General features: G+C 44.8%; 66 protein-coding genes, 4 tRNA genes, 3 rRNA genes and 4 pseudogenes (2 of these 77 cut by a window edge). 16 read left to right on the top strand and 61 right to left on the bottom strand.

Annotated elements, in window-relative coordinates:
- The 31 genes from MHB78_RS04375 to MHB78_RS04225 form a co-directional block, all read right to left on the bottom strand.
- A protein-coding gene (locus MHB78_RS04375) for a major tail protein (RefSeq protein WP_340033616.1) crosses the window boundary here: on the bottom strand, positions 1–249 show its beginning. 384 nt of this gene lie to the left of the window's left edge; the window shows 249 of its 633 coding nt (coding positions 1–249); it begins with the start codon at positions 247–249; its stop codon lies off the left edge, out of view.
- Positions 246–629 (bottom strand): hypothetical protein, encoded by a 384-nt coding sequence (locus MHB78_RS04370; protein WP_340033089.1) that lies wholly within the window; start codon positions 627–629, stop codon positions 246–248. The genes MHB78_RS04375 and MHB78_RS04370 overlap by 4 nt, the downstream gene beginning before the upstream one ends.
- On the bottom strand, positions 626–1,039 hold the full coding sequence (locus MHB78_RS04365) for an HK97-gp10 family putative phage morphogenesis protein (protein ID WP_052948491.1): 414 nt from the start codon (positions 1,037–1,039) through the stop codon (positions 626–628). Before MHB78_RS04365 ends, MHB78_RS04370 begins: the two co-directional genes overlap by 4 nt.
- The gene (locus MHB78_RS04360) at positions 1,017–1,373 is read right to left on the bottom strand and encodes a phage head closure protein (RefSeq protein ID WP_340034063.1); all 357 of its coding nucleotides are present in this window, start codon (positions 1,371–1,373) and stop codon (positions 1,017–1,019) included. Before MHB78_RS04360 ends, MHB78_RS04365 begins: the two co-directional genes overlap by 23 nt.
- Positions 1,336–1,626 (bottom strand): head-tail connector protein, encoded by a 291-nt coding sequence (locus MHB78_RS04355; RefSeq protein ID WP_335496492.1) that lies wholly within the window; start codon positions 1,624–1,626, stop codon positions 1,336–1,338. Before MHB78_RS04355 ends, MHB78_RS04360 begins: the two co-directional genes overlap by 38 nt.
- Entirely contained in the window at positions 1,604–2,908 is a 1,305-nt protein-coding gene (locus tag MHB78_RS04350) for a phage major capsid protein (protein ID WP_326290282.1), read from the bottom strand. The genes MHB78_RS04355 and MHB78_RS04350 overlap by 23 nt, the downstream gene beginning before the upstream one ends.
- Positions 2,905–3,495, bottom strand: a complete 591-nt coding sequence (locus tag MHB78_RS04345) for an HK97 family phage prohead protease (RefSeq protein ID WP_046129163.1) — start codon at positions 3,493–3,495, stop codon at positions 2,905–2,907. The genes MHB78_RS04350 and MHB78_RS04345 overlap by 4 nt, the downstream gene beginning before the upstream one ends.
- Positions 3,488–4,666 (bottom strand): phage portal protein, encoded by a 1,179-nt coding sequence (locus MHB78_RS04340; protein WP_046129162.1) that lies wholly within the window; start codon positions 4,664–4,666, stop codon positions 3,488–3,490. Before MHB78_RS04340 ends, MHB78_RS04345 begins: the two co-directional genes overlap by 8 nt.
- A gap of 12 nt (positions 4,667–4,678) precedes the next feature.
- Positions 4,679–6,433 (bottom strand): terminase TerL endonuclease subunit, encoded by a 1,755-nt coding sequence (locus tag MHB78_RS04335; protein ID WP_099047075.1) that lies wholly within the window; start codon positions 6,431–6,433, stop codon positions 4,679–4,681.
- Complete coding sequence (locus MHB78_RS04330) at positions 6,430–6,834, bottom strand: P27 family phage terminase small subunit (RefSeq protein WP_340034061.1); 405 nt, start codon at positions 6,832–6,834, stop codon at positions 6,430–6,432. The genes MHB78_RS04335 and MHB78_RS04330 overlap by 4 nt, the downstream gene beginning before the upstream one ends.
- Positions 6,835–6,911: 77 nt before the next feature.
- Positions 6,912–7,283, bottom strand: a complete 372-nt coding sequence (locus MHB78_RS04325; protein ID WP_175075424.1) for an HNH endonuclease signature motif containing protein — start codon at positions 7,281–7,283, stop codon at positions 6,912–6,914.
- A complete protein-coding gene (locus MHB78_RS04320) occupies positions 7,280–7,486 on the bottom strand; it encodes a hypothetical protein (RefSeq protein WP_340033610.1) in 207 nt (68 codons plus the stop codon). Before MHB78_RS04320 ends, MHB78_RS04325 begins: the two co-directional genes overlap by 4 nt.
- Positions 7,483–8,187, bottom strand: coding sequence for a hypothetical protein (locus tag MHB78_RS04315; protein ID WP_340033609.1), 705 nt, complete (start codon positions 8,185–8,187; stop codon positions 7,483–7,485). The genes MHB78_RS04320 and MHB78_RS04315 overlap by 4 nt, the downstream gene beginning before the upstream one ends.
- Positions 8,175–8,420, bottom strand: a complete 246-nt coding sequence (locus tag MHB78_RS04310; RefSeq protein WP_120155430.1) for a hypothetical protein — start codon at positions 8,418–8,420, stop codon at positions 8,175–8,177. The genes MHB78_RS04315 and MHB78_RS04310 overlap by 13 nt, the downstream gene beginning before the upstream one ends.
- A gap of 2 nt (positions 8,421–8,422) precedes the next feature.
- The gene (locus MHB78_RS04305; protein ID WP_340033606.1) at positions 8,423–8,662 is read right to left on the bottom strand and encodes a hypothetical protein; all 240 of its coding nucleotides are present in this window, start codon (positions 8,660–8,662) and stop codon (positions 8,423–8,425) included.
- A gap of 218 nt (positions 8,663–8,880) precedes the next feature.
- Positions 8,881–9,105, bottom strand: a complete 225-nt coding sequence (locus MHB78_RS04300; protein ID WP_340033605.1) for a CotD family spore coat protein — start codon at positions 9,103–9,105, stop codon at positions 8,881–8,883.
- Between the two features lie 406 nt (positions 9,106–9,511).
- Positions 9,512–9,703: a hypothetical protein gene (locus tag MHB78_RS04295; RefSeq protein WP_340033548.1), complete on the bottom strand. Its 192-nt coding sequence runs from the start codon at positions 9,701–9,703 to the stop codon at positions 9,512–9,514.
- A gap of 234 nt (positions 9,704–9,937) precedes the next feature.
- On the bottom strand, positions 9,938–10,480 hold the full coding sequence (locus MHB78_RS04290) for a site-specific integrase (RefSeq protein WP_046129154.1): 543 nt from the start codon (positions 10,478–10,480) through the stop codon (positions 9,938–9,940).
- Positions 10,480–10,920 carry an ArpU family phage packaging/lysis transcriptional regulator gene (locus MHB78_RS04285; RefSeq protein ID WP_046129153.1) on the bottom strand — a complete coding sequence of 147 codons (441 nt, stop codon included), beginning with the start codon at positions 10,918–10,920 and terminating at the stop codon, positions 10,480–10,482. Before MHB78_RS04285 ends, MHB78_RS04290 begins: the two co-directional genes overlap by 1 nt.
- A 15-nt stretch (positions 10,921–10,935) precedes the next feature.
- On the bottom strand, positions 10,936–11,064 hold the full coding sequence (locus MHB78_RS04280) for a hypothetical protein (RefSeq protein WP_099047076.1): 129 nt from the start codon (positions 11,062–11,064) through the stop codon (positions 10,936–10,938).
- A 114-nt stretch (positions 11,065–11,178) separates the two neighbouring features.
- The gene (locus tag MHB78_RS04275) at positions 11,179–11,313 is read right to left on the bottom strand and encodes a hypothetical protein (protein ID WP_269081994.1); all 135 of its coding nucleotides are present in this window, start codon (positions 11,311–11,313) and stop codon (positions 11,179–11,181) included.
- Positions 11,314–11,346: 33 nt separating this feature from the next.
- Positions 11,347–12,156, bottom strand: coding sequence for a DNA adenine methylase (locus MHB78_RS04270; protein ID WP_046129152.1), 810 nt, complete (start codon positions 12,154–12,156; stop codon positions 11,347–11,349).
- Between the two features lie 73 nt (positions 12,157–12,229).
- Positions 12,230–12,481, bottom strand: coding sequence for a hypothetical protein (locus MHB78_RS04265; RefSeq protein ID WP_046129151.1), 252 nt, complete (start codon positions 12,479–12,481; stop codon positions 12,230–12,232).
- Complete coding sequence (locus MHB78_RS04260; protein ID WP_046129150.1) at positions 12,478–12,711, bottom strand: hypothetical protein; 234 nt, start codon at positions 12,709–12,711, stop codon at positions 12,478–12,480. Before MHB78_RS04260 ends, MHB78_RS04265 begins: the two co-directional genes overlap by 4 nt.
- Positions 12,712–12,745: 34 nt before the next feature.
- Positions 12,746–12,952: an XtrA/YqaO family protein gene (locus MHB78_RS04255; RefSeq protein WP_046129149.1), complete on the bottom strand. Its 207-nt coding sequence runs from the start codon at positions 12,950–12,952 to the stop codon at positions 12,746–12,748.
- A gap of 72 nt (positions 12,953–13,024) precedes the next feature.
- Positions 13,025–13,174 carry a BH0509 family protein gene (locus MHB78_RS04250; protein ID WP_128748284.1) on the bottom strand — a complete coding sequence of 50 codons (150 nt, stop codon included), beginning with the start codon at positions 13,172–13,174 and terminating at the stop codon, positions 13,025–13,027.
- Positions 13,175–13,278: 104 nt separating this feature from the next.
- Positions 13,279–13,827, bottom strand: a complete 549-nt coding sequence (locus MHB78_RS04245) for a hypothetical protein (RefSeq protein ID WP_340033603.1) — start codon at positions 13,825–13,827, stop codon at positions 13,279–13,281.
- A gap of 151 nt (positions 13,828–13,978) precedes the next feature.
- Entirely contained in the window at positions 13,979–14,137 is a 159-nt protein-coding gene (locus tag MHB78_RS04240; protein ID WP_340033601.1) for a hypothetical protein, read from the bottom strand.
- A 13-nt stretch (positions 14,138–14,150) separates the two neighbouring features.
- Positions 14,151–14,984: an ATP-binding protein gene (locus MHB78_RS04235; protein ID WP_340034060.1), complete on the bottom strand. Its 834-nt coding sequence runs from the start codon at positions 14,982–14,984 to the stop codon at positions 14,151–14,153.
- Positions 14,968–15,837, bottom strand: coding sequence for a phage replisome organizer N-terminal domain-containing protein (locus MHB78_RS04230; RefSeq protein ID WP_340033599.1), 870 nt, complete (start codon positions 15,835–15,837; stop codon positions 14,968–14,970). The genes MHB78_RS04235 and MHB78_RS04230 overlap by 17 nt, the downstream gene beginning before the upstream one ends.
- The gene (locus tag MHB78_RS04225) at positions 15,830–16,048 is read right to left on the bottom strand and encodes a hypothetical protein (protein ID WP_340033597.1); all 219 of its coding nucleotides are present in this window, start codon (positions 16,046–16,048) and stop codon (positions 15,830–15,832) included. Before MHB78_RS04225 ends, MHB78_RS04230 begins: the two co-directional genes overlap by 8 nt.
- Positions 16,049–16,099: 51 nt before the next feature.
- Between MHB78_RS04225 and MHB78_RS04220 the strand changes: the two genes are divergently transcribed.
- Positions 16,100–16,498 carry a hypothetical protein gene (locus MHB78_RS04220; protein ID WP_340033595.1) on the top strand — a complete coding sequence of 133 codons (399 nt, stop codon included), beginning with the start codon at positions 16,100–16,102 and terminating at the stop codon, positions 16,496–16,498.
- Here the strand turns inward: MHB78_RS04220 and MHB78_RS04215 are convergent.
- The 3 genes from MHB78_RS04215 to MHB78_RS04205 form a co-directional block, all read right to left on the bottom strand.
- The gene (locus MHB78_RS04215) at positions 16,485–16,760 is read right to left on the bottom strand and encodes a hypothetical protein (RefSeq protein ID WP_340033594.1); all 276 of its coding nucleotides are present in this window, start codon (positions 16,758–16,760) and stop codon (positions 16,485–16,487) included. The two genes, MHB78_RS04220 and MHB78_RS04215, sit on opposite strands and share 14 nt — an antisense overlap.
- A gap of 1 nt (position 16,761) precedes the next feature.
- Positions 16,762–17,007, bottom strand: a complete 246-nt coding sequence (locus MHB78_RS04210; RefSeq protein WP_340033592.1) for a hypothetical protein — start codon at positions 17,005–17,007, stop codon at positions 16,762–16,764.
- Between the two features lie 70 nt (positions 17,008–17,077).
- Positions 17,078–17,782, bottom strand: a complete 705-nt coding sequence (locus tag MHB78_RS04205; protein WP_340033590.1) for a Rha family transcriptional regulator — start codon at positions 17,780–17,782, stop codon at positions 17,078–17,080.
- Positions 17,783–17,852: 70 nt separating this feature from the next.
- On the opposite strand from MHB78_RS04205, the gene MHB78_RS04200 reads away from it, so the two are divergent.
- The gene (locus MHB78_RS04200; protein ID WP_145644230.1) at positions 17,853–18,095 is read left to right on the top strand and encodes a hypothetical protein; all 243 of its coding nucleotides are present in this window, start codon (positions 17,853–17,855) and stop codon (positions 18,093–18,095) included.
- On the opposite strand, the gene MHB78_RS04195 is transcribed toward MHB78_RS04200, so the two are convergent.
- From MHB78_RS04195 to MHB78_RS04185, 3 genes are read right to left on the bottom strand one after another with little or no spacing between them, the layout of a single operon-like run.
- A complete protein-coding gene (locus MHB78_RS04195; protein ID WP_017475023.1) occupies positions 18,072–18,281 on the bottom strand; it encodes a hypothetical protein in 210 nt (69 codons plus the stop codon). The two genes, MHB78_RS04200 and MHB78_RS04195, sit on opposite strands and share 24 nt — an antisense overlap.
- A gap of 22 nt (positions 18,282–18,303) precedes the next feature.
- Positions 18,304–18,495: a helix-turn-helix domain-containing protein gene (locus tag MHB78_RS04190; protein ID WP_340033586.1), complete on the bottom strand. Its 192-nt coding sequence runs from the start codon at positions 18,493–18,495 to the stop codon at positions 18,304–18,306.
- A gap of 33 nt (positions 18,496–18,528) precedes the next feature.
- The gene (locus tag MHB78_RS04185; RefSeq protein WP_340033584.1) at positions 18,529–18,777 is read right to left on the bottom strand and encodes a helix-turn-helix transcriptional regulator; all 249 of its coding nucleotides are present in this window, start codon (positions 18,775–18,777) and stop codon (positions 18,529–18,531) included.
- A 163-nt stretch (positions 18,778–18,940) separates the two neighbouring features.
- On the opposite strand from MHB78_RS04185, the gene MHB78_RS04180 reads away from it, so the two are divergent.
- Complete coding sequence (locus MHB78_RS04180; protein ID WP_043054092.1) at positions 18,941–19,573, top strand: XRE family transcriptional regulator; 633 nt, start codon at positions 18,941–18,943, stop codon at positions 19,571–19,573.
- Between the two features lie 13 nt (positions 19,574–19,586).
- Positions 19,587–20,804 (top strand): site-specific integrase, encoded by a 1,218-nt coding sequence (locus MHB78_RS04175; RefSeq protein ID WP_340033582.1) that lies wholly within the window; start codon positions 19,587–19,589, stop codon positions 20,802–20,804.
- Between the two features lie 81 nt (positions 20,805–20,885).
- Here MHB78_RS04175 and groL read toward each other — a convergent pair whose 3' ends face one another.
- Positions 20,886–22,517 (bottom strand): chaperonin GroEL, encoded by a 1,632-nt coding sequence (gene groL / locus MHB78_RS04170; RefSeq protein ID WP_046132025.1) that lies wholly within the window; start codon positions 22,515–22,517, stop codon positions 20,886–20,888.
- Positions 22,518–22,562: 45 nt separating this feature from the next.
- On the bottom strand, positions 22,563–22,847 hold the full coding sequence (gene groES / locus MHB78_RS04165; protein WP_003179248.1) for a co-chaperone GroES: 285 nt from the start codon (positions 22,845–22,847) through the stop codon (positions 22,563–22,565).
- A 224-nt stretch (positions 22,848–23,071) separates the two neighbouring features.
- Between groES and MHB78_RS04160 the strand changes: the two genes are divergently transcribed.
- Together MHB78_RS04160 and MHB78_RS04155 are read left to right on the top strand one after the other, a co-directional pair.
- The gene (locus MHB78_RS04160; protein ID WP_046132026.1) at positions 23,072–23,806 is read left to right on the top strand and encodes a CPBP family intramembrane glutamic endopeptidase; all 735 of its coding nucleotides are present in this window, start codon (positions 23,072–23,074) and stop codon (positions 23,804–23,806) included.
- Positions 23,806–23,985, top strand: coding sequence for a YdiK family protein (locus MHB78_RS04155; protein WP_046132142.1), 180 nt, complete (start codon positions 23,806–23,808; stop codon positions 23,983–23,985). Before MHB78_RS04160 ends, MHB78_RS04155 begins: the two co-directional genes overlap by 1 nt.
- 36 nt (positions 23,986–24,021) lie before the next feature.
- Here the strand turns inward: MHB78_RS04155 and tatC are convergent, their stop codons facing one another.
- Genes tatC through moaC form a run of 4 tightly spaced genes read right to left on the bottom strand, consistent with a single transcriptional unit; the run spans position 24,022 to position 26,147 of the window.
- Complete coding sequence (gene tatC / locus MHB78_RS04150) at positions 24,022–24,786, bottom strand: twin-arginine translocase subunit TatC (protein ID WP_099047017.1); 765 nt, start codon at positions 24,784–24,786, stop codon at positions 24,022–24,024.
- A 6-nt stretch (positions 24,787–24,792) separates the two neighbouring features.
- The gene (locus MHB78_RS04145; RefSeq protein ID WP_046132027.1) at positions 24,793–24,969 is read right to left on the bottom strand and encodes a twin-arginine translocase TatA/TatE family subunit; all 177 of its coding nucleotides are present in this window, start codon (positions 24,967–24,969) and stop codon (positions 24,793–24,795) included.
- Between the two features lie 21 nt (positions 24,970–24,990).
- The gene (locus tag MHB78_RS04140; protein WP_046132028.1) at positions 24,991–25,638 is read right to left on the bottom strand and encodes a redox-sensing transcriptional repressor Rex; all 648 of its coding nucleotides are present in this window, start codon (positions 25,636–25,638) and stop codon (positions 24,991–24,993) included.
- Complete coding sequence (gene moaC / locus MHB78_RS04135) at positions 25,635–26,147, bottom strand: cyclic pyranopterin monophosphate synthase MoaC (RefSeq protein WP_046132144.1); 513 nt, start codon at positions 26,145–26,147, stop codon at positions 25,635–25,637. Before moaC ends, MHB78_RS04140 begins: the two co-directional genes overlap by 4 nt.
- A gap of 152 nt (positions 26,148–26,299) precedes the next feature.
- On the opposite strand from moaC, the gene MHB78_RS04130 reads away from it, so the two are divergent.
- On the top strand, positions 26,300–28,228 hold the full coding sequence (locus MHB78_RS04130) for an ABC-F family ATP-binding cassette domain-containing protein (protein WP_046132029.1): 1,929 nt from the start codon (positions 26,300–26,302) through the stop codon (positions 28,226–28,228).
- Between the two features lie 234 nt (positions 28,229–28,462).
- Here MHB78_RS04130 and tsaD read toward each other — a convergent pair whose 3' ends face one another.
- The 14 genes from tsaD to MHB78_RS04060 all read right to left on the bottom strand — a co-directional run bounded on the left by tsaD (position 28,463) and on the right by MHB78_RS04060 (position 41,128).
- Entirely contained in the window at positions 28,463–29,488 is a 1,026-nt protein-coding gene (gene tsaD / locus MHB78_RS04125) for a tRNA (adenosine(37)-N6)-threonylcarbamoyltransferase complex transferase subunit TsaD (RefSeq protein ID WP_046132030.1), read from the bottom strand.
- Positions 29,478–29,936 carry a ribosomal protein S18-alanine N-acetyltransferase gene (gene rimI / locus MHB78_RS04120; protein ID WP_046132145.1) on the bottom strand — a complete coding sequence of 153 codons (459 nt, stop codon included), beginning with the start codon at positions 29,934–29,936 and terminating at the stop codon, positions 29,478–29,480. Before rimI ends, tsaD begins: the two co-directional genes overlap by 11 nt.
- Positions 29,937–29,947: 11 nt before the next feature.
- Positions 29,948–30,640 carry a tRNA (adenosine(37)-N6)-threonylcarbamoyltransferase complex dimerization subunit type 1 TsaB gene (gene tsaB / locus MHB78_RS04115; protein ID WP_046132031.1) on the bottom strand — a complete coding sequence of 231 codons (693 nt, stop codon included), beginning with the start codon at positions 30,638–30,640 and terminating at the stop codon, positions 29,948–29,950.
- The gene (tsaE, locus tag MHB78_RS04110; protein WP_046132032.1) at positions 30,621–31,097 is read right to left on the bottom strand and encodes a tRNA (adenosine(37)-N6)-threonylcarbamoyltransferase complex ATPase subunit type 1 TsaE; all 477 of its coding nucleotides are present in this window, start codon (positions 31,095–31,097) and stop codon (positions 30,621–30,623) included. The genes tsaB and tsaE overlap by 20 nt, the downstream gene beginning before the upstream one ends.
- A gap of 7 nt (positions 31,098–31,104) precedes the next feature.
- Positions 31,105–32,088: a thiamine-phosphate kinase gene (gene thiL / locus MHB78_RS04105; RefSeq protein ID WP_046132033.1), complete on the bottom strand. Its 984-nt coding sequence runs from the start codon at positions 32,086–32,088 to the stop codon at positions 31,105–31,107.
- A 151-nt stretch (positions 32,089–32,239) separates the two neighbouring features.
- A tRNA-Asp gene (locus tag MHB78_RS04100) sits at positions 32,240–32,316 on the bottom strand.
- A 64-nt stretch (positions 32,317–32,380) separates the two neighbouring features.
- A tRNA-Met gene (locus tag MHB78_RS04095) sits at positions 32,381–32,457 on the bottom strand.
- A 24-nt stretch (positions 32,458–32,481) separates the two neighbouring features.
- Positions 32,482–32,597 (bottom strand): 5S ribosomal RNA (gene rrf / locus MHB78_RS04090).
- 52 nt (positions 32,598–32,649) lie between these two features.
- Positions 32,650–35,581, bottom strand: a 23S ribosomal RNA gene (locus MHB78_RS04085).
- Between the two features lie 227 nt (positions 35,582–35,808).
- Positions 35,809–37,358, bottom strand: a 16S ribosomal RNA gene (locus tag MHB78_RS04080).
- The 16S, 23S and 5S rRNA genes sit together here with 4 tRNA genes alongside, the layout of an rRNA operon.
- Positions 37,359–37,514: 156 nt before the next feature.
- Positions 37,515–37,588 (bottom strand) — tRNA-Gly (locus tag MHB78_RS04075).
- Between the two features lie 14 nt (positions 37,589–37,602).
- Positions 37,603–37,679, bottom strand: a tRNA-Arg gene (locus MHB78_RS04070).
- Between the two features lie 467 nt (positions 37,680–38,146).
- Entirely contained in the window at positions 38,147–39,562 is a 1,416-nt protein-coding gene (locus tag MHB78_RS04065) for a sugar porter family MFS transporter (RefSeq protein WP_046131664.1), read from the bottom strand.
- Between the two features lie 144 nt (positions 39,563–39,706).
- Positions 39,707–41,128, bottom strand: a complete 1,422-nt coding sequence (locus MHB78_RS04060) for a sugar porter family MFS transporter (RefSeq protein WP_046131665.1) — start codon at positions 41,126–41,128, stop codon at positions 39,707–39,709.
- Between the two features lie 607 nt (positions 41,129–41,735).
- On the opposite strand from MHB78_RS04060, the pseudogene MHB78_RS04055 reads away from it, so the two are divergent.
- From MHB78_RS04055 to citM, 5 genes and pseudogenes are all read left to right on the top strand, one after another.
- Positions 41,736–43,344 (top strand): annotated as a pseudogene (locus MHB78_RS04055) (sensor histidine kinase).
- Positions 43,337–44,017: a response regulator gene (locus MHB78_RS04050; protein WP_046131667.1), complete on the top strand. Its 681-nt coding sequence runs from the start codon at positions 43,337–43,339 to the stop codon at positions 44,015–44,017. The pseudogene MHB78_RS04055 and the gene MHB78_RS04050 overlap by 8 nt, the downstream one beginning before the upstream one ends.
- 2 nt (positions 44,018–44,019) lie before the next feature.
- Positions 44,020–44,979, top strand: a complete 960-nt coding sequence (locus tag MHB78_RS04045; RefSeq protein ID WP_046131668.1) for a tripartite tricarboxylate transporter substrate binding protein — start codon at positions 44,020–44,022, stop codon at positions 44,977–44,979.
- A gap of 130 nt (positions 44,980–45,109) precedes the next feature.
- A complete protein-coding gene (locus MHB78_RS04040) occupies positions 45,110–46,462 on the top strand; it encodes an IS1182 family transposase (RefSeq protein WP_046131917.1) in 1,353 nt (450 codons plus the stop codon).
- A 290-nt stretch (positions 46,463–46,752) separates the two neighbouring features.
- A complete protein-coding gene (gene citM, locus MHB78_RS04035) occupies positions 46,753–48,051 on the top strand; it encodes a citrate transporter CitM (RefSeq protein ID WP_046132328.1) in 1,299 nt (432 codons plus the stop codon).
- Between the two features lie 168 nt (positions 48,052–48,219).
- On the opposite strand, the pseudogene MHB78_RS04030 reads toward citM, so the two are convergent.
- Together MHB78_RS04030 and MHB78_RS04025 are read right to left on the bottom strand one after the other, a co-directional pair.
- A pseudogene (locus MHB78_RS04030) lies at positions 48,220–48,414 on the bottom strand (sortase); the annotation flags it as partial.
- Positions 48,415–48,459: 45 nt separating this feature from the next.
- Positions 48,460–50,285: pseudogene (locus MHB78_RS04025) on the bottom strand (SpaA isopeptide-forming pilin-related protein); the annotation flags it as partial.
- On the opposite strand from MHB78_RS04025, the pseudogene MHB78_RS04020 reads away from it, so the two are divergent.
- Together MHB78_RS04020 and MHB78_RS04015 are read left to right on the top strand one after the other, a co-directional pair.
- Positions 50,282–50,701 (top strand): annotated as a pseudogene (locus tag MHB78_RS04020) (ATP-binding protein); the annotation flags it as partial. The pseudogenes MHB78_RS04025 and MHB78_RS04020 sit on opposite strands and share 4 nt — an antisense overlap.
- 156 nt (positions 50,702–50,857) lie before the next feature.
- Positions 50,858–52,030 carry an iron-containing alcohol dehydrogenase gene (locus MHB78_RS04015; protein ID WP_046132327.1) on the top strand — a complete coding sequence of 391 codons (1,173 nt, stop codon included), beginning with the start codon at positions 50,858–50,860 and terminating at the stop codon, positions 52,028–52,030.
- A 16-nt stretch (positions 52,031–52,046) separates the two neighbouring features.
- Here the strand turns inward: MHB78_RS04015 and MHB78_RS04010 are convergent, their stop codons facing one another.
- Positions 52,047–53,267, bottom strand: a complete 1,221-nt coding sequence (locus MHB78_RS04010; RefSeq protein WP_046132326.1) for a Bcr/CflA family efflux MFS transporter — start codon at positions 53,265–53,267, stop codon at positions 52,047–52,049.
- A gap of 477 nt (positions 53,268–53,744) precedes the next feature.
- On the opposite strand from MHB78_RS04010, the gene MHB78_RS04005 reads away from it, so the two are divergent.
- Positions 53,745–54,101, top strand: a complete 357-nt coding sequence (locus tag MHB78_RS04005) for a DUF4064 domain-containing protein (protein WP_224990866.1) — start codon at positions 53,745–53,747, stop codon at positions 54,099–54,101.
- A 30-nt stretch (positions 54,102–54,131) separates the two neighbouring features.
- Here MHB78_RS04005 and MHB78_RS04000 read toward each other — a convergent pair whose 3' ends face one another.
- Positions 54,132–54,350 carry a transcriptional regulator gene (locus tag MHB78_RS04000; protein ID WP_073411943.1) on the bottom strand — a complete coding sequence of 73 codons (219 nt, stop codon included), beginning with the start codon at positions 54,348–54,350 and terminating at the stop codon, positions 54,132–54,134.
- Positions 54,351–54,576: 226 nt separating this feature from the next.
- Here MHB78_RS04000 and MHB78_RS03995 point away from each other — a divergent pair, with 226 nt between their 5' ends.
- Positions 54,577–54,983 carry the 5' portion of a hypothetical protein gene (locus MHB78_RS03995; RefSeq protein WP_046129176.1) on the top strand. The gene runs 163 nt beyond the window's last position, so the window shows 407 of its 570 coding nt (coding positions 1–407); it begins with the start codon at positions 54,577–54,579; its stop codon lies beyond the right edge, outside the window.

Genomic DNA, 54,983 nt, shown 5'->3' with positions numbered 1-54,983 from the left:
TGTAATGTCCGCAAGAACGGCCTGAGGGATTTCAGAAGTCCCTATTTTCACTTTTGTTTCTCCGATATTGGAATTGACGATAATCGGCCCGTTATCGGCATATAGTGTACTCATTTCATTAGTTGTATCAACGTTTGCTGAAATAGCTGGCGCGAAATGCTGCACAGGTCCATATTGAATATTTCCTTTTTCGTCTTTGATGAGCTTGGCATATACTAAATTTTCAAGACCTACAATAACACTGCTCATTGATCTTCCTCCTTTAATTTCACAATTGTTCGATATAAAAAAGCTCTTCTAAAAGCAGAACGATCATCTTCATCAAAGGAAGAAACAGTGATACGTCTACAATTGAGAGCTTTCATTTTTTTATCCACCGCGGTTTGTAAAGGCCCTATGTTGTCGTCAGCCTTCACCCATAGGTTGATCTGTATATCAATTTCCGCTGATACGGCTTTATTGTCCTCATAGTCCTTATCAACGTTATCCATCTCCAGAACTAAAATGTGAGGATATTCACGAGATTCCTCTAAAGGGAAGTTTCCGGCATATATCCGGCCGTCAGTCATCTGAAATACGTCAGGATCATCTAAAAGGGCTTTTACGATGTACGGTTCATAATTAATCATGACCTTGCCCCTTTCCGCATTTCATTCATGACAGCCTGGTTGATTGCCACGCGTTTAAGCCGATAAGCCCGAACAGCAAACGGGTTGCCTCGTACGAACCGGCCGTTTTTTGCAACATAGCCGTTATGAACAAACTTCGCCCGCCAAGCCGTTTCCTTTCCGGGGCCAATATCAAAGCTGACTGCGTTTGGAATCGGTCTGTCTTTCTTCGGTGTCTGCCGTACTTTAATATCATCTTTGATGTGTTTGTGATCAATTTCTGATACAGGAACCTCCGCCCTCATGCCGTCTCTTAAAACGTTCCCGCCGGCTCGCAATGCTCTGACTTGACGTTTTTCAACATCTTGCCCAAACCTTTCAAGACGGCGAAGAGCATCGTCAAAGCCATCAACTTGAACTGCTATTCTCATGATCCCACCCCACACATTGCAATGTCATAAGCTCCTGATTTTGCAAATCGGGAATGACCTCTTCGATCTTAAAGGGCTGCCCCTTGTACACAACACGCATAGAGCCTGATTCAATATCCTTCCGATGACGGATGCGAAACCACACAGTTTTCTCCTGGTGTGCCGCAGATGCTTGGATAATGTAACGATCCCGCGGCTGCATAATTTCGGCCCATGCTTTTGTGAAGGTTGACCAATTATATTCCGGCTTCATCGTTTCCCGATTGCGCCCTAGCACCCGCTTTTGAATCTCAATTTTATGCTTGAGCATCCCCGGATTCACTGGCATTGTCATCACCACACATTTCCGCTTGAAGGATTAACGGGGTTAAGGCATCCAGGGCAAGGCTCATGCTTTTTTCCGTCACCCTAAATTCATAAAAGATGCCGGCCGCCAGAATAATCAAATGATCATCCTCGTGCCCTGTTGCCCTTTTGATGTAATTTGCAGCCGACTGCAAATAAAAAGACAGCAAGGAATCTTCCTCACTGTCTTCAATCCTTAAATGCTCTTTTAAGCGATCATTAAGCCGATGCAGTTCCGCCATCAGTCGTCAACTCCAATTTAAATACTGTTGGCTCAAATGGTGAGTAGATCAATTGGCCGTCATTTAAGTGCCAGATTTTGAAGCCGACATGGTTTGTATCGCTGTATTTTTCCAGAAGCTTGCTGACTTCTAAAGAATTAATGACATCTTGAATGTGGAATGAACTAAAATCACCAAAGTATAGGCGCGGTACATCCGGCGTGCTGCCGTCCACATAATCAGTTACATCAACCGGATAACCCAGAATCCTGTAACCGAAGGACCCTTCAATATAAGCCTCGCGCAACAATGGCTTTCCATCTTTATCTTTTAAGGTTTCAATAGCTGTAAGGGCAGCTCTATTCATCATCCAACGAGAATTTTTGAGTTTAGACGTTGGAACTGAATTTTTCAATCGAACAAGCTTGTCATAAACCTCCATATTCCCCGGATTAAATGCAACAGCTTTTTGAATCAAGGAACCCGGATTATCTGTTGAGTTGAAGAAGAAATTTGCCTCTTCTTCTACATAGGATTTTTTCAGCTCTTCAATAACCGTTTGTTCAACAGGCATATCAGTCATGGCAAGCAATTTTTTTGTGATCAACACCAGCGCATCAATTTCAGAAGGGTTCAGGAATACTTCATCAAAATTGATGTCGGTCTGCGGAATTGGATTGTCCAATGTTCTTTCAGTTTTAATCCGTTGGGCTTTTGCTTTCTTCACCAGAACCGGATAACCTTGTGTCCCTTTTGTCTGAACGCGGGTTCCGTATTTCCGCAACAGGTTTTCTTCCTGGGCATAAGTAATGATTTCTTTTGATAGAGATTCTGGAATTAAAACCTTCCCGTTAGTTGTCTCAACACCCATCGCCCGCGCTTCGTTCTCGCTGATACGCCCGACAAGATAGTTTGCAAAGGCTTTGCGCTGCTCCCCTTTTTTTGCCTGTTTGCGGCTTTCAGAGGATAGAGATTTCAGGATATTGCTCACAATAGCATCTCTCTTTTCTGTATCGAAAAACTGCTGGCCACGCTGTTCTGTTTCATCTGATTCCCTTTCTTCTCCGCCTTCGTCGCCGTCTCTTTCTCCTTCTCCCTCGGCCGTGGAAGCATCACCACTTTCACCACTTTCTAGTTTTGCAAGCTCTGCTTTAATAGCTTCCAATTCTTCTGATAGTTCAGTGACTTCTTTTTCAAGCTTCTCAACGGAAGAAGCTTCCGTTTGATCGGATTCGAGATCAGCCCGGATTTCTTTCATACGTGCTTCAATTGCTGCTTTACGTCTCTCTAAATATTTCTTCATTTCATAGCCTCCTGAATTTTATTAATTAGTTGCTGCTTTTTTTGCCGCAGCTCATTTTTTTGTTTTGCCCTCTGATAAATGTCACCAGATCGGACTAGTGACGCTTCTGTATCCTCATAAGCAGGAAAGGCGACAACGCTAATTTCAAAGAGTTCTACCTCTTGAATCGTGCGTGTCGCCGGTGATGTATCATAATTCCATTCATCTTTTACTACGTTGAAGCCAAAAGAACATTGATTGATGTCGCCGCGCTCCATACTCCGGCGCAGATCATTTGCCCAAGAGGTACCTGGCGGCGTAACAGTAAATTTCAAACCCTTGTCATCTTCTTCGAGTTGGAGGGTGCCGCTGCGTGTCCGCCCAAGCACATAATCCCAATTGTGATTAAAAAGGGCACGAACATCGGCCTGCCTTGATAACGCTTTTTGAAAGGCTCCGGGCGCGATCACTTCGGTGAACATCCCGCCAATATCGGCCGGACTATTAAAAACAGCCCCATAACCGGTTATTTGTGGTGCCTCTTCCTGATCTGCAAGCTGCCGAATTTCCAGCCCCTTGATTTGAAAAGTCCGCTGCTCTTTATCCATCCTCATCACCACCTTTCAGGCTGCTTTTCAGAACATCTTCCAACCTGTCCAAGCCCACAAGGTCTTTGCTGATATAAAGTTTGGTGGATTCTTCTGTATTCAATCGTTTGAATCCGAGCATTTCCCGAGCGTCGTCAGGAACGGCGATTGAAGTCCGCACTAGGTTGTAAGCAATCTCCGTTTTGGTTTTCATGCCTACGAAGTCTAATAGATTGTGACGGAATTTTAAGCGCAGCCCGCTATTTTTCCCAAAGAATAAAATGGTCAAATGTTCTTCGATATTGCGAAAAATAGGCTTTAGACAACTCGTGTAAAGCTTCATCATGGCTTGTTCCATGTCTTTTTCTTCGAGCTTGTCCAGCAAGTCCTTATCCATCCCGAAAAACTTACCTAAATCTTTTTTGTAGATATTCAAATACTTGAGCGTTTTTTCATCATCCACAGGGGATTCAAGCGCTTCAATTTCGTATCCTCGGCCTAAAGGAATCAATTTTGTTTTCCCTGAATCTTTAATCCCCTCAAGCTGGTCAAGTATCGCTTTTACGGTTTTGGTTTGATTCGTGTTGGTCGGGGAAAGGTGCGTTTCTAATTTAAGAAGGAACGCCATAAGCCCTCCCTTTTTATATTTTTCAGTCAGCGCCTTTTCAGCGTTCATGACGCCTTCCAGCGTTTCCTTTGCCAATTCTAACAGGCCAACACCCTCCAAATGGCTCAAGCCTATATTTTTAATGTGCCTTACCATGTAGGACGGAACGACTTCACCGGACACAGTGATTTTCTCCGTTCCGGCGTTGGTCAGCTCGCTATAAGCATTATTCAAAATGTGTAGCTGGCTTTGATCGTAGAAAAGATACACGTCACCGCGCAGCAAATATACATTTGTCAGCAGCTTCTTAAATTCAAATCCGGTTAAATAATCATTCGGACAATTTAAAACCCGCAAAGCACGATCGGCCCGCGGGTCTTTTGAGTTTTTACCTGTCGTTTCATCTTCCACAACGAAATCTGTCAATGCGACCTGGTCGCTGATCAGCTTCATCAGATTGTATGTGTCACTGGATTTCAGGATATTATCGTCATTGACAAATGCACCATAATTAAAATATGAGTTTTGAAACCAATTGAAACTACGTTTGCTGAACCGTCCCGCTAATTTACGGATAAACCCCACTCTCATCACCCCCTATCTGTACAATTCATTAAGCATTGCGTCATATTCGTCTTCATCGTAATCAACCAGCATCATCATGGTTTCTTTATGGGCATTCAAAAAGGCAACAAAGCCATCAATTTTGGCTTTGCTTTGCTTTTTGGAAGGCCGCTTCAAGCCTTGAAAGTTTTTATCTGCTACGACGTTTTCTGTGCAGTAGATAAAAAGGGGATTATCCGTCTTAATTCGTTCTTCAAACATTAAAATTTCTGCATCATCAAAAGGTGCATTAAGGACGGTAGAATATTGTTTTGTCTCCACGCAAGTCAATCCCTCAGCCTCAAGCGCTTCAACCACTTTTTGAGAAAGAGCAGGGTCATAATTGACTTGTTCAACATCATAAATCCGAGAACATTCCACAATGAATTCGACAACCATATCATAGTCAATCGTTTTACCAGGGCATAACGTTAAAAAACCCCGCTCGGCCAAGTTCCGATACGGGATGTTCTCCATTTTTTCGCGTGCTTCCAGGTTATGATCCGGGATAAAATACATCTGTTTGACTTTCAACATAGATTTTCCGTTTTCATCATGGGTCGGGATATTAATAGACACGCATGTGAGGTCTGTCGTTCTGGATAAATCAAGGCCAATGACTGCCTGTTCGCCGGATAAATCGCCCAGGTCTTTGATCAGGTTCCCTTCCTTGTCCTCGATCATTTTCTGGACAATATCTTTATCAAAATACGTGCCGGTGCTGCGGACGAAAATATTCAGATACTTGGCTAAAAACTCATCCTTTCGCTCCGCGCTCATCTGAGCCGTTTTAAACTCACTTTCTAAAAAGTCAGGTTGGACACTGATTCCCCAGTTTGGATTCACCTTTTTCCAGACTTTCCGATCATCCCATTTATCTCCCTTGTCGGGTTCGGTAATGTACGTGAAATAGGAAATGTCCTCTTCTTCCTCATTTTTGTTATTCAATAGGCCCCGCGCATAATCATAGATTTGCAGACCGACGGAAGTCGTGCCTTTTCCTGCTGTCGAAATGATGAACATTAACGGCTGCAACCGCGAACCCATACCGGATTTTAAAACATCGTACATGTCGGCATTATTTTGCGCGTGTACTTCATCCAGCAAAACGAAATGAGGGTTTTTACCATCAAGGCCCTGTGTATTTTTAGACAGAGGCAGGATGCTATTTTCAAACCGTGTACCGTTGATGGTGTACCGGTAAATGATAGCGTTAATGTGCCCCTTCGGACCTTTATAAATTTGGGTCCGAGTGTTAAGGTCTGGGCTGTTTTGAATGGTCGCCGCAATTTGTTTTGCGGCAATGTTCGCTTGTTCCGCATCAGTCGCCGCAGTAAAACATTCGGCGCCCTTTTCTCCATCTGCGTACATTGCATATGTGGCAGCACCGGCCGCCAAAACAGTCTTGCCGTTTTTCCGTGGAATCTGAATATAAACAGTCCGAACAGCCCGGACAGTCCTTCCCTTGTCATCCTTTTTATAAAAGCCGTATATGTTTGTGAAAATGAATTTTTGCCACAATTCCAATTCAATGGGTTCGCCGGCAAGCTCTCCTTTTGAATGTTTGCAGAAGGTTTCTATAAAATCCATGACTTTATTTGCTTCATCGACATCAAGCCAAACGTCTTTTCGCTTTTTCATCCTCTTGTAGCGCTCAACAACTTTTATAACCGATTTACAATGCTCCTTTTTATTCTTCAATACCTGATCAGCGTATAGATCAGCATAGTTCACACCCCGTTCTATCACCCGTCAGCACTCCACTTCGATTTAAAGGTTTGGAACCTGTCGGTATTAGAATTAGGCTGGCCGCCGACTTGTTTTTGAAGCTTCGGCGTAAGACCGAGCTGTTCCAGCAGCTTGCTTTTTTTGGTGTTCCAATCGGCTACCTGTTGAGCAAGAGGGTGTTTCATTTCATTTACTGCGCCGGCTTTATTTTGATGCAGCCGCGTGGCCGGAAAACCTTCTTCCCGCCATTCTTCATACATTTGGGTATAGATCACATGAGCATCCAAATAGGTATTGATCAGAGGCGTAAGGGTTTCAGAATATGTCCCTGCCTCTTTCAGCCAGGCTAAAATTTTCCCTTCTTCATCAGCTCGTATTTTTTTCAATTTTCGAGTTCTGGCCGACCGCTGCTGTGGTGTCATTTCCTTCAAATTCCCTCACACCCCCCTTTAAAATTTCATTTTTGTATACACGTGACTCCCCCTGCCCTGTCCCCAAATCAAAAAAATTTTGTGAAAACGGATGGGGGGGATTGTTTTTCTTGGTTTTCTATTTTGGCATGGCATTTTGGACAAAGAAGAATCAAATTGTTTTCATCAAGCTTCAATTCTGGCTGCTTGGAAATCGGAATGACATGGTGAATGTGCGCGTTCTGTCCAAAAACAAAACGACCACACTCATTGCAAGTGCCGCCGTCACGTTGGTAAATGTACTCTCTCATGGCCTTCCAAGCATCAGATCGATAGAAAGACTTGTTTGCAGACTGAAATTTGTTTTGCTTTCGGCCTTTCTTCCTTGGCCTGTGCTGATCACAATAATAGCTGCCTTCTTCTAAGAGAGTCCGGCAGCCGTCATGAATGCAATATCTCATTTGGTATCAGTCTTTTCATCCTTCTTTGCCCCTTTCGATTTTGTTGCCTTTGGCTTCGGCTCTGCTTTGTCCTCTGACACCTCTGCTGCCAGTCCTTGTTCAATCTTTGCGGCTTCCTCATGCGTTACGAAATGGGACTTCATTTTTTCTTTGTCCCACACTAATGCGCCGTGTGCTAACTTTTGAATGATTTGTTTGCTCATCGTTGTTTCTCCTTCCTTTCGTTATAAAAGTATCGATTATAAACAATCGATTTTGTTCCAAAACCACTCTCTGGGTCAGCATATTCAATATCAATGTGGGTTGGATTAATTGACGTATCATTGGTTAAGAATGAAAAATCCACACGGATTTTATCTTTAATCTCTTTTCCTTTGTAAAAAACACGCGGAACCGAATCAATATCCTCAAGCTCAATTTGTAGCAAAGGTGGCTTATTCAGCGGTTCTGCTTCCAGACTATTTAAATCGCCTTTTGGAATAGCCTCTCCATCGAGAAGTACAGTTCCCCCATATTTGTGGCCAACATAATTCACATCTTCTCTCACAGCAGAGAATGAATCTGGTTCTTCCCTCACAAATCCTGTTAACAGCACACCAAGCTTATGAAGCCTTTTAACAGCATCCTTTGGTATGCCTTCATCACAAACGACATTATAAAGCCCATCGACTTCTGATCCGTCTACATATCCAATAATATTAAGGTCCGGATGTTCTACCTGGTAACATCTCGCTATCTCTCTTTTTGTCAGGACAGGATAATTATTCTTTCTCGCAAACTCCAATAGGGCAGTTGTTTTACCAACACATCTTTGCCTCGCTCTTACATAAATTAGTTCATTCTTTTCAGCAGCCTTTTCTAACAACTCTAAAATACTCGTATGCGCTAAATTCAATCCAAACATGCTTCTACCTCCTTTAAGAGCTCCAATCTTTCCTTCCGATTGGTTGTTTCCGCCCAATTATTAAACTCCTGAATTCCTATGTTCACCCGTTTTAAATGGAGTTCCTTTTGTTTCTCATTCAATTCAATTTTTCTCCGGCTGACTTCAATATCATAATTGATTTGTTTTAAAAGTAGCTCTTGTTCAGTACGCCAGGCTTTAAATTGTTTGACGTACAATTCATCCTCTGACAAGGTCAGTCCCCCTTTTGTTCGGTGAACAACTCACGTATTTTCTTTTCAGCTTTTGAAAAGCTCATTTCCTGTTCGCCCGGAAAATAGAAGTCACCTTTAACTGTAGTCCCGAATTCAAATCTGACAGCTGCAACAATAGACACTCCGGCACTCTTTTTTATGCTGATACCACCGTGATAAATATCCTCTTTTGTTATCCGTTCTATTTTTTTTACAGCGACATCCACCAATAACGGTTTCATGACTATTCCTCCCTTAAATAAAAAACGCCCTCCCGTTTGGGAAAGCGCCTGGTATATTCTTTCTAAACCGAGCCCACACTCAGAGGCCCACATTGGCCGACAATCGTTTATTCTGAGATTTACTGGACCCGGTTTACAGAGAACATAAAAAAGCACCCTTCATTTGGGTGCTATATATGATGATGCACTGTAAACCATACAGACATTGTTTAATCCCACTAGTTACAACATGGTTTACCACAATGAGTATGAGAGTGTGTAACAGGATCGTAACTAGAATAAGTGTGTGGATATTGATGGACATTCTGGAAATGCTTATGATGCACATTTGTTATATGCTGCGGATGAATATGCGGCACAATTGTTTTTGAAAAAGTATGAGTTTGACAACAATTAGTCGGGTGTACAATTGGCGGCATCACATTTGGTTTGCAATGAAACATGACTAAGCTCCCCTTTCATTTATTTATCATATTCATTATTAAACTATGATAAACAGTGTATACATGTACCATTACAATCACCCATATTTGTCCGATCGAGTACTATCCACAGCCTAAATCAAAAAAAGTATCCTCAAAAATTTTTTAAGGATACTTAAACTGAAAGGAGAGAAATAAATATATTTATTATTATGATTTCGATCCATATTTGCAGCTTGTCTATTCGAATTCATTCAAAAAAACAAGAAGCATCCTTCAGGATACCTCTTGAAAAAAGGGGTAATTCTCGATGTATTTTATTTTATGCAATAAATCACAAAAAATAAACTTGTCTACTCGCTTAATACCATAATACACGGTTTAAACAAAAATAGAGTGCCAACGTTGTGCCATAATTGTGCCAAAATCATTTTGCTGTCATGCCTCTGCTTTGCCTCCTTTGCAAGTTCTCTTTTAATTCACCCCATGTCATATTGATGATTTGATGATCAGGAAGCTTTAATTTCTTTTTTAAACCGGAATAAAGTTTGTATTGGCTGTCTGAAAGCTGAATTTTTCTGATAGAATCCATTTCTTTTTCAGTTATGAAATCAGACATATTTGATCGGCTCCTTCGATTTTTTTCTACATTATACCATGCAAAAGTTTTTATTTATCCACATTATCCACGAATTAACCATATCTTATATTGTGTCCAATTCACGTAACCGCTGAACCCTTTGCCCTGCATAGTTTTAAGCCATTTCCTTAAAATGAGTTAGACACTTTCTCGTTATGGTTAATTCGTTAAAATATCCAGAAAAAAACTCATCCGTTTTGAAGACAGATGAGCTTACAAGCTGAATGAGTCCATTGTTTGGTCCATTGTGTCTTGAGTGATCCCGATATATCGAAGCGTGACGTCAGGGCTGGAATGGTTGAATATCTCTTGCAGCAGGGCCACGTCTTTGAATTTTTTATAGTGCCAATAACCGAACGTTTTCCTCATGGTGTGGGTGCCGATGCCATCAAGCCCGACGTATTCCGCCGCCTCTTTCAATATGTTGTATGCCGTGCTTCTGCTGATCGGTTTATTTAGTCCTTCGCGGCTCTTAAATAAAAATTCCTGGTCATCTCTACCTTTAATATAGTCGGCCAGGGCCTTTTTTAGGGCCTTATTTATTTTGATCCGTTTCTGCTTGCCGGTTTTCTTCTCGCGTAAATCGATGTACATTCGTTTCGCGTCACGGACTCTTAAACGAAGTAAATCGGATATACGCAAGCCCGAGTTTATGCCGGTGACGAAAAGCAGATAGTTTCTTTCACTCCGTTCTCTCAGGAATTTCTTAATATAATAAATCTGGTCCTTGTCCCTGATAGGCTGCACAAAATTCATTATGAAGCACTTCCCTTCACGTACACTTCCTCTTTCAATGCAAAAGCCAGGTTATAAAAAGCGCGCGATTTTATCCGGAAGTATGTGCGTGAGCTCATCCCTATTTCGTTGTAAACTTCATAATCAAAACGGTGATCTTGGGACATATACTTCATGATGATGATCTGCCGTTCATTGGCTGGTAAACGATTCACGGCCTTTTGAATTTTTGAAAGAAAGGCATGTCGTTCCTGTTCCATTTCGACTCTTTTGATGGCCGTATCTTCGGTAGATGAATGAAACGCGTTTGTATTTGACGGTGGAACGATGTTGAACCCTGCCGTTACTTTCGGCAGCAGATCATCCGGCACTTGTAAGAGAACCACCCTGTAATTATCGAGAATGGTTTCAATTTTCTTTTTCGTCGCTTCTCTATCGATTTCGGGTAATTGAAATAGCATGGTTTATTCCTCCTTTTATTTGCGCTTATAAGCGCCGCCTTTGCCTCGTTTAAGAATCTGCTTATTTTGCCCCATAATCTCTCGCCAAAAGCGCTCAGAGCGCTCCTGCGCTTTTTCAGGGCGTTTTCTTTTGTTGGGTTTCATGTCTATTTCTCCTTTCACTAAACTGCCGTCGGGTCAAATAAAAAACGGACACCAAACAAACAGCGTAAAAGCTGAAAGTTCAGTGTCCGCAGGCATTCCATCTAGGACATTATTCTATTTCCGTCCGCCGACGGTTTTCATCAAATTGTCTTGCAGCCAGAACATGAGGTATAATCTGCCGTTCACTCCATACTTTTGATCAAAAATATCGATGGCTTGCCGCAGAAATGGCTTGTAATCCTGTATCATAACATTTCCCCTTCCCGGCGCCCGCCGCGCCTCCTAATCAAATAGACTAAGCTGAGTGATTTTATAATTGAACAACAGCATTTCTTCGGCCCGGTTCCCTTTTCCGGATCCACCGACAACCTGCTTATATGCTGAAAAAGTTTCCCTTTCCCAAGTCGGATAGAGCTCGAGTATCAAAGGATCGTCATAATAGGAGAGAACCACTTTTCCTTTTACTTGATTCAGCAGCCGCGCCAGATCCCGGTGATCCTGCTCTGTAAACCCGCCGGCATAAAACTGTTCTCGGCCGACATACGGAGGATCAACATAAAAGAGAGTATCCGGGCTATCGTATTTTTCAATAATCGTCCGGAAATCCTTACACTCAATCATGACACCTTTCATACGGTTGGCGAATAATTGAAAAGCTGTACAGGCGCTTATGTAGCCGCCCGCCGGATTCTGACCGCTTTTCGTACTGTGACGCCAACCGGTTTGTGGAACATTCTCCGCGTTTCCCTTGCTGATCCCGGACCGGTTCATATAAAACCACCGGACAGCCCGGTCAAAGTCGTCTGTTGGGTAATCCTCAGTCTTCCATTTCTCGTAAAGCGCCCGGCTGTACGGGATGGACTCACAAGCCTTTTGCATTGCCTTTGGATCCTTTCTGACTTGCATTAGGAAATTGACCACATTTCCGTCAATATCGTTGTACACTTCATGGGATATTTGCGGCTTATTTGCTATGACATGGGCCGCACCGCCGAAAGGCTCGACATAAACCTTATGGGCGGACATTTTGTTTATGATGTGTTCGGCATATTTGGCCTTGCCACCGAACCAGATTAAAGGTGATCTGGCCATAAAAGCACCTCCTTACCCTTTTCTTGTTATTTACTCATGTTTGAGATGGTCCATTCTTTCCCCGGGTGTCCGGTTATCCCCCTATCAGCATCGGCAGAATCACGATTGCCGCGAACACCCCAGCAACCCCCAGCAACGGCAGCAGAAACGATTGTTTTGGAGCATAGACGACGTTCCCCTTAATCGCCAGCCCGTCAGTGCGTTCAATGATCGACTTAACGTAATCCGGGTGAAGTGCGTACTTATTAGCCAGTTCGTCAATTGTAATCATGTTATCCGGCTGTGCCTTGATTGTATGGAGTAAAGACGATTGTAAAAGTGTCATTCCGCATCACCGCCCATCGGCTCCCAATGGATAATTACATCGTTTGAATGAATCCGTAAGAAATCCCCTGAATCAAAGCGGACCTCAAAACCGCCCTCGTTATGTGAATAAGTATTCCGATTATCTACAATATTTGTGACAGTCGCCATCTTTGTGAAACCTGGCGGCTTATATATTTGACCAAGCATAAAAGTTTCAGAATTAAAAGTTATTGACTTTGCTTTAAACATGTCGTTCACTCCCCCGCAGGGGAAACCCCTGCTATTAATTGAATTTGTGTGATGATTCAAGATGAATCCGGGAAAAGTCACCTTTAAATGTTTCTATGATCGTTCTGCCGTGTTCCGGGGCCTCTGCTTCATATACCTTTCCGTAAAGGCCATCTAAAACGATGACGGTAACCTTTCCATCTCGAAGTTTGCTTGTAATTGATACATCTTGATTGATTTTGATTTCTTTAGGACTGTTCACCAGCCGCACCCCCGTGATAAAATAAAAGTGTCAGGTTTTTATTTTCCGGGGCTTTTAATAGCTCTGGTTTTTTTATGCAAACACATCATCCGTTTGCCGGAGCATTGCCAGGTTATAAAGCTTTTCAATTTCCTCATCGCTCTTCTGCTTAAGCGACTCCTTGCCGTACCTTTCGATCAGATTGATCCATTCGATTTTTTCCAAACGCTCCTGTTCCGTCATGAAGATTTCACCTCTTTAAAAGATTTTTCATGGCAGCATTTTTCAAATGCTTGGGACAAGATTCAAACCTGATAATGACTAAAAGCTGCTGTAAAGATGCTTTATCAAACGATAAGCCTGAACTGCCTTTTTTCGTTTTCTGACGCTTCCGCACCTAAAAGTCCCCCATTTCGCGGCCGAATCATTTCCTTGTTCCCCTGATCAATGACGAGGAACAATAATTCTTCTATTTCTCTTTTGAAGGATTTTGCTATTTTGATAATGGACTCACCCCGATTCCACAAATCTCTAAACCTATAAAGCTCCTGCTCATACCAAATAAAATTATTTTCAAGGAACGGGATATAAACAGGACTTTCACAGAATAGCTGTCTTACTCCGTTCTTTTTAGTTTTCATCATTTGCGGACTGATCCATATTCTCGGATTTGCGCCTATACCGTAAGGCCTGTGAGGCAGAATCCTTCTTTTTGCAAGGTCCACAATCAGAATCAAAAGCTCGTCAGGTTTTCTTCTCAGAAGATCGGCAGCGTCATATAATGATTTGCCGTCATACCAGTAATCTATCAATTTACAAATCTGCACATATGACCATTCATAATTCAAGCTATCCAGGGCAATTTCTAAACGATCAGCGCGGACAGTCTTTTTCACGCCCAACACTCCCGCACGGTCCCGGTGTGACGGTGAACGATGATCAATCTTTGTTCATGCTGTAAATTCTTTGATATAAGCCAGTTCTCAGGGTTTAAACCGTTCTTTTTGATGATTTGCTTTTGCGCGCGTGTTGGTCGCTTACCGTGTTTCATATGCTTTCCCTCCGTATGTTTGACCAATAGGCCAGCCAATTTTCAAGTTTCTGCTCGATGTCTTTTAGCCCTTGCTTGAGTTCCTCGGGTGTTTTATTGGTTTCCACATGCCCCCAGACACCCGGCATGATCGGTTTTAAGTTGGTGTCCTTCACTTGTTTTCACCTCCTAAAAGTTTAGAGCCGGAGCCGTCCGCCCCTTTTTCTCCGTTTGTTTTTCTAAAAACTTGATAGCCTCAAGGTGTGCTGTCAATCGGCTAACAGTCTTTTTGTCATATAGTTTTGTTAACGCTACGCCTGAAAGGTTCGTCGTGATGATTGTCACTTTTCCTTGACGTCCAGTAGAAACCCCATACCATACACGATGAATAAAATCATTTGCGGCTCTGTTTTCGTTGTCTGTGTCCCCTACTTCGGCGCCCAGGTCATCGATTACGAGATAATCAACCCTTGTAAGTAGCTCGATTGCAAAAGCTTCTGTCAGCTTTTCGGAATCATCTTTAAATGATTTTTTAATTCGCCTCATGAGGGCATCACTGTTAACAAAGAGGGCTGACTTCGCGTACTCTTCGGAATCATTTTTGTTCAGTTCTTTAAGGGCGGCCATTGCAAGATGACTTTTTCCGGCGTTAGATTCTCCTGTCAAAAAGATGTTCATCACAGCGCCTGCCTTGATTCGGCTGACAAGTTCCATCATCCTCCGTTTATTCTGCTCGTCCTCTTGGTTGTAGCTGCGGAACGTTTCGAACGTTGCTTTTTTAAGGGTAGGATCGGCAATAAGGGAATAAGTCGATAGAATCTGTCGTTCTACCTGACGGCGCCATATCTCGGCTTCATGCTCGATTTCCTTATTACGTTGTTCTCTTTCGCACATAGGACATTTTATTGAACCGTCTCGGAGTTTCATGAGTTGGACCGGGTAAGGCTTTTCTTCACCGCCGATGATCCTTGTATGCTTGTTGCAATAGACAGGCTTTCCGTTCTCATCAGTATGGAATGTCATCCTCCGTGATAACTCTGCCTTGACTCTTTCCGCCCGGTCTTTGGTGAATGTTTCTGTCATGAGGTCTACCTCCTTTTGGCTTTTGGTTAAGATAATTTTCAAATTTAGTGCCGAACAGCGTTTCAGGCCTTAGATACTTGTCCAGATCAGTACCGCGCCATTCTTCGCATTTGACTAGAATGACATGTTTGAAATCATCAAATCTAAAACCTTCGTTCCATCGCGCCTTTATTAAGGTCTTGGTTTTTGGTGTAGTATGACGGTACTTTGTTCCAGCGACTTTGTTTAAAAGGTCAATGATCAGTTTGTAAGGAATTTCATCTTTTTCAGAAGATGCGTCGTCGGGCTTGCCCGACAATATATTATTTTCTTTTTCTTTTTCTTCTTCTTCTTCTTCTTCTGTCTCGTTACTCTCCGTTACCGTAACGTTACATGTAACGTTACTAGGAGAAGACAGTTTTAAAGCCTTTTGTTTTGCGCGGTGTTTAGCCACTCTTTTCCGAGTATCTTCACGAATTTTATCCATGGCATCAATATTCTGGTGCTTTTCCCAATTGGTAATTGAAATAAATCTATTTTCATCGATCTCTATCATGCCGAATCGCTGAAATGTCTGTAATGCCATTCTTACGATCGGTAACGGACGATTGAAAATTGTCGCCAGCATTTCGTCCGTATACGGGATATTTTTACTTAGGTAGATATATCCTGACGCATTCGTTTTGCCAGCCTGGGCCAGCAGTTTAACCCACATAATCAAAATGGTGTCCGCCTCCGGCATCTGTTCAATCAGTTTGATTTTTTCGTCTTCAAACATTTGTGTACTTAGCTTGATCCACTTGACCTCAGCCATTTGACCTCAGTCCTTCCGACTTGGTCAAAGGCCAAACTGATTTTTTCCCGTTTACGATCACAGAGCCGAGAACATTGTTTTTACATTCATCTTTAATGATTGCGCCGCCCTGGCGTTTAAGCTTGCTCAAAGCCTGATTGTGCGTTTTGACAGATTCACTGATGACGGCATGAATTTGATTATGTAGCCATACATAGCTGACTAAAAACATGCTTGCTCCTCCTTTTTGGTATAATGTCCCTGTAGGATAGGGGGTGATACTATGAATAAAACTTTTCCAGACACGATAAAAGCAATGCGTACTCATTTAATTAATGGAATGTACGCTGCTGAAAAGAGTTATAAAACTCTCAAAAATTCAGGGCTAATTAGTAAATTAAAGATCTCTGATGATCGCCGAATCACAATCGCTTTAGCTCACCTTAACCAAGCGAATACTTTTATTACAGCAGCTCAAACCGTTTATCAATTGGAAACTCCGGGAGAAAACCAAGAAATAGAACGCTTTTTCCATCAATTCAACGTATTTAATGATGAGCTGTTAGACAGTATTTCAACGGACCATTGTGACCAATGGACAGGCATTGAATTCAGAGAGCTAGTCAAGAATTATAATGAGCTTCCTGAAATATTTGAGCTCAAACCATTTATTGTTGATTAATTTTATTGATCTGATTTCGTAAATGGTTGATTGCGATATTCAATTCACCTAATGTATGCTCAATCCTTATCATTTTTCTGGATTGCCAAAGGATTTCTTTAGCCAAATAGCTTTCTGGATCAATACCAATAGTTATTTCAGTTTTCTTGGCTTTTTCAATATTTGCTAAGATAGCTATCCGTACAGATTCAGGTAACTCTTTTAAATGTTTTTCAATTTCAACCTCTGTTGCCGCAGGGGTTGACTTATTTTGTTTGTTCATTTCACAAATTCCTTTCTAATGGGATTCTGTTTATCTCTTGTTTAACAAGTCTCTTAGCATACTCGGCAATTACTTGTTCAGTCTTTGGCTTATATCTAAATTGATCTAAACAATGCAGTAAATCTCCATATGTCTGACAAAATGATTTGAGTTGTCTAATAAGGTCTTTTGCTGTATTCTCCAAAGCTTCTTCATACTCAACTGATTTGATTTTTACTTTTTGCATTTCCAATCTATAAGGATTCACTTTCTTTCTCCTCCTATGGGTATCCAGTTTTACCGGCTTCCTTTCCCCACCTTTGGGGAATCCGCGGCACTTATGCCGATTGACTTCCGTTAAAAATCGGTCTCCATCCTTCAATGAAGCTCATCGCTTCTTCAAAGTCTTTTTGCAGAATGTTTGGATAGGCATTGACTCTGTACGCATCTTTTAGGTTCTTCCATAATGCTGCATAAACTCTTCTGGTCGTTTCATAGAAAGTTTTGTCGACCTTATTTTCATTCCAGAGCTTATGCACACGTTTGTTCACTGCGTTCCTCATGGCTTGCTGCTGAGAGTAATCGAGCGTTAATTTTTTATCGAGATCATGCCGAAGTTGCTTTATGTCTTCTTTCATCCCGTCAACATCTTCGTTTAGCTGGATGGTTAGTTTCATATTGGCAAGTATGCTCTCTTTTGCGTTCATCGCTTTTGGCTGCTGCTGTTTCTGGATGTATTCTTTCATCCGCTTAAATTCTTGAATGAATTTAATTTTGGTTTGAACAGCTTCCTTTGTGTTGTAACCGAACACAACCAGTGTGAATGCTTCTTCGGTAAGGTCGTATTTTGGTTTGAGACGGTTTAAAGAATCCTTATAAGAGTTGCGCTCAAAATTGAGCTCATTAAATTCTTCACCTGCATATTCCATTTGAGTTTCAATATCTCTCAATACATTTTTATGTTCCTTCCCAAACATCTCCGCAATGGTTAGGCTGTCTGTGACAGCGATATTTTCTTTAATGAAGACTAATTGATTTTCCATCTATGTGACCTCCTAAAAAGTTTTATTTTGCTCCCCTTCTGATAAAATATTTTTGAAGGGAGGTGTTATTATGAACGACATCGTTTTCACCTTAGAATTTGATGATGATTATGCCAATTCATCCGCCAACGAATATCTTAAAAAAGGTTGGACTCTATTACATGTTGGTCAAAAGTTCATTGACATTTTGGAAAATGGACAAGTGTATTACAACACTGTGTATGTTGTAGGCGCTAACCAACAACAGTACGACGAATACCAAACTGAATTAGAAAATGATCCTTTTAATTCATTTTTGAAAATGAGAGAATGACTTATGAATAACATTTTTATAAAGCTCTTCATCTGCAAGGTGCAGAGCTTTATTAATTTCAACATAACTTAAACCACTTTTAGAGCATTCCTTAATGACTGCCTTTAAAAGTTCAAGTGTTTCTTGTTTTAGTTCATTTTTTGTAATGTTCGAAGGCATTCCATCTGTTAATTGAATTCGTCTCACTCTATTAACCTCCTAAAAAATTTTAGTTTTTGGCTTCCATTTTTTTAATCCATTCCAAGTATGCTTCTCGACGTATCCGCCTGCTGTTTCCGCTTTTGAAACTTGGCAAATCGCCCGAAGTGCAACGTTGATAAACAGTATTTGGATGCCATCCCATTAACTCTGAAACTTGCTTAACAGTAAGTATTGGCGGCAATTGATCAATTATTTGCATTGTATTCAAATCTCCTTCCATACAAATGTACCTTTAAACGGTATTTAGCTGTAAATTTTTTTCTTCTTCATCATATGCCCCATCATTTACAATAGGTAATTTGATTATGTCCTCTGGCAAGTCATAAACTTCTGCGGCTTTCTTAAGTCGGTATCCAGGTATAGCGGTAATACCTTTCTCATAATTCCGAAGAGTTTTTGGTGTTATGCCAATCTCTTTAGCAGCTTGTGCTTGGCTTAGGCCTGCATTGACCCTAGCTGCAGCTAAAGTTATTTTAATCAACACTTTCAACTCCTTTCATTATTCTATGCTCTCAATATACTACCTTTAAAAGTTACTGTCAATACCTTTTAACATTATTTTTACCGAAAAAAAGTAGTTTGATCCTTTACATACTTACCGTTTTTAGGTACTATAATAAGGAAGAAAACAAGGAGGAATTAAAATGATTGATATTCAAAAACTAAAGGAAATCATGGCAAACAATTTAAAAAAACAATTAAAACGTAAGGGAATATCACAAACTATGATGGCTCGAGATTTAAATATTCCAGAGATGACCGTATCTAACTGGGTTAAAGGGAAAACATATCCCAGACCAGACAAAATTCAATTAATGGCTGATTATTTCGGAATTACTCGTACTCAATTGACAGAAGAAGCACCATCCAATCTTACTCCTTTAGCACCACAAACAGTTCCCGTTCCTGTACTCGGAACAATTGCATGCGGTGAACCGATATTAGCCGAAGAAAATGTAACTGAATATATATACGAGTCTCCCGATCAACTACCAAGTGGTAATCTATTTTATCTAAAGGCAAAAGGGACAAGCATGGAACCAACGATTCCTGACGGATCATACGTATTAGTGCGCGAACAACCGGAAGTAGAAAATGGGGCAATAGCTGCCGTGCTTGTTAACGGCGACACAGAAGCTACCCTGAAAAGAATTAAACGTCAAGGAGATATGGTAATTTTGATGCCGGATAATCCGAATTACAGCCCTTTTATTATCACCCCGGACAACCCAGCCAGAGTCATCGGACAAGCGATACAATTCACACAAAAGTTGTAAAGGGTGATAAATAATGAAAGGATCATTTAGGCGTCGAGGCTGCAAGTGCAAAAAGAAACGGTGCACCTGTGGCGCAAAGTGGTACTATCGGTATGATATTGTTGATCCGACTACTGGTAAACGTAAACAAAAAGAAGCCGGAGGGTTTAGAACAAAGGCTGAAGCCGAAGAGTTAGCTAAGCGAATCCAGTATGAGCTTCAGCAAGGAACCTATATTGAAGAGAAAGAAATTACATTCGAAGAGTTCGCGAAAGAATGGCTGATCTGGTACGGAAACACTGGAAGAGTAAAGAAAAGTACGATAAGGGTTCGTAAGCATGAGATCAATCGTTTGATGGACTATTTTCTGTATTTAAAGATGAAAGATATAACACGCAAACAATATCAAGATGCACTCAATGACTTAAAAGCAAGAGGATATGCGGAAAATACAATCGACGGTGCTCACCGAACCGGGAGAATGATCTTTAAACGTGCGGTCGAACTTGAAGTGATCAAAACCGATCCGACAGAATATGCGATTGTCCCGAAAGTTCAAAAAACCGTTGAGGAATTAGAGCGAGAAAAAGAATTACCAAAATATTTGGAAAAAGAAGAACTTGCACATTTTCTCTCCATTATCCCGGATCATCAAATGGATATTCGTGACTATCCAATATTCTTAACGCTTGCCTATACAGGCATGAGAGCCGGAGAACTATGTGCTCTAAAATGGAGTGACATTGACTTTGAAGAACAAACTATAAGCATTACAAAAACGTATTACAACCCACGCAATGCCATAAAAGAATACGAATTACTCACTCCAAAAACAAAAAAATCTAAACGCGTGATAGATGTTACGAAAGATGTCCTGTTCGAGCTTGATAAGCTTAGAAAAGCTCAAAAAGAAGTGCGAATGAAGTACCGTAAGACGTATCATAATGAAGGATTTGTTTTTGCTCAATTGGATGAAGTAAATGCAGGGTATCCGGCTTATGTGAAGTTAATTGAAATACGTATGAAAAGATTGCTTAAAATTGCCGATTTAAATCCATCACTAACCCCACATTCATTAAGACACACTCATACCTCTCTGCTGGCTGAAGCAGGGGTTAGCCTGGAACAAATTATGGATCGTTTAGGACACACTGATGATGATACAACCAAAAATATCTATTTGCATATCACTAAACCAAAAAAGAAAGAAGCTTCCCACAAGTTCAGCGAACTCATGAGAAGCTTACTTTAATCTGTCAACTGTGGGCAAAATGTGGGCAAAAAACCCACAAGAGGCAGGGAAACCTTGATATAATAAGCTTTTAAAAGCCTATTACATCATACCGCCCATTCCGCCCATTCCGCCCATGTCAGGCATGCCGCCGCCTTTGTTTTCTTCAGGCTTGTCGGCAACGACTGCTTCAGTAGTCAGGAACATTGCCGCTACTGATGCAGCGTTTTGCAGAGCTGAGCGTGTAACTTTTGTAGGGTCTACGATACCTTTTTCGATCATGTTGACCCATTCGCCTGTTGCAGCGTTGTAGCCGATTCCGATTTCTTCGCCTTTCAGGCGCTCAACGATGACAGATCCTTCAAGGCCTGCATTGTGCGCGATTTGACGGATTGGCTCTTCAAGAGCGCGAAGAACGATGTTCACACCAGTCAATTCGTCGCCTTCAGCGTTGATTTCAGCAACTTTATTGTATACGTTGACAAGAGCTGTACCTCCGCCAGATACGATTCCTTCTTCTACCGCAGCGCGAGTAGAGTTGAGGGCGTCTTCGATGCGAAGTTTGCGTTCTTTCAGTTCTGTCTCAGTCGCAGCGCCGACTTTGATGACAGCTACGCCGCCTGCAAGTTTCGCAAGGCGCTCTTGTAATTTTTCTTTATCGAATTCAGAAGTTGTTTCTTCAACTTGAGCGCGGATTTGGTTGACGCGTGCCGCGATTTGCTCAGCATCTCCGGCGCCTTCAACGATCGTCGTGTTTTCTTTCGTAACGACGACTTTAGAAGCGCGTCCCAGTTGGCTGATTTGAGTTGATTTAAGGTCAAGGCCTAAATCTTCTGTGATCACTTCGGCACCTGTCAGGATAGAGATGTCTTCAAGCATCGCTTTGCGGCGGTCGCCGAATCCAGGAGCTTTAACAGCCACTGCATTGAATGTTCCGCGGAGCTTGTTGACAACAAGCGTTGCAAGAGCTTCGCCTTCAACGTCTTCAGCGATGAGAAGCAATGGTTTGCCTTGCTGAACGACTTGCTCAAGAACCGGAAGGATTTCTTGAATGTTTGTGATTTTTTTGTCAGTGACCAGGATATACGGGTTCTCAAGAACCGCTTCCATCTTATCGGAGTCAGTCACCATGTAAGGAGACGCATATCCGCGGTCGAACTGCATACCTTCAACAACTTCAAGTTCAGTCGTGAATCCTTTGGATTCTTCGATCGTGATGACACCGTCGTTGCCGACGCGTTCCATCGCTTCGGCGATCAGGCTTCCGACTTCTTCGTCAGCAGCAGAGATAGAAGCAACTTGTGCGATAGACTCTTTGCCTTCGATCGGTTTAGAGATTTCTTTCAGGTTTTCTACCGCTACTGCAACAGCCTGCTCGATTCCTTTACGGACGCCCACAGGATTAGCTCCGGCTGTTACGTTTTTAAGGCCTTCGCGGATCATCGCTTGAGCAAGAACAGTCGCCGTTGTCGTACCGTCGCCGGCAACGTCGTTCGTTTTGCTGGCAACTTCAGCAACAAGCTTTGCACCCATGTTTTCGAACGCATCTTCAAGCTCGATTTCTTTCGCGATGGTTACACCGTCGTTTGTGATAAGCGGAGAACCGAATTTTTTCTCAAGAACGACGTTGCGTCCTTTAGGTCCCAATGTTACCTTTACAGCATCAGCCAATGCATCTACACCGCGCAGCATGGAACGGCGGGCTTCTTCGCTAAACTTAATATCTTTTGCCATGTGATTCGAACCTCCTCAGGATTATATAAAGATTTTATTTAAGACTTAGCCGATAACAGCTAAAATGTCGCTTTCACGCAGGATTAAGTAGTCAGTACCTTCATATTTCACTTCAGTACCGGCATATTTTGAGAAGATGATGCGGTCGCCTGTTTTTACTTCTAATGCCACGCGTTCTCCGCTCTCTAATACACGGCCTGAACCGGCAGCAACTACTTTACCCTCTTGGGGTTTTTCTTTTGCGGAGTCAGGAAGTACGATTCCGCTAGCAGTTTTTTCTTCAGACTCAACGAGCTCAATGACAACGCGATCACCTAATGGCTTTAACAATGAAACAACCTCCTCAATATTTTCATATGTAATTTTAGCACTCACACTCATTGAGTGCTAACACAATTCTTATAATAAAGAATCTCCCTGGCAATTTCAAGTGATAAGTCTAAAAATTTTTGCGCTTGCAAGTTTCCGTTTCCCTTTCCCATCCGATAATTTAATAAGAGTGTGTTACAATAAATGTAGTCTGCTTTAGATTCTAGAAAAGGAGTACATACGGCTTGAGAAAACAATACTGGTTTATTATTTTGACATACGTCCTCATGCAATTGTCGTCCATCGTCGGCGTGCCTCTGCTTTACCTGCTCGGCGTAGGAAAAGGACAGACTCCCGTTCAAGCAAAGCTGACGCTGACAAGCGTATGGTCAGTCATTGCCTTTTTGCTCTGTCTCGTCATCGTGCTGCTGATTTTAAGGACAGTGCCGAAAACAACGCTTCGAAACAGGCCGAAAGCATCGATTGGGGCATCGGTAGCCTGGGCGGTCGGCGGCGTTTTTCTCGCGATTTTTGCTCAGTCAATTGCTGCCATGATTGAAATGACGCTATTCGGGGCCAATCCCGAGTCGGAAAATACGCAAATGATCATGAAATTGATTCAGGCATTGCCGCTCATGGTCATCGTCTCTTCTGTGTTCGGCCCCATTCTGGAAGAAATCATTTTCAGAAAGATCATTTTCGGAGCTATATATGAAAAAACGAATTTCTTTATCGCTGCTCTGTTCAGCTCCGTCCTTTTCTCGGTTGTCCACATAGATTTCTCACACTTTTTAATCTATGCGGCAATGGGCTTCACATTCGCTTTTTTGTACGTCAGGACAAACCGGATTATCGTGCCGATCTTTGCCCACGTCGCCATGAATACGTTTGTCGTGATCATGCAGACGTTTCAGGGCCAGATTCAGGACTATTTGGAACGGGTTGAAAAAGTGCAGCTGATTATCGGAGGATTTTTATGATGAGAAGCCCGGTGTTTTGGGGCGTGATGTATTTTTTGACGGGCGTGCTGTTTACGTATCTGGCAGCGACCTCTCCGGGGAATATGTGGTCGTTCTACACCATTCTCCTGATGCTGTTCGCCGCCTATAACATCAGCATTTCCTTCAAAATGTTCGCCCTTTCAAAGCGGAAAAAATAAAGAAAAAGAGCCATTCTCTCAAAAAGAGATGGCCCTTTATTTTAAAAATGCCTGATTGGCTTCCTGAATGACGGCTTTCTGCGCTTTCCTGTAGGAAATTCTCGAAATGATGATGCTGATTTCATACAGGATCAAAAGAGGCGCTGCCACCATAAAATCGGACAACATATCAGGAGGCGTGATGAACGCCGCGATGACGAACAAAAAGAAGTATGCATACTTCCTGATCTTAGCCAACATCATGGGCGTCACCAAACCGAGCCTTGTAATGAACATAATGATCACAGGCATCTGAAACAATAAGCCGAAAGGAAGCGTCAGCTGTATTAAAAACTGAAAATACTCATAAATCCCGATGACTTGATTCACCTTAAGATCATCGGAAAGATTCGTCATAAATTCAACGACAAACGGAAATAAAATAAAATAAGAAAAAGCAATGCCGCCTAAAAAAAGTATGATCGATACAGGAATATAGCTTAGCGTCACTTTGCGTTCTTTTTCATACAGCCCCGGGCTGATAAAAGCCCACAGCTGGTACAAGACAAGCGGCGAGGTCATCACAGCGCCGATAATGACAGCGAACTGCATGTATACCAAGAGCGGATCGGTCAGTTTAAACGCGTTCAGCGTCAGCAGTTTCGCTTCATCGGTCTGCTGCAAATAAAGAATGATCGGCTTAGCCAAAAAGAAGCCCGCCATGACAAAAACGGCAAAAAAGAAGGCAATGAACACGAGCCGTCTTCGCAGTTCAATAATATGTTCCAGAAGCGACATTTCTCTTCCCTTCATCAATGTCATCCCATCCTACTGATCTTCTTTCTTTTTTTCGCTTTCGTCGTCTGCCAGACCTCTTGTTGCGTTTTTAAACTCCCTTAGCGTCTTGCCTGCTGCCTTTCCCAGTTCAGGAAGTTTTTGCGGACCGAAAATCAGAATCGCCAAGATAACGATTAAAATAAAGCTTCCAGGACCGATTGTCGGCATGTAAAAGCCTCCCCCTTTCCGTCATTTTTCTTCTGTCATTGAATAATGCTTCAGAAAATATACCAATGACTGAAGTTCAACCGCTAAATCTATATGATGAATTCGAATGTGTTCCGGCACATTCAAACGGGCCGGCGTAAAATTGAGAATGCCTTTAATACCGAGCGCAACAAGCCTGTCCGTAATAGGTTGGGCGGCCTGGGCCGGGACCGTCAAAATCGCGACGGGAATATCGTTTGTCAAATGCTTTTCAAGGTCATTTAAATCGTAAACGGGAACGCCTCCGACTTCTTTTCCGATTTTGCTTTCATTGATATCGAAAGCCATTGAGATTTTCGTATTGTTGTTTTTAATGAAGTTGTAATGGAGAAAGGCTGTCCCTAAATTTCCTACGCCGATAAGCGTTACGTTTGTCATTTCATCCTGGTCGAGCGTCTTTCTGAAAAAGGACAGCAAATAATTCACATTATAGCCGTAGCCTTTTTTGCCGAGTGCACCGAAATATGAAAAGTCCCTCCGAATCGTGGCAGAATCGACTTTTACGGCATCGCTCAATTCAGCGGATGAAACACGCTGCTTTCCGGATGCATGAAGGTTTTTTAAAAAACGATAGTATAGCGGCAGCCGCTTAGCTGTCGCTTGCGGAATTTTTGAATGATCCAAGTTCATAAACGATCCTCCATGTTTACATCAGCTTTTTCCCTTTTATAGTCACCGCTTTTCCCGCCTGTTTTTTCAGCGAGATAGGTCGGTCCTATCACCATTCCCTTATCCGCAGCCTTGCACATGTCATAGACGGTCAGCGCACATACGGAAACTGACGTTAACGCTTCCATTTCCACACCTGTGCTCCCTTTTGTCTTGACGGTTGACTGAATATGCAGGATGCTGTTCTGGTCTTTTTCTTCCCATCGAAAGGCGATGTCGACTCCCTTCAGAGCGATCGGATGGCACATCGGGATGATGTCGGACGTTTGTTTTGCCGCCATGATTCCTGCCACCTGAGCCACAGCCAGCACATCGCCTTTCCCCATCTCCTGGTTTTTGATTTTTTCATGCACGTCTCTTTTCATAGACACGCTTGAGAAAGCTACAGCAGTTCGCACTGAAGCTTCCTTTTCGCTTATATCAACCATCTTGGCTCTGCCTTGTTCGTTAAAATGCGTAAATTGGTTCATCATTATAAAACTCTCCTTACTAAAGATCATACACTATTTTTTTCAATCTGTCTTTTCCTTTTGGTTAAAATCTTCCAGACTCCGCTTAATTGTTTGCTGACTGCTATCTGATAGGCTACACTAAAAATAGCAAACAAGAGGTGAAATAAATCATGATGATTTTACAAGTCAATCAGCTCTCAAAATCGTTTGGAGCCGATTCCATTTTAACGAATATAAAGCTGGAAGTCAGATCCCGGGACCGGATTGCGATCGTCGGGCGCAACGGAGCCGGAAAATCGACTTTTTTGAAAATTATCGCCGGCAGGCTTTCTTATGAAAAAGGGGACATCATCAAGCCGAAGGATTTAACAATCGGCTACCTTGATCAGCATTCGGGACTCGATTCAAAGCTTTCAATAAAAGAAGAATTGCTGACTGTATTCGATCATCTGAAAGCGATGGAAAAAGAGATGCGCTCAGTCGAAGAGCAGATGGCGCATGCTGCACCCGACAAGCTTGAATCGTTAATGAAAACGTACGACAGACTGCAGCAGGAATTTAAAGATAAGGGCGGCTACCAATATGAAGCCGACGTCAGATCCGTGATCCATGGTCTCGGATTTGCCGGATACGGCGACACCGCGCGCGTCCAGGATTTAAGCGGAGGACAAAAAACGAGGCTCGCTCTCGGAAAAATGCTACTGGCCAAACCTGACCTGCTCATTCTCGATGAACCGACGAACCACCTTGACATCGATACGCTTACCTGGCTTGAGCAATATTTGCAAAACTACAGCGGAGCGATACTCATCGTCTCCCATGACAGGTACTTTCTTGATAAGGTTGTCACCCAGGTGTACGAAATATCCCGCTCCAGGAGCAAAAAATACATCGGAAACTACAGCGATTATCTGAAATTAAAAGCTGAACAGCTTGAAAAAGAAATGAAACTGTATGAAAAGCAGCAGGATGAAATCGCCAAACTCCAGGACTTCGTCGACCGAAACCTGGCGAGGGCTTCAACGACAAAACGCGCACAAAGCAGGCGCAAACAGCTTGAACGGATGGACGTCATGGATAAACCGCTCGGCGACGAAAAATCGGCCTCCTTCCGTTTTGACATTGCCCGGCAAAGCGGAAACGACGTCCTGCGCGTTCAGGATTTGACGGTCAGCTACCAAGATCAGCCTCCGCTCCTCCGCTCGCTCTATTTTCAAATTTCGCGCGGTGAAAGCGTGGCCCTTGTCGGCCCTAACGGAGTAGGCAAATCAACCCTTTTAAAAACGCTGATTCAAAAGCTTAAACCCCTTACAGGCACGATATCAACCGGTTCACACGTCTCGATCGGCTATTACGACCAGGAGCAGGCTGAACTCCATTCGTCCAAGCGCGTGCTTGACGAGCTTTGGGACGACTACCCCGAGATGAATGAGAAAGATATCAGAACATGCCTCGGGAATTTCCTGTTTTCCGGAGACGATGTCTTAAAGCCTGTTCACGCCCTGAGCGGCGGCGAAAAAGCACGGCTCGCGCTCGCGAAGCTGATGCTTCAAAAAGCCAATTTTCTCATTCTTGACGAGCCGACAAACCATCTTGACTTGGACAGCAAAGAAATATTGGAAAATGCTTTGATCGATTATCCGGGAACGATTTTGTTCGTGTCCCATGACCGCTATTTTATCAACCGCATTGCAACAAAAGTATTCGAGCTTTCACCTGAGAAAGTGGAAGAATATTTAGGAGACTACGATTATTATACGGAAAAAAAGGCCCAGCAGCTTGAGCTTAAAGCACTGGAAAAGCAAAATACAGACGAGCAAAGCAAACCTGATGCAGATAAGGCCAAAACAAAGCGGAGCTATGAAGAAGAAAAGGAATGGAAGAGAAAAGAGCGGCAGCGGCAGCGCCGCATAGACGAAATCGAAACGCGCATCACGGCCATCGAAGAAACAATTGAACAAAATGAGGAGCTGCTCTGCGAACCCGACGTCTTTCAAGACCACGAAAAGGTTCAGGAGATCAACTCCGAAAACGAGCGCCTGAATAACGAACTTGAGCACTTATTATCCGAATGGGAAGCACTTTCTACAGAAGAATAAAGATCAAAGCCGCTTCAATCGATGAAGCGGCTTTTTTATCCACAAAACAAACCCTTTGTTTACAAGAAAGAAAGCGATTTACCCACAATATCCACAAAAAACATAATATTTATTCACATTATTAACAAGTAAAAAAACTTCTATATAACAGGTTTTTTAATATTATTAACATGCCTGTGGATATATGTTAACAAGCTGTTAATAACTAAAAAAACCTCACGGTGTGTGAGGTTTTTAGTAAGATGTCAGCTCCAAGCCGGGCTGGCCATTCATATCATATTTTCCCCTGATTCCTTTTTCGAAAGCGACGGTTCCTGCCGCTGCAATCATAGCCGCATTATCTGTGCAAAGCGAAAGCGGCGGAATGAGCAGCTCGATGTCCGGATATGCGGAAAATGTCTCTTCAAGGGCCGTTCTAAGCCCCTTGTTTGCCGCAACTCCTCCGGCAAGCATAACCTGTTTGACTCCGTAAGCCTTGGCAGCCCGCTTCGTTTTCGTTACGAGCACGTCGATGACGCTTTCCTGGAAACTTGCGGACAAGTCCTCCGGCGATATCGTTTCCCCTTTTTGCGAGGCATTGTGAAGCGTGTTGATCACCGCTGATTTAAGGCCGCTGAAGCTGAAGTTATATGAGCCCTCTTCAAGCCAGGCCCGCGGCAATGGTACGTTGGCTTCGCCTTTTTGCGCGAGCTTATCAATATGAGGCCCTCCCGGATAAGGCAGTCCCATCGTTCTGGCTACTTTATCGTATGCTTCTCCTGCCGCATCATCGAGCGTTTCGCCGATCACTTCAAATGAACCGTGTTCCTTCATATACACAAGCTCCGTGTGCCCGCCTGAGACGACTAAAGCAAGCGCCGGAAAGCGAAGCTCTTGGACAAGCCGGTTGGCATAAATATGGCCTGCAATATGGTGAACGCCGACAAGCGGAATCTTGCGGGCAAAACTCAGTGCTTTCGCTGCGTTTACGCCGATCAGCAATGCGCCGACAAGCCCGGGGCCTTCAGTTACCGCAATTGCATCAATATCGTCAAAAGACATGCCTGACTGTGAAAAAGCTTCCTCAAGCACGATCGTCATCTGCTCTACGTGGTGTCTTGACGCAATTTCCGGAACGACCCCTCCAAAACGTTTGTGGCTTTCAATTTGCGACGCTACAACGTTTGTTATAATGTCTTTACCGTTTTTTACGATGGCGGCAGCGGTTTCATCACAGCTTGTCTCAATTCCCAATACATACAAATCTTTTTTATGATTCATTCAGTCTCACCCACATTAATAAAGCATCTTCTCCGTTATCAGTATAATAATTTTTGCGAATTCCCCCCGGCTGAAAACCGAGTTTTCGATATAAGCTTTGGGCGATATGGTTCGACACCCTCACCTCTAAAGAAAGCTGAGCTGCTTTTTTCATCAGGCACAGTTTCATGGCGGCTTTTAAAAGCTCTTCTCCGTAACGGCGCCCGCGATATTCAGGCAAAACGGCAATGTTCGTAATCTGCGCATCATCCAGCACAATCCAGATCCCGCAGTATCCGATGATTTGCTCTTCTACTTCGAGGACGAGATAATGAGCATACATATTGTGATGGAGCTCATGATAGAACGATTCTTTTTTCCAAGGGGACGAAAAAGAGCGTTTTTCGATTTCATACACTTGATCGACATCATTTGATTTCATGTCACGTATGACCATTTGAGTATTCATGGCTCCACCCGCTATTTTTGTTTTTCCAGCCATTTGGCTTCCGCTTCTGCCAAACGGACATAGTTTGGCACAAGGCCGTGCGTTGGCTCCGGCTCTTTCCGCTCCCCGATCAAGGCCAATTCGGAAGGGCGGGGGAGGTGAAGGGAAGCGCCTCCGATCACCGCCTGCTTACCGAGCATCTTTTCGATCATATCTTTATGAATATCTGTATCATTTCCTAAAAACAGCACTTGCTGCTCAATGTCTTTCAGCTTTTTCAGCCAATCTTCAAGCAGAATATTTTGATCGCCTTCCAGGGTCTCCAGCCTGTTATTGTCGTCATAGCGGTACAATCCTGTATAAACCTGTCCACGCCTTGCATCAAACAACGGACAGATGACGCCCGAGAAAAAACGGCCGTTGGCGGCTAACACTTCCAGGCTCGAAACTGATGCCGCGGGAATGTTCAACGACCAGGCCAGCGTTTTGGCTATCGTGACGCCGATGCGCACTCCGGTATAAGATCCAGGCCCTTTCGCAACTGCGATTTTGCTCAGATCAGAAGGCTCCAGGCCGCACTCCTGAAGCAATTCATCAATCGCAGGCATCGCCCGGACGGAATGATTTTTTTTCAGGTGTGATATGTGCTCGGCAATTACCTTTCCGTCCCGGACTAACGCAACGCCAAGCGTCAGGTTAGATGTATCAATTGCTAGTGTCGTCATGTTCGCTTATCTCCCTGCAAAGTTTTTCGTACCGATTGCCTTTTGGCGTCAAAGTGAGCTTCCGCTCATCTCCGCCGAGTCTTTTGATGACAACCTCGAGGCGTTCTTCGGGAAGCTGCTCTTCGATCAAATGGGCCCATTCGACAAGGCAGACCCCTTCCCCTTCAAAATATTCATCCAAACCGAGGTCTTCTGTTTCATCTTCCATTCTGTAAACGTCCATATGAAACAGCGGAAGAGCACCTTCCCGGTATTCCTTTATGATCGTAAAGGTCGGACTGTTGACAACCCGCTGAATCCCGAGGCCTTCAGCAAAGCCTTTTGTAAAAGTCGTTTTTCCGGCTCCGAGATCGCCCTCCAATGTAATGACATCCCCTGGCTGAACAAAGCGCGCCGTAAGCTTAGCGATGCTCTTTGTCTCTTCGGGTTCCGTCGTTTTCCATTCCAATGTTTTCAACTTTATGTCACCTGTCTTGTCTAAAATGATTATAGCCTTTTTTCTCAAGGAGAATGCGGTCTTGCCCTCGATAATAGAACACGTTTGCCTCCCCGGATCTGCTGACTGCGCCGATTTTGTAAACGGGCACTCCACAGCTTGTGCATTCCCGGTCAAATCGCTCCCATTGATCGCTTGAAATCGTACCGACAAGCTCAAAATCCTCGCCGCCGAACAAGACCCACTCTTCCCATTCTGAACGCAGCTTATGTAAATCCGAAGATCTTGGTATCAAATCTTGATAGATGTCTATGGAAACACGGCTTGCTTCAGCAATTTCATTCAATTCGCTCGCAAGTCCGTCACTGATATCGTTAAGCGCAACGCTTTGATAACGGGAACAGATCAAACCGGCTTTGACACGTGGCACAGGTCTTTTGTGCCGCTCAATAAAATGCTCAATGAGACGCTCATCCTCTGCAGATAGTTCTCCCAATAAAAATGACAGCCCTGCTGCTGATGAACCAAGTTCTCCTGTCACAAAGACGATATCTCCCGGTCTGGCATGGCTTCGCAAACACGCTTTTCCTTTTTCGACTTCACCGATCACCGTAACCGTAATGACCATTTGTCCATGAGTCGATACCGTATCACCGCCGATTACATCCATTTGGTATAGTTTCGCCAGTTTGTTCATTTCTTCATACATCGCCTCAATATCGGCTTCGCGCCAGCCTGACGGAACAGCGATGGACACAAGGTAAAACTTTGGGATTCCCCCCATTGCTGCAATATCGCTAATATTGACAGCCAACGCTTTATACCCGATATCAGCAGGCGTTGAATGTGACGAAAGAAAATGAACACCGTCTACCATCGTATCGACACAAACGATTTCCTGGTATCCCTTTTTTGATTCGTAAACAGCGGCATCGTCTCCAATACCGATTTCGATTTCCCTGTGAAAAAGAGAGCGCGGCGTGATCCTTTGTATCAGCTCAAATTCATCCATAAGATAACATGCTCCTTTAGTGCTTAAAGCGGCAATAAAAAACACTAACAATAGTTTATCGAATTATCACCAATAAAGAAAGCTTGGCAGAACCAAGCTGAAAAAAAGCATAAAAAAAAACGAAAACATTATGATTTCGTTTGTGTACAAATGGCGGTCCGGACGGGACTCGAACCCGCGACCTCCTGCGTGACAGGCAGGCATTCTAACCAACTGAACTACCGGACCATTTAATATGTATGAGATATTTTGGTTGCACCCTTCGGGCACTCCTCATTTAATGAGTAATTTTTGGTTGCGGGGGCAGGATTTGAACCTGCGACCTTCGGGTTATGAGCCCGACGAGCTACCGAACTGCTCCACCCCGCGATGAAGGATATGTTAAAAATAACAGCTTGGCGGCGTCCTACTCTCACAGGGGGAAACCCCCAACTACCATCGGCGCTGAAGAGCTTAACTTCCGTGTTCGGCATGGGAACGGGTGTGACCTCTTCGCCATCGCCACCAAACTGTTATTGAGAGGTGTTCTCTCAAAACTAGATAACGATATGACATTCATGTTTGGTTAAGTCCTCGATCGATTAGTATCTGTCAGCTCCATGTGTCGCCACACTTCCACCTCAGACCTATCAACCTGATCATCTTTCAGGGATCTTACTTCCTTAACGGAATGGGAAATCTCATCTTGAGGGGGGCTTCATGCTTAGATGCTTTCAGCACTTATCCCGTCCGCACATAGCTACCCAGCGATGCCCTTGGCAGAACAACTGGTACACCAGCGGTGCGTCCATCCCGGTCCTCTCGTACTAAGGACAGCTCCTCTCAAATTTCCTGCGCCCGCGACGGATAGGGACCGAACTGTCTCACGACGTTCTGAACCCAGCTCGCGTACCGCTTTAATGGGCGAACAGCCCAACCCTTGGGACCGACTACAGCCCCAGGATGCGATGAGCCGACATCGAGGTGCCAAACCTCCCCGTCGATGTGGACTCTTGGGGGAGATAAGCCTGTTATCCCCGGGGTAGCTTTTATCCGTTGAGCGATGGCCCTTCCATGCGGAACCACCGGATCACTAAGCCCGACTTTCGTCCCTGCTCGACTTGTAGGTCTCGCAGTCAAGCTCCCTTGTGCCTTTACACTCTGCGAATGATTTCCAACCATTCTGAGGGAACCTTTGGGCGCCTCCGTTACCTTTTAGGAGGCGACCGCCCCAGTCAAACTGCCCACCTGACACTGTCTCCCTGCCCGATAAGGGCAGCGGGTTAGAAGGTCAATACAGCCAGGGTAGTATCCCACCGATGCCTCCACCGAAGCTGGCGCTCCGGTTTCCAAGGCTCCTACCTATCCTGTACAAGCTGTACCAACATTCAATATCAGGCTGCAGTAAAGCTCCACGGGGTCTTTCCGTCCTGTCGCGGGTAACCTGCATCTTCACAGGTACTATAATTTCACCGAGTCTCTCGTTGAGACAGTGCCCAGATCGTTGCGCCTTTCGTGCGGGTCGGAACTTACCCGACAAGGAATTTCGCTACCTTAGGACCGTTATAGTTACGGCCGCCGTTTACTGGGGCTTCAATTCGCACCTTCGCATAAGCTAAGCGCTCCTCTTAACCTTCCAGCACCGGGCAGGCGTCAGCCCCTATACTTCGCCTTACGGCTTCGCAGAGACCTGTGTTTTTGCTAAACAGTCGCCTGGGCCTATTCACTGCGGCTCTCTCGGGCTTGCACCCTAACAGAGCACCCCTTCTCCCGAAGTTACGGGGTCATTTTGCCGAGTTCCTTAACGAGAGTTCTCTCGATCACCTTAGGATTCTCTCCTCGCCTACCTGTGTCGGTTTGCGGTACGGGCACCTCTCACCTCGCTAGAGGCTTTTCTTGGCAGTGTGGAATCAGGAACTTCGCTACTATATTTCACTCGCCATCACAGCTCAGCCTTTGCGGGAAACGGATTTGCCTATTTCCCAGCCTAACTGCTTGGACGCGGATATCCAATACCGCGCTTACCCTATCCTCCTGCGTCCCCCCATTGCTCAAACGGTGAGGAGGTGGTACAGGAATATCAACCTGTTATCCATCGCCTACGCCTTTCGGCCTCGGCTTAGGTCCCGACTAACCCTGAGCGGACGAGCCTTCCTCAGGAAACCTTAGGCATTCGGTGGAGGGGATTCTCACCCCTCTTTCGCTACTCATACCGGCATTCTCACTTCTAAGCGCTCCACGAGTCCTTCCGGTCTCGCTTCACAGCCCTTAGAACGCTCTCCTACCACTGTTCGCAAGAACAGTCCGCAGCTTCGGTGATACGTTTAGCCCCGGTACATTTTCGGCGCAGAGTCACTCGACCAGTGAGCTATTACGCACTCTTTAAATGGTGGCTGCTTCTAAGCCAACATCCTGGTTGTCTAAGCAACTCCACATCCTTTTCCACTTAACGTATACTTTGGGACCTTAGCTGGCGGTCTGGGCTGTTTCCCTTTCGACTACGGATCTTATCACTCGCAGTCTGACTCCCAAGGATAAGTCTTTGGCATTCGGAGTTTGACTGAATTCGGTAACCCGGTAGGGGCCCCTAGTCCAATCAGTGCTCTACCTCCAAGACTCTTACCTTGAGGCTAGCCCTAAAGCTATTTCGGAGAGAACCAGCTATCTCCAGGTTCGATTGGCATTTCACCCCTACCCACACCTCATCCCCGCACTTTTCAACGTGCGTGGGTTCGGGCCTCCATTCAGTGTTACCTGAACTTCACCCTGGACATGGGTAGATCACCTGGTTTCGGGTCTACGACCACGTACTCATGCGCCCTATTCAGACTCGCTTTCGCTGCGGCTCCGTCTTTTCAAACTTAACCTTGCACGGGATCGTAACTCGCCGGTTCATTCTACAAAAGGCACGCCATCACCCGTTAACGGGCTCTGACTACTTGTAGGCACACGGTTTCAGGATCTCTTTCACTCCCCTTCCGGGGTGCTTTTCACCTTTCCCTCACGGTACTGGTTCACTATCGGTCACTAGGGAGTATTTAGCCTTGGGAGATGGTCCTCCCGGATTCCGACGGAATTTCACGTGTTCCGCCGTACTCAGGATCCACTCAGGAGAGAACGAAGTTTTGACTACAGGGCTGTTACCTCCTATGGCGGGCCTTTCCAGACCTCTTCGTCTACCTCGTTCTTTTGTAACTCCGTATAGAGTGTCCTACAACCCCAAGAGGCAAGCCTCTTGGTTTGGGCTGTTCCCGTTTCGCTCGCCGCTACTCAGGGAATCGCATTTGCTTTCTCTTCCTCCGGGTACTTAGATGTTTCAGTTCCCCGGGTCTGCCTTCACATATCCTATGGATTCAGATATGGATACTGCTCCATTACGAGCAGTGGGTTTCCCCATTCGGAAATCTCCGGATCAAAGCTTGCTTACAGCTCCCCGAAGCATATCGGTGTTCGTCCCGTCCTTCATCGGCTCCTAGTGCCAAGGCATCCACCGTGCGCCCTTTCTAACTTAACCGTTAAAAAGAATCACTACAGAAAATTCATGTGAATGTCTTACAATCGTTATCTAGTTTTCAAAGAACAACGCACAGGATGTGCTAACACATGCGTTGCCACAGGACGTGGCGTCTTTAGCAGGTGTCTCCTATGTCGAAGAATCAAATGATCCTTCAAAACTAAACAAGAACTAAACGCACCTGCCTGCAAGACCGCAAGGTCTTACATTCCGTATAATATCCTTAGAAAGGAGGTGATCCAGCCGCACCTTCCGATACGGCTACCTTGTTACGACTTCACCCCAATCATCTGTCCCACCTTCGGCGGCTGGCTCCAAAAGGTTACCTCACCGACTTCGGGTGTTACAAACTCTCGTGGTGTGACGGGCGGTGTGTACAAGGCCCGGGAACGTATTCACCGCGGCATGCTGATCCGCGATTACTAGCGATTCCAGCTTCACGCAGTCGAGTTGCAGACTGCGATCCGAACTGAGAACAGATTTGTGGGATTGGCTTAGCCTCGCGGCTTCGCTGCCCTTTGTTCTGCCCATTGTAGCACGTGTGTAGCCCAGGTCATAAGGGGCATGATGATTTGACGTCATCCCCACCTTCCTCCGGTTTGTCACCGGCAGTCACCTTAGAGTGCCCAACTGAATGCTGGCAACTAAGATCAAGGGTTGCGCTCGTTGCGGGACTTAACCCAACATCTCACGACACGAGCTGACGACAACCATGCACCACCTGTCACTCTGCCCCCGAAGGGGAAGCCCTATCTCTAGGGTTGTCAGAGGATGTCAAGACCTGGTAAGGTTCTTCGCGTTGCTTCGAATTAAACCACATGCTCCACCGCTTGTGCGGGCCCCCGTCAATTCCTTTGAGTTTCAGTCTTGCGACCGTACTCCCCAGGCGGAGTGCTTAATGCGTTTGCTGCAGCACTAAAGGGCGGAAACCCTCTAACACTTAGCACTCATCGTTTACGGCGTGGACTACCAGGGTATCTAATCCTGTTCGCTCCCCACGCTTTCGCGCCTCAGCGTCAGTTACAGACCAGAGAGTCGCCTTCGCCACTGGTGTTCCTCCACATCTCTACGCATTTCACCGCTACACGTGGAATTCCACTCTCCTCTTCTGCACTCAAGTTCCCCAGTTTCCAATGACCCTCCCCGGTTGAGCCGGGGGCTTTCACATCAGACTTAAAGAACCGCCTGCGCGCGCTTTACGCCCAATAATTCCGGACAACGCTTGCCACCTACGTATTACCGCGGCTGCTGGCACGTAGTTAGCCGTGGCTTTCTGGTTAGGTACCGTCAAGGTACCGCCCTGTTCGAACGGTACTTGTTCTTCCCTAACAACAGAGTTTTACGATCCGAAAACCTTCATCACTCACGCGGCGTTGCTCCGTCAGACTTTCGTCCATTGCGGAAGATTCCCTACTGCTGCCTCCCGTAGGAGTCTGGGCCGTGTCTCAGTCCCAGTGTGGCCGATCACCCTCTCAGGTCGGCTACGCATCGTTGCCTTGGTGAGCCGTTACCCCACCAACTAGCTAATGCGCCGCGGGTCCATCTGTAAGTGGTAGCGAAAAGCCACCTTTTATGTTTGAACCATGCGGTTCAAACAAGCATCCGGTATTAGCCCCGGTTTCCCGGAGTTATCCCAGTCTTACAGGCAGGTTACCCACGTGTTACTCACCCGTCCGCCGCTGACCTAAGGGAGCAAGCTCCCGTCGGTCCGCTCGACTTGCATGTATTAGGCACGCCGCCAGCGTTCGTCCTGAGCCAGGATCAAACTCTCCATAAAATGGAACGCAGATTAAGTTCGTCACATCCTGTGACGACATCTGCATGACCTGCATCGTGCAGGCCTGTTTGAAAATGACTACGCACGTTTATGTGCGATTTATTTGAATTAACAGGTACGTTTTGTCTTGTTTAGTTTTCAAAGATCATTTAAGATTGGAGCGGGTGATGAGAATCGAACTCACGACATCAGCTTGGAAGGCTGAGGTTTTACCACTAAACTACACCCGCATCATCATGCAATATGGCGCGCCCGAGAGGAGTCGAACCCCTAACCTTTTGATCCGTAGTCAAACGCTCTATCCAATTGAGCTACGGGCGCTTCATCAGGCGACTTAACTATAATACTATGAAAATCAGTTAAAGTCAACAAGTTTTTTTGTTTTTTAGTAATGAATCGTGCCTTGTTACTCGGCTTTATCCATTATACACATTTTAACGGATTTGTACACCCCTTCAGATTTAAAACATCAATCGATTTATTCTGAAGCGATAACTCCGTTGTCATCAGCGACGAATAATAATATACCACGTCCAAATTCATCGGTCAATACTTTTTTTCATTTTTTATTCAAAAAACAGACATTCATTATATACAGGTAAACTTCAGCCTTTTATTTTATGTTATTTCCAATAAAGTATTCCCTTCTTTATTATATATTCGCAATTAAAACGAACCGGCATTCTAACGGAAAGCATTTAATGAAGCTTTTATTTTGCAGCATCAAACGAGATATTTGATAAAACCCGATTCAAATGAATGAATCGGGTTTTTGAATCCGGAGGGTCTCATGCTTCAATCATCGATTTTTCAGAGCTGTGTTTATCATGCTGCGAACGGAATTGCTCTTCCAGCTCCTCGAGTGTTCTCCCCTTTGTTTCAGGCATAAATTTGTACACAAATCCGATTGCCAAGATACCCAATGCCACGAAGACAAAGAATGTAACGGACAGACCTGCAGAGCTGAGCATGACCGGAAAAGCAAAACCGATCATAAAGTTTAGCATCCACATGAAAAAAACGCTGATGCCGGAACCGAGCCCCCTTAACCTTTGCGGAAAAATTTCTGCAATGACGAGCCAAGTCACCGGTCCGACACACCCCTGCATGAAAGCAAGAAATAAAACGGTCAAAGAAAGCACGATATAAGGAAGAGCCGCAGATCCGTCAAGCACCATTGAGAATACGGCAATGGACAAAAGCGCTGTGGTCGTTCCTGACAAACCAATGATCAACATCGGACGGCGATTCACCTTTCCAACCAGCCAAATACCAAATACCACGGCCATCACCGATATCAGTCCATTCCCTATATTGGAAATCAATGCCGCCTTTGTACCAAAACCAGACTCCCGAAGGATTTGAGTTCCATAATACATAATTGAGTTGACGCCTGTAATTTGATTAACGACGGCAACGCCGATCCCAATTAGCAAAAGGCGGCGCAGCCATGGTGCAGAAAAATCTTTAACCGTTGCTTTTTTAAGCTCAGAATCTTTTTCCGCCGCCGCTACAATTTCTTTAAATTCAGCTTTCGCCCGTTTTTCTTCGCGTATTTGTTTTAAGACGCGCAGCGCCTCATCTTTTTTCCCTTTTGAGGCCAGCCATCTCGGGCTTTCCGGAACGATGAGCATGCTTGCAAATAAGAAGAGAGCCGGAACCGCACACAGGAGAAGCATGTATCTCCAAACATGCCCGGTGTCGGCCATTGCAACTCCAAGAATCGCATTGAAAACGTAGGCTAAAAATTGCCCGCCGACGATCATCAGTTCATTTTGCGTTACCATGCGGCCTCTTTTTTCAGCTGGGGCCATTTCTGCTAAAAAGGCAGGGACCATCGATGATGCTCCCCCGACAGCCAGCCCCAGCAAAAAACGAAAGACAGCCATTGCCGAAACATTCGGCGCAAATGCAGTCCCAACTGATGCCAGCAAGAATAAAAACGAAAGATTCAGGATCATCCTGCGACGGCCGTAGAGATCAGCCAATTTCCCGCAGAACAATGCACCGAATGCCGCCCCTAACAGGAGCACACTCGTAACAAGACCTTCTGTCACCGGTGTCAAATGAAGCTGATCAGGCCTTGCCATAAAAGGCAAAGCCCCGTTTATCACACCGGTATCATATCCAAAGAGAAGCCCTCCAAACGTCGCCGAAATCATAATGACCTGCAAATAGATTTTATGATTTCTCTGTTTATTCACGCACGTTCCTCCCTGATCGATCTTTATTCGTTTTCTGTGCCAGAGGCATTTTTCCCGGATCGCTGCATCCAACACAGCTTATATCCGCCGGCCCCTTCATTGATATCCAGGTGATAAAGCACCGCTGTCTGCAAACGCTTCACATCAGCCGCTGACTTTCGCACTTACACCGTTTTGTTCATCTTCGGTTTTATAGCTGCGGAAATTTTGCTCAAGCTGTTCAAGCGTAAGCCCCTTCGTTTCAGGTAGGAATCTTTTCACGAAGGTAATCGAGACAATCCCAAGACCGACGAAAATATAGAACGTCGAGGACAGCCCGATCTGATCGAGCAATATCGGGAATCCAAGGCCGACAAAGAAATTGGCGATCCATAGACAGAATACGGTAACACCCATTCCAAGCCCCCGCAGGCGAAGCGGGAAAATTTCCGAAAGCATCAGCCATGTGACCGGCGAAATGGCTCCTTGCTGGAATGCAAGAAATGTCACGGTTAATGCAAGGACAATAAAAGGAAGCGCAGGCGAGCCTTGCAGCAACGATGAGAAAATTCCGATAAGCAAAAGCGCTGACGTCGTTCCGATCAAACCGGTCAACAGCATGGGCCGGCGGCCGACTTTACCAAGCAGCCAAATCCCAACGAAAGTCGCCAATACCGAAATTAAACCGTTTGCAATATTCCCGATAAGCGCGGCTTTTGTTTCAAAGCCGGAGTTTTTAAGAATTTCAGTTCCATAATACATAATCGAGTTAACGCCCGTGATCTGCTGTACGATGGCAATGCCGATCCCGATAAATACGATGCGGCGCACCCACGGCACAGTCAAATCCCTAAAGGTTGCTTTTTTAATGTCTGACTCCCTGTCAACAGCAGCTTCAATTTCAGCAAATTCCGTTTGCGCGGTGGTTTCCATCCGAATTTTTTTAAGGACGCCCAGCGCATCTTCGTTTTTCCCTTTCGAAATCAGCCAGCGCGGACTTTCGGGAACCCTCAGCATACCGAAGAATAATACCACGGCCGGAATTGCAGCGATTGCGAGCATGTACCGCCAAACGTGGGAGTTGTCCCCCATCGTATTGCCGAGGATCGCATTGAAGGTAAAAGCGAGGAGCTGCCCGGATACAATCATCAGTTCATTTTGGGTAACCATCCTGCCCCTCTTTTCAGCCGGCGACATTTCAGCCAGATAGGTCGGCACCGTTACTGACGCTCCCCCGACAGCAATTCCAAGCAAGAAACGAGAAACAATCATTACATTAACATTCGGTGCCAGCGTACATCCTAGCGTTGCGAAAAAGAACAGGACCGCCAGAAAAATAATGTTTTTGCGGCGCCCGACATAATCGGACAACCTGCCGCCGAATACAGCTCCAAACGCGGCGCCGAGCAGGAGCGAACTCGCCACGAGGCCTTCAGTAAATGCAGTCAGGTTCAGCTGGTCTTTTTCAGCCATGTAAGGCAATGCACCGTTGACGACCCCCGTATCATATCCAAACAGAAGGCCGCCGAATGTCGACACTAAAATAATGGTGCGCAAAAAGGATTTTTGATTTAGTTGTTCATTCATGTCTACTTCCCCGCCTTTATGAAGAATCTTAATAAATTGTCATTCCTTCGGGTTTCGAAACCCAATCCTATATACTCCCCGCTTTGAACCGCATCCGGCTGATGTTCTTTATTTCCCGTCCCCCTCCTTCGCGAAACCATTTTTCGAAAATTAAGAATTTTATTCCGGCGGAAAAACAATCCCCTCCGCCAACATAAGCAAATTCAAATTGCAATCGCTTTCATTTGTTCGCGAAAGCAAGCACATCATGTCTTTTTCAATTGTTATGTTATAGTTATGTTTTTGTTACTTTTTTGTGATGTCTGCTATTATCATAATTTTAAAAGCGCTTTCAGTCAATAAAAAATTTCAGAAACCTTCTTTAAATTTAGCCATTTCTTCAGATAAAACCGACAAACATAAGGCTTATATACCATTCACCTTCTTAACCGGCTTATTTGCCCTGTTTGTAATGTTATAGGTACTTCTTTGTTATATTTTTGTTATATCTGTACAGACCACCTCAAAAGCAAAGCTGACTTTATAGTTTCAAAAAGAGATTTTTAAAAATATGAAAAGTCTGAATCAAAATGGTATCATTTTAATATAGAAAGGACGGCTGGTGCTTGTGGTCAAAAAGCGGTTCATTTTCTCTCTGCAAACAAAAATTACAGGTTTGATTGCGGCGCTGCTGATCTTCGTGATCGGCATCCTGACGGTTACATTTGCCGTTCAGCAAACAAAAGAAGGGCGAAAACAGGCAGAGCAGCTTGCAGTTCAGACCGCAAGAACCATTTCTTATATGCCTCCGGCAAAAGAACTCGTTCAAACCCGCAGGCATGCAAAAGAAGCGCAGGAAGTCATTGACCATATGAAAGAACAGACCGGCGCTTACGCCATTTACGTCCTTGACGAAAAAGGAAAAATCAAAACCGCCTCCGGCAGGAAGGGAACAACGAGGGTGGCGAGAAGCAGAGAGATCTTGTTCGGAGGCTCTCACATATCTGAAGCAAAAGCGGATGGCCGCAAGGTAATAAGGGGAAGCGCGCCGATCATTCTCGAGCAAAAAGGACGCAGCCGGATTATCGGCAGCGTGTCGGTTGATCTCCTGCTGAACGAAACAGAACAAGGCATTAAAGAACACCTAAGGGATTTGAGCTTCATGTCCGTGCTCGTTTTACTTTTGGGATTTGCGGGTGCAGCCGCGCTTGCCAAAAGCATCCGAAAGGATACGCTCGGCCTTGAGCCTCATGAAATCGCATCCCTTTACCGGGAACGGAATGCAATGCTGCGGGCGATAAAGGAAGGGATCGTCGCTACGAATAAGGAAGGCATCGTCACGATGATGAACGTTTCGGCAGCCGAAATGCTTAAGCTTCCCAGACCCGTCATTAACCGTCCCATCGATGAAATCATGCCCGGGGCCGGATTGATGTCCGTCCTTCATCAGGAAGAGATGCTGCTCAATCAGGAGGTCTGCGTAGGTGATCAAGTCTTTATTATCAACACGAAAATGATGACACAAGACAGGCAGATATACGGGATTGTCGTCAGCTTCCGGGAAAAAACCGAGCTGAAAAAGCTCATCGATACGCTGACAGAGGTGCGAAAATACTCTGAAGACCTCCGTGCACAGACGCATGAATTTTCGAATAAGCTCTATGCGATCCTGGGGCTGCTTGAGCTCGGCGAATACGAAGAAGCGATCGACCTGATTAAACAGGAATACGCGATCCAAAATGAACAGCACGATATTTTATTCCATAACATTCATTCCCAGCAGGTGCAGGCTATCCTGTTAGGCAAAATGGGCAAGGCTTCAGAAAAAAAAGTCAAGCTGTCCATTGATGAAAACAGCACGCTCGATCCGCTTCCTGCGCATATCGGAATGTCCCATCTCATCACGATTATAGGCAATTTAATTGACAACGCTTTCGAAGCGGTGGCTGAACAAGACGTACGGCAGGTTTCATTTTTCATTACGGATATCGGGCGAGACATCGTCATTGAAGTTTCCGACACGGGAGCCGGCGTTCCGCCGGATAAGACGGAGGCCGTGTTTCAAAGAGGCTATTCTTCCAAGGGGATGAAGAGGGGCCACGGGCTGGCCAACGTAAAGGAGTCAGTGCATGAACTGGGCGGCTGGATCGAATTGACAAATCAAAAAAGCGGCGGTGCGGTATTTACCGTTTTTATACCGAAGGAGAAACAAACAAAGGGGGAATCCATTTGATTGACATCGTGATTGCGGAGGATGATTTTCGCGTTGCGCAAATTCATGAGAGACTGATCGAACAGCTCGATGGATTCAACATTATCGGCAAAGCGGCAAACGCTAAGGAAATCATGGCGATTTTGGAAGACCGAAACGCCGATTTGCTGCTGCTCGATATTTATATGCCGGATGAGCTTGGCACGGCGCTGATTCCCGCCATTCGGAGCCGGTTTCCTGAAGTGGATATTATGATCATCACGGCGGCAACAGAAACCCGTCATTTACAGGAAGCGCTCCGGGGCGGAGTCGCTCATTATTTGATTAAACCCGTGACGGCCGATAAATTCAAACAGGTGCTGCTCCAATATAAAGAAAAAAGGAGCATGCTGCTTTCCCAGCCGGAAGTAAGCCAATCGATGATCGACCAAATTTTTGGAAACCGCTCAAAAGTTTCCGGTTCCGAGGAGGATTTGCCGAAGGGCATCAATTCCATTACACTGCAAAAAATCAAAGACACGCTTGCAGGCGCCGCAGCCGGGATGACGGCGGAAGAACTCGGGGAAAAAATGGGTGCATCCCGTACGACGGCCCGCCGCTATGCCGAGTATCTCGTGTCAAAAGAAGAAGCTTGCGCAGAGTTGGAATACGGGATTATCGGCAGGCCGGAACGAAAATATTATTTGGCGGCTGATTAAATATGAAGAAGCTCGCGGTCATCCTGATCTGCCTGTTGATTCTGCTTCCCGGAGACGCGAGGAAAGCGGCTGCCCCGCGCCTGCCGGAAGGCCCGATTGAAATCGTCGTACCCGCTGAGCCTTCCGGAGGCTGGGATTTAACGGCGCAAGCGATACAATCTGTCCTTACGCAAAAGCAAATCGTAAACAGCGATGTCCGTATCGTGTATATTCCCGGAAGCGGCGGAGACAAAGGCTGGAAATATGTAAATCAAAGCGATACGCAAACCATCAGCATGGCGTCCAGTTTAATCCTGAGCAATTACATTCTCGGACAGAGCAAGCTGAAAATTGACGATTTCACCCCGCTCGCGATACTTGCAAAAGAATGGCAGGTTGTCGCCCTTCCGAAAGGATCGGCTCTGAAAAGCGGAAAGGATGTGCTCGACGGTATTAAGAAGCGCCCCGGCGAAGTGAAAATCGGTTTTTCTCCGGGGTTCGGAAATGATGATCAGCTATCGATCGTCAGGGCGGCCGATATGTACGGGATTGATCCTTTTGACATTCAATTTTTGCAGTATGACAGCAGCGAGGAGCTTGTTCGGGCGCTGGTCAGACATGAAATAGAAGCCGCTTCGATGACGGTTTCCGAAGCCAAAACATATGAACGGAACGGAGACATTACACTTGCCGCCGTCACCTCGGACAAAAGGCTCCCCGCCTTTCCGCATGTGCCGACATGGAAAGAGCAGGGCATACCGTTTGTATTTTCTCATTGGAGAGGCGTGCTGGGGCCGAAAAACATGACTGAAGAAGAAGTTTCTTACTGGGATGAAGCGTTAAAAAAGGTCACATCCTCACCGGAATGGAAACGGAAAATAAACGAACTTGACTGGGAAAGCTTTTACTTAAACAGCAGGGAGACGAAACGGTTTCTTGACGAACAATCGGCCTTTTATCAAAACATCATGGCCGGCGATTAAAAAGCATTCCGCTAACGGCGGAATGCTCAGGCTGTCGAGAAAATCGACAGCCTTTTTCATTTTTTCCTTAAATTATCCATTTCACCATTTTATAATAAAGAAAAGCCTTCTAAAAGGACGGTGTCTGTTCATGTTCTACACAAGGAATTCTTCCCAGAACGAAGCTGAATTTGTATTGCTTGATCAGCTTGTTGAAGAGGATCACCTGCTTCGTAAAATTGACAAGTACATCGATTTCTCTTTTATCATTGAAAAGGTTAAACCTTACTACAGCGAAAATAAAGGCCGCCCCTCACTTGATCCGTTGATTTTATTCAAAATGATGTTTATCGGATACCTTTACGGTATCCGTTCAGAAAGACAGCTCGAAAAAGAAATTTACTATAATATGGCTTACCGATGGTTTTTAGGGTTAAACATCAACGATCCAGTTCCTCACCATTCAACCATCAGTTGGAATAGACGTACACGCTTTAAAGATACGACCATTTTTCAAGACATTTTCGATGAGATCGTTCTTCAGGCCATTAATCATGATATGGTAGGAGGCCGTGTCCTTTTCACAGATTCAACTCACCTCAAAGCCAATGCCAATAAGCATAAATATACGCGAAAAACGATTGAGCAGGATACACAAAACTATATAAAGGACTTGGATAAAGCCGTCCAAGAAGATCGGGAAGCACGCGGAAAAAAGCCTTTAAAAGCCAAAGAGGAGGTGAAAACTAAAAAGGAAATTCGTCATAGTACAACTGATCCCGAAAGCGGCTATCTTTACCGTGAAAACAAACCTGAAGGTTTTTTCTATTTAGATCACCGAACAACGGATATGAAATTCAATATCATCACCGATGCCTATGTAACGCCCGGTAATGTCCATGATTCTGCGCCTTATCTCGATCGATTAGACCACCAAATCGCACGATTTGGTTTTCAAGTTGAAGCCGTCGCTCTTGATTCTGGCTATCTGACAACTCCAATCTGTAAAGGACTGTCCGACCGTCGAATTTTTGGCGTTATTGCTCATAGACGCTTTCATCCTACAAAAGGTTTGTTTCCGAAGTGGAAGTTTCATTATGACCGTGAAAAAAATCAGTACATTTGTCCGAACGGACAAACACTCTTATACTCAACAACAGATCGAAAAGGCAACAGATTTTATAAGTCCAACCCTGAAAAGTGTGTCTCATGCCCTCTGCTTGAAAACTGTACAAGATCGAAAAACCACCAGAAGGTCGTCTCAAGACACATATGGGAGGACCATAAAGAAAAGGTCAGGCAAAATCGTTTGTCCGACTCCGGAAAAATCCTCTACAAAAAAAGAAAAGAAAAAATAGAGCGGAGCTTTGCAGATTCAAAACAGCTGCATGGGCTTCGCTACTGCCGGTTGAGGGGAAAACAAAATGTGAGCGAACAAGTTCTCCTCACCGCCGCTTGCCAGAATATGAAGAAGATTGCCACACACTTAGCCAAGCTTGGCTAAGTGTGTGGGAGGGCTTTTTCCTTTTATAAAGATTAAAAAATGAACAAGAAATTTTATGAAATAAAAAAGCTTGTAGGAAAAAACATGTTTTTCTCTACAAGCTGAGCATTCCGCTAACGGCGGAATGCTTTTTATGCACAAAAATGGACAAAAAGAACAAAACGGTTTTAAAAAATTAAAAATACATAAAAACCAAATTATTTACTTCAAAACGATTTTCCCATACGATGACAAAAAGGGGAATGAGGAGAAAAAAATGTAAGCGGATTCACCAAGAGGGGGTAACGATTGTGTTAGCTATCTTAGGGTTTTTCATGATGCTTGTGTTTATGGTACTGATCATGACAAAACGGCTTTCTGTCCTGACTGCATTAGTCTTGACGCCGATTGTGTTTGCGCTGATTGCCGGATTCGGATTCACCGATGTCGGCGACATGATGATATCGGGGATTCAGCAAGTGGCGCCAACCGCCGTCATGATTATGTTTGCGATTTTATATTTCGGGATTATGATCGATACGGGCCTGTTTGATCCGATGGTCGCAAAAATATTAAAATTGGTCAAAGGAGATCCGTTAAAAATCGTCGTCGGCACTGCGGTGCTCACCATGCTTGTCGCATTGGACGGTGACGGCTCGACAACATATATGATTACAACGAGTGCAATGCTTCCGCTCTATTTGCTGCTTGGCATCCGCCCGATTATATTAGCGGGGATCGCAGGAGTCGGCATGGGGATTATGAATACGATTCCGTGGGGAGGCGCAACGCCGCGGGCCGCGAGCGCGCTCGGAGTCGATCCGGCTGAACTGACCGGTCCGATGATTCCCGTCATCGCAAGCGGGATGCTTTGCATGGTCGCGGTTGCGTATGTACTTGGAAAAGCAGAACGAAAACGCCTCGGCGTGATCGAGCTCAAACAGCCGGCTCATGCCGATGAAACGGCAGCAGCTGCCGAGGATGAGTGGAAACGGCCTAAGCTTTGGTGGTTCAATTTATTGTTAACGCTTTCATTGATCGGGTTTCTCGTGTCGGGCAAAATAAGCCTGACGGTTCTGTTTATCATTGCCTTCTGCATCGCGCTGATCGTGAATTATCCAAACCTCGATCATCAGAGGCAGCGCATTTCAGCCCATTCCAGCAACGTTCTGGCCATCGGTTCCATGATATTTGCGGCCGGGGTCTTTACCGGAATTTTAACAGGCACAAAGATGGTTGATGAAATGGCGATCTCGCTTGTTTCGATGATTCCTGAACAAATGGGCGGATTCATTCCGATGATCGTCGCCCTTACAAGCGGCATTTTCACGTTCCTGATGCCGAATGACGCGTATTTCTACGGGGTGCTGCCGATTTTATCAGAAACTGCTGTCGCCTATGGAGTCAATAAAGTCGAAATCGCAAGGGCCTCCATTATCGGCCAGCCGATCCATATGCTGAGCCCGCTTGTGCCGTCTACGCATTTGCTCGTCGGTCTTGTCGGGGTTTCCATTGACGAACATCAGAAATTCGGGATCAAGTGGGCTGTCCTGGCCGTGCTTGTGATGACGGGTACCGCTCTTTTGATCGGCTCTATTTCAATTTTCTAATTTAAACGAACAAAACAGGCCGTTTTTTATCCGGCCTGTTTTGTCGTACGTTCAAATACACATTTAAAACAGGATCATCATGACACGTGTCATCCGTTTAGAACCGGCCGGACTGGCGGAAAGCATCTTGCTGCCTTTGCCTGCAAAAAAACGTCTTGTACCGCGGTTTTATTCCAAATGGACAGCCGTATGAATCAGCTTCCCTTTTACTGCGAGGCGCCCCTTGGTTCTTTCGGGTTTGTCGCATGTGATCAGCGTAATGACCTTTTCTTCTGTCTCATCAATCACATCTGAATCCATTTCTGAAATGATCTTTTTTGATGTCACAGTGTAGATGTAATCTTTCTTAAAATCTGTGATGACGATCGTGTCCCCTTTTTTAATATTGAGCAAAGGGCCAAACACGATACTGTGATCGTTTCGATCCGCCTTTGTCAGCGTCGCATCGCCCGGCGTCAATATGTTATCTGCGGTGATCTCCACTGGTTTTGTATCGGTATTACTGATCGTGAACGGTATTGGCGTTTGATCCAATTTGTAATTCTCAGGTGCTTTTGTTTCGACAAACCGGTAATCGCCCGGTTCGAGACCGCGGACTGTAATCTGTCCTTTTTCATCCGTTGTCAAGTCGGCTATCAATACCTTGCCGTCACTGTCTGTCAGGTTGAACGTCGCACCCGGCAGAACGGTGTCTTTGTCATTCTGGTCAACTTTTGTCAGCACAACGCTGTTTTTCGTGTTGACCGCCGTTAATTCAGCCTGCTCCGGCTGGCCTTCGTGTTCAGCTTCGATGGTGAACGGCACTGAGCTGGTTGAAACAAGGTAGCCGTCAGGCGCCTGCTTTTCAACAAATTGATAGCTTCCCGGAGCTAAACCGTCAGCCGTAATGCTGCCGTCTTTATCTGACACAAGATTGTCTTTGACCGTTTTTCCGTTGTTGTCGACGATCTTGAAAACAGCGCCTGCCAGGCCGTTTCCGTCTTCATCTTTCTTCGTCAAATGGACGGAGCCTTTGTAGTTCACTGCTGTTCCTGCGTCTGCCGCCTCCGGTTTTCCTTTTGCCGATTCAGAGATGGTAATTTGCTTTTTCTCGCTGTTCAGCACATACCCTTCTGGCGCTTTCGTTTCGACAAAGGCGTAGCGTCCCGGCGCGAGGTCTTCAGCCGCAACTTTCCCGTCTTGATTTGACGTCAGTTCGTCACGGACGGTGTTGCCTTCTTCGTCAACGATCTTAAAGACGGCTCCTTCCAGCTTGTAGCCTTTTGCATCTTCCTTTGTCAATTGAACAGAACCTTTATAGTTCACCGCTGTTCCTGCGTCTGCCGCCTCCGGTTTTCCTTTTGCCGATTCAGAGATGGTAAATTGCTTTTTCTCGCTGTTCAGCACATACCCTTCTGGCGCTTTCGTTTCAACAAAGGCGTAGCGTCCAGGTGCAAGTCCTTCAGCCGCAACTTTCCCGTCTTGATTTGACGTCAGTTCGTCACGGACGGTGTTGCCTTCTTCGTCAACGATCTTGAAGACGGCTCCTTCCAGCTTGTGGCCTTCCGCATCTTCTTTCGTTAACTCGGCACTGCCTTTGTAATTGATCAGTGTACCTAAAACGATGTCAGGCACTTGATTCTTGTCATTCTTGGTGACCGAGAAGTCAATTGCTTCTGTATTCAGGATAAACCCTGCCGGAGCTTTGGTTTCTATCAAACGATAGTCGCCGACCGGCAAACCGATGATTTCAACTTTTCCGTTTTCATCGCTTGTGATTTGAGTGCGTATCTCAGTGAAGGTGCCGTCTTTTCAAGCTTGAAAACAGCCCCTGTCAATGGATTTTTCTGTTCGTCTCTTTTGATAAGCGTCACCTTGTTCTGCTCATTTATGACTTGATACAGCGCCCCTGCACTGGATGATTTTCCGTCAATTGCAACAGAGACTCCGTTTGCATAAGCGTCGCTGATCGTGTATCCGTCAGGCGCTTTTGTTTCTTTTAGTACGTAGGTGCCGTAGCGGATATTTCCGAAAGTCATCTTACCGTCGGCATCGGTCGTTCCTGAACGCAGGAGCTGCTTGTTGTCCTTCGTCCACAATTGAAAGTCTGCTCCTGAGAGAGGCTTGCCGTCTTTTCCGGTTTTCAAGATGGTCAGGCTTCCTTTTTCTCCTGAACCGGAGCCGCCGCCGCTTGAAAGGACGACAAAGACCGAATTGCCGTTTTCCTGGCTCTGCTCCTGAACATTCGTTCCACTCCTTTCTTTCTATAGAAAAAACGCGCTACGGCGATCGGCTCGACGTCATTTTCGAAGTTGATCCAGACATCGACTTCATGCTGCCGCCTTTAATGATTCAGCCCCTTGTCGAAAATGCCGTTCACCACGGGATCAGCAAGAAGCGAGGAGGAGGCTGGGTTAAACTGACGGTCAAAACAGAAGGTGAAAACGGGTATTACATCAAAGTGGAAGATAACGGACTGGGCATGACGCCGGAAAAACTGAATGACATCTTTTCATCGAACATGAGCAGCAGCGTCGGCTTGAAAAATATTAACAAACGGCTGAAACATTTCTGCGGAGGCGAATTGAAAATACAAAGCGCTCCGGATGTCGGCACCGCCGTCTCGATGGTCATTCATATGAACGAGTCTGCCGATGTTTCCATGAAGTAAACGAACTGCGCTTTTCGAGCTTGCCGGATAATGGTTTTTCCGGCAAGCTTTTTTATGTCAAAAAATCGACGTACGAAGATCTGCTCTTTTTCTGTGAACTAAGGTATGTTATAGTAGTAAACCTACTTTTCGTACAAGATTTGGAGGTTTTATCACATGGAAAATTTCACTTATTATAATCCGACGAAGCTGATCTTCGGAAAAGGCCAGCTTGAACAATTAAGAAATGAACTGAAAAAATACGGAAAGCGGGTTTTGCTTGTATACGGCGGAGGCAGTATTAAACGAAACGGTCTTTACGATCAAGTAACCGCCGTTTTAAAGGAAGAAGGCGCAGATTGGCACGAGCTTTCCGGGGTAGAACCGAACCCGCGCCTTGCTACAGTGCAAAAAGGCATCGATTTGTGCAGACAGCATGATATCGAGTTTCTTCTCGCGGTCGGCGGAGGAAGCGTCATCGACTGCACCAAAGCGATCGCGGCCGGCGCAAAATACGACGGCGATCCTTGGGATATTTTCAGCAAGAAAACGAGCATCTCGGACGCCCTGCCGTTCGGTACGGTTTTGACCCTTGCTGCAACAGGATCTGAAATGAACCCTGATTCTGTCATCACAAACTGGGAAACGAATGAGAAATACGTGTGGGGCAGCGATGTGACCCATCCGAGGTTCTCCATTTTAGACCCTGTAAATACGTTCACCGTTCCTGAAAACCAAACGGTTTACGGCATGGTTGACATGATGAGCCACGTGTTTGAACAATACTTCCACAATGTCGAAAATACGCCGCTTCAGGACAGAATGTGTTTTGCCGTCCTGAAGACTGTGATCGAAACGGCGCCGAAGCTGCTTGAAGACCTGCAGAACTACAAGCATCGTGAAACGATTTTATACGCCGGAACGATTGCATTAAACGGTACGCTGCAAATGGGCTATTTCGGCGACTGGGCGTCCCATACGATGGAGCATGCTGTTTCAGCCGTTTACGATATTCCACATGCAGGAGGACTTGCGATTTTGTTCCCGAACTGGATGAGATATACGCTTGACACAAATGTCGGCCGCTTCAAAACCCTTATGCTCAATATGTTTGACATTGAAACTGAGGGCAAAACAGACAAAGAAATCGCGCTTGAAGGAATCGACAAGCTGTCCGCTTTCTGGACAAGCCTCGGCGCTCCTTCCCGCCTTTCCGATTACGGCATCGGCGAAGAAAAGCTCGACCTGATCGCCGGCATTGCGGCAAAAGAAATGGAGCACGGCGGCTTCGGCAACTTCCAAAAACTGAACAAAGACGATGTGCTCGCCATTCTGCGTGCCTCTCTATAAAAGCAAAAGGACGGAATCAAGCGATTCCGTCCTTGTTTTTATCCGATCTTTCCCTTGTCAACGCAAAAAAGGCAAGAGAACCGATAACAGCCGTAATAAACATGATCGCTCCCATCGGAACGGCCGTCGTTTCATTCATTCCCACAAGAGGGGAAACGACCGAACCGAGCAGCAGCGGAAGCATTCCAAGCATCGCGCTTGCACTGCCCGCACGATGCCCCTGATTTTCCATCGCAAGCGTAAAGGTGCTTGTCAATGTCATTCCGATCGTGATCATGTAGACGAAGATCGAGATGACCAGTGTCGCAAGCGGTCCTCTGATGATCGTCATCGCAAGCAGAACACTCGTTGCGATTAAAGCGGTAATGACCGCTATCCGAAGCAGTTTTCTTTCGTGAATGATTCCCCCGAAGCGCCCGATGATAAAGCTCCCTGAAATAATCGCCAGGCCGTTGATTCCGAATAAAACGCTGAATACTTGCGGAGATACACCGTAAATATCCTGGTACACAAAAGGCGTTCCGGAAACATAGGCAAAGCTACCCCCGTGAATGAAACCGACGGTCAGCGCATAGCCCATAAAGGACCTGTCCTTTATCAAACTGCCCATCGTCTTCACAGATGATCCGATTGAACTTGGAATCCGCTTCTCAGGCGGCAATGTCTCTTTTAGCTTCAGTGAAATGACCAGAACGAGAAACAATCCGATCAATGTCAGCGTATAGAAAATCGTATGCCATGTTGCAAACGGCAAAAGCAGAATGGCGCCGCCCGTCATCGGCGCAACCATCGGCGCGACCGCGGTAATGACCATTAAGAGCGAGAAAAATTTCGAAAGCTCCCTTCCGGTAAATACGTCCCGCACGATCGCACGCGTAAGCACGATTCCCGCCGAAGCTGTGAACCCCTGCAGAAAACGGCCGATGACCAGCATGACAATGTTCGGGGAAAGCGCGCAAAACAGAGAAGACAATGCAAATAAAAAGATGGATATTAATAAGGGCTTCCGTCTTCCCTTTGCATCACTGACAGGTCCGATCACGAGCTGGCCGAGCGTAAGCCCGATCAAACACGCCGTTAAGCTGAGCTGTACGAGCGAGGCGCCGGCTGATAAATCGTCGGCAATTTCGGGAAAACTGGGCAAATACATATCGATATTCAGCGGGCCCAGTATCGCAAGCATGCCGAGCAGAAAAGCCAATGCAAGGCGTTCCTTTCCTGTTGGATTATGAAGCATAGTTTCGAACACCCCCTTTAAATCATTGATTTATCAAGTTTTTTATTTACCTTTGTGCAAAATTTGTGCAAAATTTTTAAAGGTGGTCCTGTATTATGGACTATCAGATATTTCGAATTTTATTATATAATAAAATCACCAACACAAAAGGGACGAGGAAAAATGAGTATCAACAAAATCAGATCATTTTTATACAAGTCGGCGAAGATTTTGGGGGATGTCAACGCAGTTAAGAAAGGGACAATTGGAAAGCGTATAGCTCGCCGTGCTGCTGGTAAAGCAGCCGGCAAAATATTGGGCAAACTGTTCAAGTAATCTATATAGAAAATCCCCCTCATTTGTTTTAAAATGTAAATGTTCATTATAAAACAATGAGGGCTTTTTTCACATGAAAGCTTGGACATGGAGGGGATATTTCTTAGAATGTATTGAGAATTTGTTGTTATTATTGAGATTAAAATTAAGGAGAGAATAAAGTTGAAACGAACAGCAGAGTTTACTTTATCATTAATTGCAACAATCTTTTTAACAATTGGTTGGCTTTTCACAGCTTTGTTCACATTTTTATATGGTTTTACACCATCAGATGAAGCTGGCATGGGATTTTTCTATTACTTATTAATTTATACTTTTTTATCAATTCCACTTCTTGTGCTTATTTGGGTTGCAACATTTAAAGTCAAAGCAAACAGCAAAGGCTGGGGAATTTTCATTCTAATTATGGGTGTCCTTTATACCTTTTCTATTTACTTTGTGCCAGGCATTCTCTTGTTAATTGCCGGTATTATGATGGTCGCAAAACAAAATAATAGTAGTAATGTTATGTCTGCCTAAATTACATAAAAACAACAAAGCCACCAATCGTTAAATGGTGGCTTTTTCTTTATACAAAATATGCAATGTTCTCGGCTTACCTTCTTCCCAATCAACAAGCCCCTTTTTACGCAACCGGTCAAGATGACCTTTTGTTGTACTTGAAGATTTTAAACCAACCCTTTCGCCTATTTCCCTAACAGAGGGCGGAAAACCTTTTTCTTTAGTTAATTCGTCTATAGCTTCTAATATTTGTTCGGTTCTTTTCATAGTATCCCCCTTCATTGGTTTGTTTTACCTATGACAATTATACCAAACAGGTGTTTCTTTTTCTATAGAAAGGGAACGTATTTTCGTATCAAAATCATTATTGACCAGATTCAAGTTCCCGCTTTTAAAATGTATCTTTTTTACTATTTTTCAATATTCAGAGGCATCACCACTCATTTTATGGTAATCTATACAATACCAAATACATTATAAGGGAGAGAGAAAAGTGGAGACGATAGCTAAAAGAGTCTGTAAACCATTTATCCTATTGCTAACAGCTTTCTTATTAGTAACCTTTGCTGTACCTCAAATTTCACAGGCAAGCGAATTGCCGAATTCCCAGGTTAAAATCTATTCCGATTCTGGTGATTATTCAGAAAAGGAATTAGAGGAAATATTAAAGTTTTACTTCGAAGAAGTTGGGGAACTAACTAATGATGGTTATGTTATTAAAAACAAGGAATTGTTTGATCAAAAAGTGTTGGAGGGTGATCCCGCTGCCTTGAAACTAAAAGAGTTAATGGCGTCAGACTCTTCTTTTCAGAAGTCTAGTTTTCAGGTTGCTAGTGCAACTGCTTTTGGTAAATGTGTTGTAAACAAAATGATTGGTAGTTATGGAAATATAGCGCGTCA

The organism is Bacillus sp. FSL K6-0138 (assembly GCF_037982765.1).
GTDB classification, from domain to species: Bacteria; Bacillota; Bacilli; order Bacillales; family Bacillaceae; genus Bacillus; species Bacillus glycinifermentans.
This window is presented reverse-complemented; position numbering and strand designations above follow the sequence as displayed.

Excerpts from the sequence above, each read along its gene's own strand:
- MHB78_RS04045 (WP_046131668.1), top strand. The coding sequence starts at position 44,020 with ATGAAGAAGCTCGCGGTCATCCTGATCTGCCTGTTGATTCTGCTTCCC.
- MHB78_RS04175 (WP_340033582.1), top strand. The coding sequence starts at position 19,587 with ATGAAAGGATCATTTAGGCGTCGAGGCTGCAAGTGCAAAAAGAAACGG.
- MHB78_RS04205 (WP_340033590.1), bottom strand. The coding sequence starts at position 17,782 with ATGGAAAATCAATTAGTCTTCATTAAAGAAAATATCGCTGTCACAGAC.
- MHB78_RS04230 (WP_340033599.1), bottom strand. The coding sequence starts at position 15,837 with ATGGCTGAGGTCAAGTGGATCAAGCTAAGTACACAAATGTTTGAAGAC.
- MHB78_RS04235 (WP_340034060.1), bottom strand. The coding sequence starts at position 14,984 with ATGACATTCCATACTGATGAGAACGGAAAGCCTGTCTATTGCAACAAG.
- MHB78_RS04265 (WP_046129151.1), bottom strand. The coding sequence starts at position 12,481 with ATGACACTTTTACAATCGTCTTTACTCCATACAATCAAGGCACAGCCG.
- MHB78_RS04130 (WP_046132029.1), top strand. The coding sequence starts at position 26,300 with ATGATGATTTTACAAGTCAATCAGCTCTCAAAATCGTTTGGAGCCGAT.
- MHB78_RS04140 (WP_046132028.1), bottom strand. The coding sequence starts at position 25,638 with ATGAACTTGGATCATTCAAAAATTCCGCAAGCGACAGCTAAGCGGCTG.
- thiL (WP_046132033.1), bottom strand. The coding sequence starts at position 32,088 with ATGGATGAATTTGAGCTGATACAAAGGATCACGCCGCGCTCTCTTTTT.
- MHB78_RS04315 (WP_340033609.1), bottom strand. The coding sequence starts at position 8,187 with ATGTTTGGATTGAATTTAGCGCATACGAGTATTTTAGAGTTGTTAGAA.
- MHB78_RS04320 (WP_340033610.1), bottom strand. The coding sequence starts at position 7,486 with ATGAGCAAACAAATCATTCAAAAGTTAGCACACGGCGCATTAGTGTGG.
- MHB78_RS04060 (WP_046131665.1), bottom strand. The coding sequence starts at position 41,128 with ATGAATGAACAACTAAATCAAAAATCCTTTTTGCGCACCATTATTTTA.
- MHB78_RS04225 (WP_340033597.1), bottom strand. The coding sequence starts at position 16,048 with ATGTTTTTAGTCAGCTATGTATGGCTACATAATCAAATTCATGCCGTC.
- MHB78_RS04300 (WP_340033605.1), bottom strand. The coding sequence starts at position 9,105 with ATGTTTCATTGCAAACCAAATGTGATGCCGCCAATTGTACACCCGACT.
- rimI (WP_046132145.1), bottom strand. The coding sequence starts at position 29,936 with ATGAATACTCAAATGGTCATACGTGACATGAAATCAAATGATGTCGAT.
- MHB78_RS04365 (WP_052948491.1), bottom strand. The coding sequence starts at position 1,039 with ATGAGAATAGCAGTTCAAGTTGATGGCTTTGACGATGCTCTTCGCCGT.
- MHB78_RS04290 (WP_046129154.1), bottom strand. The coding sequence starts at position 10,480 with ATGAATTTTGTGCAGCCTATCAGGGACAAGGACCAGATTTATTATATT.
- MHB78_RS04305 (WP_340033606.1), bottom strand. The coding sequence starts at position 8,662 with ATGAAACCGTTATTGGTGGATGTCGCTGTAAAAAAAATAGAACGGATA.
- MHB78_RS04200 (WP_145644230.1), top strand. The coding sequence starts at position 17,853 with ATGAACGACATCGTTTTCACCTTAGAATTTGATGATGATTATGCCAAT.
- MHB78_RS04330 (WP_340034061.1), bottom strand. The coding sequence starts at position 6,834 with ATGACACCACAGCAGCGGTCGGCCAGAACTCGAAAATTGAAAAAAATA.
- MHB78_RS04215 (WP_340033594.1), bottom strand. The coding sequence starts at position 16,760 with ATGAACAAACAAAATAAGTCAACCCCTGCGGCAACAGAGGTTGAAATT.
- MHB78_RS04015 (WP_046132327.1), top strand. The coding sequence starts at position 50,858 with ATGGAAAATTTCACTTATTATAATCCGACGAAGCTGATCTTCGGAAAA.
- tsaD (WP_046132030.1), bottom strand. The coding sequence starts at position 29,488 with ATGAATCATAAAAAAGATTTGTATGTATTGGGAATTGAGACAAGCTGT.
- MHB78_RS04145 (WP_046132027.1), bottom strand. The coding sequence starts at position 24,969 with ATGCCGACAATCGGTCCTGGAAGCTTTATTTTAATCGTTATCTTGGCG.
- MHB78_RS04190 (WP_340033586.1), bottom strand. The coding sequence starts at position 18,495 with ATGCAAATAATTGATCAATTGCCGCCAATACTTACTGTTAAGCAAGTT.
- MHB78_RS04280 (WP_099047076.1), bottom strand. The coding sequence starts at position 11,064 with ATGAAACCCAACAAAAGAAAACGCCCTGAAAAAGCGCAGGAGCGCTCT.
- MHB78_RS04350 (WP_326290282.1), bottom strand. The coding sequence starts at position 2,908 with ATGAAGAAATATTTAGAGAGACGTAAAGCAGCAATTGAAGCACGTATG.
- MHB78_RS04370 (WP_340033089.1), bottom strand. The coding sequence starts at position 629 with ATGATTAATTATGAACCGTACATCGTAAAAGCCCTTTTAGATGATCCT.
- MHB78_RS04180 (WP_043054092.1), top strand. The coding sequence starts at position 18,941 with ATGATTGATATTCAAAAACTAAAGGAAATCATGGCAAACAATTTAAAA.
- MHB78_RS04285 (WP_046129153.1), bottom strand. The coding sequence starts at position 10,920 with ATGCTATTTCAATTACCCGAAATCGATAGAGAAGCGACGAAAAAGAAA.
- moaC (WP_046132144.1), bottom strand. The coding sequence starts at position 26,147 with ATGAACCAATTTACGCATTTTAACGAACAAGGCAGAGCCAAGATGGTT.
- MHB78_RS04275 (WP_269081994.1), bottom strand. The coding sequence starts at position 11,313 with ATGATACAGGATTACAAGCCATTTCTGCGGCAAGCCATCGATATTTTT.
- MHB78_RS04040 (WP_046131917.1), top strand. The coding sequence starts at position 45,110 with ATGTTCTACACAAGGAATTCTTCCCAGAACGAAGCTGAATTTGTATTG.
- MHB78_RS04295 (WP_340033548.1), bottom strand. The coding sequence starts at position 9,703 with ATGTCTGATTTCATAACTGAAAAAGAAATGGATTCTATCAGAAAAATT.
- MHB78_RS04325 (WP_175075424.1), bottom strand. The coding sequence starts at position 7,283 with ATGAGATATTGCATTCATGACGGCTGCCGGACTCTCTTAGAAGAAGGC.
- tsaB (WP_046132031.1), bottom strand. The coding sequence starts at position 30,640 with ATGACGACACTAGCAATTGATACATCTAACCTGACGCTTGGCGTTGCG.
- MHB78_RS04155 (WP_046132142.1), top strand. The coding sequence starts at position 23,806 with ATGAGAAGCCCGGTGTTTTGGGGCGTGATGTATTTTTTGACGGGCGTG.
- groL (WP_046132025.1), bottom strand. The coding sequence starts at position 22,517 with ATGGCAAAAGATATTAAGTTTAGCGAAGAAGCCCGCCGTTCCATGCTG.
- MHB78_RS04270 (WP_046129152.1), bottom strand. The coding sequence starts at position 12,156 with ATGGCCAGATCACCTTTAATCTGGTTCGGTGGCAAGGCCAAATATGCC.
- MHB78_RS04360 (WP_340034063.1), bottom strand. The coding sequence starts at position 1,373 with ATGACAATGCCAGTGAATCCGGGGATGCTCAAGCATAAAATTGAGATT.
- MHB78_RS04260 (WP_046129150.1), bottom strand. The coding sequence starts at position 12,711 with ATGTTTAAAGCAAAGTCAATAACTTTTAATTCTGAAACTTTTATGCTT.
- MHB78_RS04000 (WP_073411943.1), bottom strand. The coding sequence starts at position 54,350 with ATGAAAAGAACCGAACAAATATTAGAAGCTATAGACGAATTAACTAAA.
- MHB78_RS04345 (WP_046129163.1), bottom strand. The coding sequence starts at position 3,495 with ATGGATAAAGAGCAGCGGACTTTTCAAATCAAGGGGCTGGAAATTCGG.
- MHB78_RS04220 (WP_340033595.1), top strand. The coding sequence starts at position 16,100 with ATGAATAAAACTTTTCCAGACACGATAAAAGCAATGCGTACTCATTTA.
- MHB78_RS04355 (WP_335496492.1), bottom strand. The coding sequence starts at position 1,626 with ATGGCGGAACTGCATCGGCTTAATGATCGCTTAAAAGAGCATTTAAGG.
- tatC (WP_099047017.1), bottom strand. The coding sequence starts at position 24,786 with ATGACATTGATGAAGGGAAGAGAAATGTCGCTTCTGGAACATATTATT.
- MHB78_RS04250 (WP_128748284.1), bottom strand. The coding sequence starts at position 13,174 with ATGACGGAACAGGAGCGTTTGGAAAAAATCGAATGGATCAATCTGATC.
- MHB78_RS04010 (WP_046132326.1), bottom strand. The coding sequence starts at position 53,267 with ATGCTTCATAATCCAACAGGAAAGGAACGCCTTGCATTGGCTTTTCTG.